The 55240-nt window shown below is 61.8% G+C and carries 57 protein-coding genes and 1 riboswitch (2 of these 58 cut by a window edge); of the genes, 23 read left to right on the top strand and 34 right to left on the bottom strand.

The window, feature by feature from the left end; all coding sequences use genetic code 11:
* The 4 genes from mutY to bfr all read left to right on the top strand — a co-directional run.
* Window positions 1–197, top strand: the 3' portion of a protein-coding gene (mutY, locus tag M0H32_RS01270) for an A/G-specific adenine glycosylase (RefSeq protein ID WP_248149709.1). 871 nt of this gene lie to the left of the window's left edge; 197 of the gene's 1068 nt are visible here — the last part of the coding sequence; its start codon lies off the left edge, out of view; its stop codon occupies window positions 195–197.
* A gap of 93 nt (window positions 198–290) precedes the next feature.
* Window positions 291–839 (top strand): 2OG-Fe(II) oxygenase, encoded by a 549-nt coding sequence (locus tag M0H32_RS01265; RefSeq protein ID WP_248149708.1) that lies wholly within the window; start codon window positions 291–293, stop codon window positions 837–839.
* A gap of 227 nt (window positions 840–1066) precedes the next feature.
* Window positions 1067–1546 (top strand): fasciclin domain-containing protein, encoded by a 480-nt coding sequence (locus M0H32_RS01260; RefSeq protein ID WP_248149707.1) that lies wholly within the window; start codon window positions 1067–1069, stop codon window positions 1544–1546.
* 270 nt (window positions 1547–1816) lie between these two features.
* The gene (gene bfr, locus M0H32_RS01255) at window positions 1817–2302 is read left to right on the top strand and encodes a bacterioferritin (RefSeq protein ID WP_248149706.1); all 486 of its coding nucleotides are present in this window, start codon (window positions 1817–1819) and stop codon (window positions 2300–2302) included.
* A gap of 58 nt (window positions 2303–2360) precedes the next feature.
* Here bfr and M0H32_RS01250 read toward each other — a convergent pair whose 3' ends face one another.
* A complete protein-coding gene (locus M0H32_RS01250) occupies window positions 2361–3869 on the bottom strand; it encodes an AMP nucleosidase (protein WP_248149705.1) in 1509 nt (502 codons plus the stop codon).
* A gap of 243 nt (window positions 3870–4112) precedes the next feature.
* Here M0H32_RS01250 and M0H32_RS01245 point away from each other — a divergent pair, with 243 nt between their 5' ends.
* From M0H32_RS01245 to adh, 6 genes are all read left to right on the top strand, one after another.
* Window positions 4113–4913 (top strand): transporter substrate-binding domain-containing protein, encoded by an 801-nt coding sequence (locus tag M0H32_RS01245; protein WP_248149704.1) that lies wholly within the window; start codon window positions 4113–4115, stop codon window positions 4911–4913.
* 117 nt (window positions 4914–5030) lie between these two features.
* Complete coding sequence (locus M0H32_RS01240; RefSeq protein ID WP_248149703.1) at window positions 5031–5837, top strand: amino acid ABC transporter permease; 807 nt, start codon at window positions 5031–5033, stop codon at window positions 5835–5837.
* A 166-nt stretch (window positions 5838–6003) separates the two neighbouring features.
* The gene (locus M0H32_RS01235; protein ID WP_248149700.1) at window positions 6004–6690 is read left to right on the top strand and encodes a DNA-3-methyladenine glycosylase I; all 687 of its coding nucleotides are present in this window, start codon (window positions 6004–6006) and stop codon (window positions 6688–6690) included.
* Between the two features lie 185 nt (window positions 6691–6875).
* Window positions 6876–7961 carry a site-specific DNA-methyltransferase gene (locus M0H32_RS01230; RefSeq protein ID WP_248149697.1) on the top strand — a complete coding sequence of 362 codons (1086 nt, stop codon included), beginning with the start codon at window positions 6876–6878 and terminating at the stop codon, window positions 7959–7961.
* A gap of 526 nt (window positions 7962–8487) precedes the next feature.
* The gene (locus M0H32_RS01225) at window positions 8488–9438 is read left to right on the top strand and encodes a GAF domain-containing protein (protein ID WP_248149694.1); all 951 of its coding nucleotides are present in this window, start codon (window positions 8488–8490) and stop codon (window positions 9436–9438) included.
* Window positions 9439–9573: 135 nt separating this feature from the next.
* The gene (adh, locus tag M0H32_RS01220; RefSeq protein WP_248149691.1) at window positions 9574–11094 is read left to right on the top strand and encodes an aldehyde dehydrogenase; all 1521 of its coding nucleotides are present in this window, start codon (window positions 9574–9576) and stop codon (window positions 11092–11094) included.
* Window positions 11095–11394: 300 nt separating this feature from the next.
* Here adh and M0H32_RS01215 read toward each other — a convergent pair whose 3' ends face one another.
* From M0H32_RS01215 to M0H32_RS01205, 3 genes are all read right to left on the bottom strand, one after another.
* Window positions 11395–12111: an alpha/beta fold hydrolase gene (locus tag M0H32_RS01215; protein WP_248149686.1), complete on the bottom strand. Its 717-nt coding sequence runs from the start codon at window positions 12109–12111 to the stop codon at window positions 11395–11397.
* An 18-nt stretch (window positions 12112–12129) separates the two neighbouring features.
* Complete coding sequence (locus M0H32_RS01210) at window positions 12130–12510, bottom strand: winged helix-turn-helix transcriptional regulator (protein ID WP_248149683.1); 381 nt, start codon at window positions 12508–12510, stop codon at window positions 12130–12132.
* Window positions 12511–12691: 181 nt separating this feature from the next.
* Window positions 12692–12829 (bottom strand): hypothetical protein, encoded by a 138-nt coding sequence (locus tag M0H32_RS01205; RefSeq protein ID WP_248149681.1) that lies wholly within the window; start codon window positions 12827–12829, stop codon window positions 12692–12694.
* 156 nt (window positions 12830–12985) lie between these two features.
* Between M0H32_RS01205 and M0H32_RS01200 the strand changes: the two genes are divergently transcribed.
* The 4 genes from M0H32_RS01200 (at window position 12986) to M0H32_RS01185 (ending at window position 15047) form a co-directional block, all read left to right on the top strand.
* Complete coding sequence (locus M0H32_RS01200; protein WP_248149679.1) at window positions 12986–13600, top strand: glutathione binding-like protein; 615 nt, start codon at window positions 12986–12988, stop codon at window positions 13598–13600.
* On the top strand, window positions 13597–13980 hold the full coding sequence (locus M0H32_RS01195) for a nuclear transport factor 2 family protein (RefSeq protein WP_248149677.1): 384 nt from the start codon (window positions 13597–13599) through the stop codon (window positions 13978–13980). Before M0H32_RS01200 ends, M0H32_RS01195 begins: the two co-directional genes overlap by 4 nt.
* A gap of 1 nt (window position 13981) precedes the next feature.
* Complete coding sequence (locus M0H32_RS01190) at window positions 13982–14197, top strand: tautomerase family protein (protein ID WP_248149674.1); 216 nt, start codon at window positions 13982–13984, stop codon at window positions 14195–14197.
* Window positions 14198–14495: 298 nt separating this feature from the next.
* Window positions 14496–15047 carry a DUF4166 domain-containing protein gene (locus tag M0H32_RS01185; RefSeq protein WP_248149672.1) on the top strand — a complete coding sequence of 184 codons (552 nt, stop codon included), beginning with the start codon at window positions 14496–14498 and terminating at the stop codon, window positions 15045–15047.
* 5 nt (window positions 15048–15052) lie between these two features.
* On the opposite strand, the gene tyrS is transcribed toward M0H32_RS01185, so the two are convergent.
* The 3 genes from tyrS to M0H32_RS01170 form a co-directional block, all read right to left on the bottom strand.
* Entirely contained in the window at window positions 15053–16330 is a 1278-nt protein-coding gene (gene tyrS, locus M0H32_RS01180; protein WP_248149670.1) for a tyrosine--tRNA ligase, read from the bottom strand.
* A 565-nt stretch (window positions 16331–16895) separates the two neighbouring features.
* Window positions 16896–17480: a hemerythrin domain-containing protein gene (locus tag M0H32_RS01175; RefSeq protein ID WP_248149668.1), complete on the bottom strand. Its 585-nt coding sequence runs from the start codon at window positions 17478–17480 to the stop codon at window positions 16896–16898.
* A gap of 90 nt (window positions 17481–17570) precedes the next feature.
* Complete coding sequence (locus tag M0H32_RS01170; protein ID WP_248149666.1) at window positions 17571–18014, bottom strand: MarR family winged helix-turn-helix transcriptional regulator; 444 nt, start codon at window positions 18012–18014, stop codon at window positions 17571–17573.
* 95 nt (window positions 18015–18109) lie between these two features.
* Between M0H32_RS01170 and M0H32_RS01165 the strand changes: the two genes are divergently transcribed.
* On the top strand, window positions 18110–18811 hold the full coding sequence (locus M0H32_RS01165; protein ID WP_248149664.1) for a glutathione S-transferase family protein: 702 nt from the start codon (window positions 18110–18112) through the stop codon (window positions 18809–18811).
* Window positions 18812–18846: 35 nt separating this feature from the next.
* Here M0H32_RS01165 and M0H32_RS01160 read toward each other — a convergent pair whose 3' ends face one another.
* The 8 genes from M0H32_RS01160 to M0H32_RS01125 all read right to left on the bottom strand — a co-directional run bounded on the left by M0H32_RS01160 (window position 18847) and on the right by M0H32_RS01125 (window position 26476).
* Complete coding sequence (locus M0H32_RS01160) at window positions 18847–19491, bottom strand: cysteine hydrolase family protein (protein ID WP_248149663.1); 645 nt, start codon at window positions 19489–19491, stop codon at window positions 18847–18849.
* Between the two features lie 21 nt (window positions 19492–19512).
* Entirely contained in the window at window positions 19513–19980 is a 468-nt protein-coding gene (locus tag M0H32_RS01155; RefSeq protein WP_248149662.1) for a MarR family winged helix-turn-helix transcriptional regulator, read from the bottom strand.
* Between the two features lie 287 nt (window positions 19981–20267).
* Window positions 20268–21860 carry an aminomethyl-transferring glycine dehydrogenase subunit GcvPB gene (gcvPB, locus tag M0H32_RS01150; protein WP_248149660.1) on the bottom strand — a complete coding sequence of 531 codons (1593 nt, stop codon included), beginning with the start codon at window positions 21858–21860 and terminating at the stop codon, window positions 20268–20270.
* A complete protein-coding gene (gene gcvPA, locus M0H32_RS01145; protein WP_248149659.1) occupies window positions 21857–23203 on the bottom strand; it encodes an aminomethyl-transferring glycine dehydrogenase subunit GcvPA in 1347 nt (448 codons plus the stop codon). Before gcvPA ends, gcvPB begins: the two co-directional genes overlap by 4 nt.
* Window positions 23204–23436: 233 nt before the next feature.
* A complete protein-coding gene (locus M0H32_RS01140; protein ID WP_248149657.1) occupies window positions 23437–23922 on the bottom strand; it encodes an OsmC family protein in 486 nt (161 codons plus the stop codon).
* 3 nt (window positions 23923–23925) lie between these two features.
* Entirely contained in the window at window positions 23926–24297 is a 372-nt protein-coding gene (gcvH, locus tag M0H32_RS01135) for a glycine cleavage system protein GcvH (RefSeq protein ID WP_248149655.1), read from the bottom strand.
* A gap of 27 nt (window positions 24298–24324) precedes the next feature.
* Window positions 24325–25476: a glycine cleavage system aminomethyltransferase GcvT gene (gcvT, locus tag M0H32_RS01130; RefSeq protein ID WP_248149654.1), complete on the bottom strand. Its 1152-nt coding sequence runs from the start codon at window positions 25474–25476 to the stop codon at window positions 24325–24327.
* A 183-nt stretch (window positions 25477–25659) separates the two neighbouring features.
* Window positions 25660–25752: riboswitch (glycine riboswitch) on the bottom strand.
* Window positions 25753–25891: 139 nt separating this feature from the next.
* Complete coding sequence (locus M0H32_RS01125) at window positions 25892–26476, bottom strand: hypothetical protein (RefSeq protein WP_248149651.1); 585 nt, start codon at window positions 26474–26476, stop codon at window positions 25892–25894.
* A 273-nt stretch (window positions 26477–26749) separates the two neighbouring features.
* Between M0H32_RS01125 and ispH the strand changes: the two genes are divergently transcribed.
* From ispH to M0H32_RS01105, 4 genes are read left to right on the top strand one after another with little or no spacing between them, the layout of a single operon-like run.
* On the top strand, window positions 26750–27748 hold the full coding sequence (gene ispH, locus M0H32_RS01120) for a 4-hydroxy-3-methylbut-2-enyl diphosphate reductase (RefSeq protein ID WP_248149648.1): 999 nt from the start codon (window positions 26750–26752) through the stop codon (window positions 27746–27748).
* A gap of 4 nt (window positions 27749–27752) precedes the next feature.
* Window positions 27753–28718: a homoserine kinase gene (gene thrB / locus M0H32_RS01115; protein ID WP_248149646.1), complete on the top strand. Its 966-nt coding sequence runs from the start codon at window positions 27753–27755 to the stop codon at window positions 28716–28718.
* Window positions 28715–29167, top strand: a complete 453-nt coding sequence (rnhA, locus tag M0H32_RS01110; protein WP_248149643.1) for a ribonuclease HI — start codon at window positions 28715–28717, stop codon at window positions 29165–29167. The genes thrB and rnhA overlap by 4 nt, the downstream gene beginning before the upstream one ends.
* Window positions 29168–29202: 35 nt before the next feature.
* Window positions 29203–30126, top strand: a complete 924-nt coding sequence (locus tag M0H32_RS01105; protein ID WP_248149641.1) for a diacylglycerol/lipid kinase family protein — start codon at window positions 29203–29205, stop codon at window positions 30124–30126.
* A gap of 354 nt (window positions 30127–30480) precedes the next feature.
* Here the strand turns inward: M0H32_RS01105 and M0H32_RS01100 are convergent, their stop codons facing one another.
* The 5 genes from M0H32_RS01100 to M0H32_RS01080 all read right to left on the bottom strand — a co-directional run bounded on the left by M0H32_RS01100 (window position 30481) and on the right by M0H32_RS01080 (window position 37623).
* On the bottom strand, window positions 30481–33393 hold the full coding sequence (locus tag M0H32_RS01100) for an EAL domain-containing protein (protein WP_248149639.1): 2913 nt from the start codon (window positions 33391–33393) through the stop codon (window positions 30481–30483).
* Between the two features lie 31 nt (window positions 33394–33424).
* Entirely contained in the window at window positions 33425–34063 is a 639-nt protein-coding gene (locus tag M0H32_RS01095) for a GNAT family N-acetyltransferase (RefSeq protein WP_425607280.1), read from the bottom strand.
* 49 nt (window positions 34064–34112) lie between these two features.
* A complete protein-coding gene (locus M0H32_RS01090; protein ID WP_248149637.1) occupies window positions 34113–35402 on the bottom strand; it encodes a M16 family metallopeptidase in 1290 nt (429 codons plus the stop codon).
* 4 nt (window positions 35403–35406) lie between these two features.
* On the bottom strand, window positions 35407–36813 hold the full coding sequence (thrC, locus tag M0H32_RS01085; protein WP_248149636.1) for a threonine synthase: 1407 nt from the start codon (window positions 36811–36813) through the stop codon (window positions 35407–35409).
* Window positions 36814–37026: 213 nt separating this feature from the next.
* A complete protein-coding gene (locus M0H32_RS01080) occupies window positions 37027–37623 on the bottom strand; it encodes a YqgE/AlgH family protein (protein WP_248149634.1) in 597 nt (198 codons plus the stop codon).
* Between the two features lie 183 nt (window positions 37624–37806).
* Between M0H32_RS01080 and M0H32_RS01075 the strand changes: the two genes are divergently transcribed.
* Together M0H32_RS01075 and M0H32_RS01070 are read left to right on the top strand one after the other, a co-directional pair.
* Window positions 37807–38628, top strand: a complete 822-nt coding sequence (locus tag M0H32_RS01075; RefSeq protein ID WP_248149632.1) for a protein-disulfide reductase DsbD domain-containing protein — start codon at window positions 37807–37809, stop codon at window positions 38626–38628.
* A gap of 127 nt (window positions 38629–38755) precedes the next feature.
* Entirely contained in the window at window positions 38756–39244 is a 489-nt protein-coding gene (locus M0H32_RS01070; RefSeq protein ID WP_248149630.1) for a peroxiredoxin, read from the top strand.
* A 361-nt stretch (window positions 39245–39605) separates the two neighbouring features.
* Here the strand turns inward: M0H32_RS01070 and M0H32_RS01065 are convergent, their stop codons facing one another.
* From M0H32_RS01065 to coxB, 8 genes are all read right to left on the bottom strand, one after another.
* Window positions 39606–40361, bottom strand: coding sequence for an SURF1 family protein (locus M0H32_RS01065; RefSeq protein WP_248149628.1), 756 nt, complete (start codon window positions 40359–40361; stop codon window positions 39606–39608).
* A 35-nt stretch (window positions 40362–40396) separates the two neighbouring features.
* Window positions 40397–40789 carry a DUF983 domain-containing protein gene (locus M0H32_RS01060; RefSeq protein WP_248149626.1) on the bottom strand — a complete coding sequence of 131 codons (393 nt, stop codon included), beginning with the start codon at window positions 40787–40789 and terminating at the stop codon, window positions 40397–40399.
* A 77-nt stretch (window positions 40790–40866) separates the two neighbouring features.
* Window positions 40867–41739, bottom strand: a complete 873-nt coding sequence (locus M0H32_RS01055; protein ID WP_248149623.1) for a cytochrome c oxidase subunit 3 — start codon at window positions 41737–41739, stop codon at window positions 40867–40869.
* Between the two features lie 51 nt (window positions 41740–41790).
* On the bottom strand, window positions 41791–42396 hold the full coding sequence (locus M0H32_RS01050) for a cytochrome c oxidase assembly protein (protein ID WP_248149620.1): 606 nt from the start codon (window positions 42394–42396) through the stop codon (window positions 41791–41793).
* 11 nt (window positions 42397–42407) lie between these two features.
* Window positions 42408–42569 (bottom strand): hypothetical protein, encoded by a 162-nt coding sequence (locus M0H32_RS01045; RefSeq protein ID WP_248149618.1) that lies wholly within the window; start codon window positions 42567–42569, stop codon window positions 42408–42410.
* Window positions 42569–43510 (bottom strand): heme o synthase, encoded by a 942-nt coding sequence (locus M0H32_RS01040; protein ID WP_248149615.1) that lies wholly within the window; start codon window positions 43508–43510, stop codon window positions 42569–42571. Before M0H32_RS01040 ends, M0H32_RS01045 begins: the two co-directional genes overlap by 1 nt.
* Window positions 43511–43652: 142 nt before the next feature.
* Window positions 43653–45248 carry a cytochrome c oxidase subunit I gene (ctaD, locus tag M0H32_RS01035; protein WP_248149612.1) on the bottom strand — a complete coding sequence of 532 codons (1596 nt, stop codon included), beginning with the start codon at window positions 45246–45248 and terminating at the stop codon, window positions 43653–43655.
* 78 nt (window positions 45249–45326) lie between these two features.
* A complete protein-coding gene (coxB, locus tag M0H32_RS01030; RefSeq protein WP_248150526.1) occupies window positions 45327–46232 on the bottom strand; it encodes a cytochrome c oxidase subunit II in 906 nt (301 codons plus the stop codon).
* Between the two features lie 626 nt (window positions 46233–46858).
* Between coxB and M0H32_RS01025 the strand changes: the two genes are divergently transcribed.
* The gene (locus M0H32_RS01025) at window positions 46859–47332 is read left to right on the top strand and encodes an invasion associated locus B family protein (RefSeq protein ID WP_248150523.1); all 474 of its coding nucleotides are present in this window, start codon (window positions 46859–46861) and stop codon (window positions 47330–47332) included.
* Window positions 47333–47410: 78 nt separating this feature from the next.
* Here M0H32_RS01025 and M0H32_RS01020 read toward each other — a convergent pair whose 3' ends face one another.
* The 3 genes from M0H32_RS01020 to tldD form a co-directional block, all read right to left on the bottom strand.
* Window positions 47411–49201 carry a monovalent cation:proton antiporter-2 (CPA2) family protein gene (locus tag M0H32_RS01020; protein ID WP_248149610.1) on the bottom strand — a complete coding sequence of 597 codons (1791 nt, stop codon included), beginning with the start codon at window positions 49199–49201 and terminating at the stop codon, window positions 47411–47413.
* A 235-nt stretch (window positions 49202–49436) separates the two neighbouring features.
* Window positions 49437–50051, bottom strand: coding sequence for an HAD family hydrolase (locus M0H32_RS01015; protein WP_248149607.1), 615 nt, complete (start codon window positions 50049–50051; stop codon window positions 49437–49439).
* A 25-nt stretch (window positions 50052–50076) separates the two neighbouring features.
* Complete coding sequence (gene tldD / locus M0H32_RS01010) at window positions 50077–51501, bottom strand: metalloprotease TldD (RefSeq protein WP_248149604.1); 1425 nt, start codon at window positions 51499–51501, stop codon at window positions 50077–50079.
* Window positions 51502–52010: 509 nt separating this feature from the next.
* Here tldD and M0H32_RS01005 point away from each other — a divergent pair.
* Entirely contained in the window at window positions 52011–52226 is a 216-nt protein-coding gene (locus M0H32_RS01005; RefSeq protein ID WP_248149601.1) for a DUF2093 domain-containing protein, read from the top strand.
* 12 nt (window positions 52227–52238) lie between these two features.
* On the opposite strand, the gene lpxK is transcribed toward M0H32_RS01005, so the two are convergent.
* The 3 genes in view from lpxK to M0H32_RS00990 are tightly spaced (each overlapping or abutting the next) and all read right to left on the bottom strand, a layout consistent with a single transcriptional unit that may run on beyond the window.
* A complete protein-coding gene (gene lpxK, locus M0H32_RS01000) occupies window positions 52239–53261 on the bottom strand; it encodes a tetraacyldisaccharide 4'-kinase (RefSeq protein ID WP_248149599.1) in 1023 nt (340 codons plus the stop codon).
* A complete protein-coding gene (locus M0H32_RS00995; protein WP_248149597.1) occupies window positions 53245–54564 on the bottom strand; it encodes a 3-deoxy-D-manno-octulosonic acid transferase in 1320 nt (439 codons plus the stop codon). The genes lpxK and M0H32_RS00995 overlap by 17 nt, the downstream gene beginning before the upstream one ends.
* Window positions 54557–55240 carry the 3' portion of a lysophospholipid acyltransferase family protein gene (locus M0H32_RS00990; protein WP_248149595.1) on the bottom strand. The gene runs 15 nt beyond the window's last position, so the window shows 684 of its 699 coding nt (coding positions 16–699); its start codon lies off the right edge, out of view — the gene reads right to left on this strand; it ends in the stop codon at window positions 54557–54559. Before M0H32_RS00990 ends, M0H32_RS00995 begins: the two co-directional genes overlap by 8 nt.

Genomic DNA, 55240 nt, shown 5'->3' with positions numbered 1-55240 from the left:
CCGACTGGCGAAAGCGAATGAACGAAGTGAAGCACACCTTCACCCACTTCCATCTGCGGCTTGCTGTCTATCGGGCTGACCTGGCAGCGGAGAGCCTTAATGCTTCCGCGCGGGACTGGTGGTCTACCCCGGACATGCTCTCCGAAGAGGCTCTGCCGACGGTGATGCGAAAGGCTCTGACCGCAGCTCTGGATTGAAATAGCAAATAGTCGTTACCCGGCTCAAAAAACAGTTGCGGAAACCCGCGTTTGAATGTTGAAGAGCACGTTCTCTTTTTGGACCCCAAGATCATGTTCACCTATGCCCATGACGCGCTGTTCTCGAAGCGGGATTGCGACGAAATCATTCGCCTGAGCCAGGCGGAAAGCCGGGACGCCGGCGGTCTCGTCGGCGGCACGCAGCAGCGCGACATCCGCCGCGCCAAGGTGAGCTGGCTGGATGATGAAGGATCAGCCTCATGGGTGATGGAGCGCGTGATGGGCGCCGTTGCAAGAGCCAATCGCGAGGCTTTCGATTTCGACATCACCGATTTCCGGGAGAAATTGCAGGTCGCCGTTTATGACGAGAGCGAGGAAGGCCACTACGACTGGCATTCCGACATCGGCGAAGGCCCGATTGCGCAATGCCGCAAGGCCACCATCGTCACCCAGCTCTCCCCCACCGACGCCTATGAGGGCGGCGCACTGGAGGTCAGTCTCGGCCACAAGGTGATGACCGCTTCGCGCGACCAGGGCAGCGCAACGCTGTTTGCCAGTTTCATGTTGCACCGGGTGGTTCCGGTTTCGAAAGGCACCCGCTTTTCGCTGACCTGCTGGAGCCACGGCCCGCGGTTTCGCTAACGCCTGCCCGGCACACCGGCTCGCTGGCCAAGCGCGCTTAACGCAGAACCGGTGCCATTGGATCAGCAGTCGGGTTGAAAAAAATAGAGAAAGAGTTTTTCCTCATCCGCGGCGCGAGGCGGGCCGTAATCACAGCAACACAGGCGAAAAAACCAATTGACGGCGCTCGGGAAACTCCTTTCCCGAAACCCTTTTTGCTTGCCTGTGTCAACCAGTGGGAGTGACACATGAAACTGCTTCAGAAACTAGTCTTAGCCCTTGTGATTGCCCTGCCGCTCAGCGCGGCCAAGGCCTCCGACAAGGACATTGTCGACACCGCTGTCGGCGCCGGATCCTTCAGCACGCTCGTAGCGGCTGTTCAGGCGGCCGGGCTCGTCGACACGCTGAAGGGTGAAGGGCCATTCACGGTTTTTGCCCCAACAGACGAAGCCTTTGCGAAACTGCCGGAAGGCACAGTCGAGAACCTGCTCAAGCCGGAAAACAAGGACCAGCTCGTTGCCATCCTCACCTACCACGTCGTACCGGGCAAAGTGATGTCGTCCGACATCGCAGGCAAGAAGGCTGAGGTCGCTTCGGTCGAAGGCAGCGAAATCTCCGTTGACGCAACCGACGGCGTCAAGGTCGACGAGGCCAGCGTGGTCACCGCCGATGTAGAAGCCTCGAACGGCGTCATCCACGTGATTGACACTGTCATCATGCCGAACTGACGGCTCCAGGGTGCGTTCTACCCCCGAAACGTACCCGCCGACGGCGCGGTCTCCTTGAGGGACCGCGCCCTTTTTCTGACCCGCCGGAGCTGCTTCCAGAGCCGTTATGATCAAATTGGCGTTCCGCCAACCCAATCCCCGCTTGCATTTATCGGAAACGGATGGAATGGGAATGTGCGCTGAATTGCCGTCGCCAAATCCGAATGGCTACTGGACACGTAAACTAGAACAGTTCTAAAGTGGCAACCTATTTCTCAAGGAGGCCTTGTCATGAAGGGCAATGAAAAAGTTATTGAACGTCTGAACGAAGCCCTGTTCCTGGAGCTGGGCGCGATCAACCAGTACTGGCTGCACTACCGCCTCCTCGCCGACTGGGGCTATGCCCGTCTTGCCAAAAAGGAGCGTGAGGAATCCATCGAGGAAATGCAGCACGCGGACAAGATCGTCGACCGGATCATTTTCCTGGAAGGCCATCCGAACATGCAGAAGGTCGCGCCTCTGCGCATCGGCCAAAACATCAAGGAAGTGCTGGAATCCGACCTTGCCGGCGAATATGACGCCCGCACCTCTTATTCCAAATCCCGCGAAATCTGCCGTGAGGAAGGTGACTACGTTTCCATGGCGCTGTTCGAGCAGCTGTTGACGGACGAGGAAGGCCATATCGACTTCCTGGAGACGCAGCTGGAGCTTCTGGAAAAGATCGGCGTCGAGCGTTACGGCATGCTGAACGCCGCCCCGGCGGACGAAGCCGAATAAGGTTTCCGACAATTCGCATTGAAAAAGCGCGGCTTGTGGCCGCGCTTTTTTGTTTGCGCTACTGAAACGCCGTTTCCGCGAAGCTGCGAAGCTTGCGGGAATGCAGGCGTTCCGCAGTCATGTCGCGCATCTTCTCCATTGCCCGAATGCCGATCTGCAGATGCTGCGCGACCTGGCGCTTGTAGAAATCCGTCGCCATGCCCGGGAGTTTGAGTTCGCCGTGGAGCGGCTTGTCCGAAATGCACAGGAGCGTTCCGTAGGGCACGCGGAAGCGGAAGCCGTTGGCGGCGATCGTCGCCGATTCCATGTCGAGCGCGATCGCGCGTGACTGGGAGAAGCGCTTAACCAGTTCCGGCTGGTCCCAGAGCTCCCAGTTGCGGTTGTCGAGCGAGACTACCGTGCCGGTGCGCATCACCCGCTTGAGTTCGTAACCGTCAATGCCGGTGATCTCGGAGACTGCGTCTTCCAGCGCGACCTGGACTTCGGCGAGCGGCGGGATCGGCACCCAGACCGGCAGGTCCTGGTTGAGCACATTGTCGTCGCGCACATAACCATGGGCGAGCACATAATCGCCGAGGGTCTGGCTGTTCCGGAGACCCGCGCAGTGACCGAGCATCAGCCAGACATGCGGGCGCAGCACCGCGATGTGGTCGGTGATCGTCTTGGCATTGGACGGACCGACGCCGATATTGACCATGGTGATGCCGCTGCCGTCTTTCCGTTTCAGGTGATAGGCCGGCATTTGCGGCAGTTTGCCCAGCTCTTCGACGTCCGACTGGTCCTGGCCGGCCTCGATCACGATGTTGCCGGGCGAGACAAAAGCCTCATAGCCGCTGTCCGGCTGCAGCAGCAGCTCCTTCGACATGCGGCAGAATTCATCGATATAGAACTGGTAGTTCGTGAAAAGCACGTAGTTCTGGAAGTGTTCGGCCCGGGTGGCTGTGTAGTGCTGCAGCCGGTGCAGGGAATAATCGACCCGCGGTGCTGTGAACGAGGCCAGCGGCATCACGCCGTCCGCCGGATCATAGGTGCCGTTGGCGATGCTGTCGTCCATCACCGTCAGGTCAGGCAGATCGAACGTATCGGCCAGCGGCTGGTCGAGATTGGCGGCGGCCGCGCCGCCTTCCACATGGGTGCCGTCATAGAAGGCAAAATGCAGCGGGATCGGCATGTCGCTGTCGCCGATCAGGATCGGCACGTCGTGATTCTTCATCAGAAGCGACAGCTGGGTGATCAGGTAGTTTCGGAAGAGGTCCGGCCGCGTGATCGTCGACGCATGGGTGCCGGGCCTGGAAACGAAGCCGTAGGACAGGCGGCTGTCGAGACGGATGTGGCTGTCGGTTACGATCCGGACCTGGGGGTAAAACGCGCGGAAGCGCCCCTCGAGCGCCTTGCCCTCCAGAAGGTTCTGAAAGTGATCACGCAGAAACGCGGTGTTGGCTTCAAAAATCTCGATCAGCCGGTCGACCGCCTTGGTCGCGTCCGTGAACACTTCCAGCGGATGCGACGGCGCCAGCCGCACGCGGCGCGGAGCCGGTTGAAATGGATTGGTGGTGGAATTGGACATGAACGTCTCCTTATTGTTGTTATGAGCCAACAGTCCCGCCAAGTCTTGATTTGGTCAATAGATCTAGCAGCAGTTTTTGAATTTTTTTTCGCAGGGAGAAAATTTCTGCACCTAGAGCGTTTTCCGGTCAAATGACTCCAATTGGTCGGAAAGCGCTCTTGCGAACACTGATGCAACAACACGGTCTTTTCCCGGACCCGGGGAACCGTTAAAGTCCTCCAGAATTTTGACCAGGAGTTTCCCATGAAAAACGCCATCCTGACCCTCGCGGTCGCCTTCTCCTCCCTGATCGGCGCGGGCCTCACGGCCCAGGCAGACGATCTGCCGGACCTCGGCGGCAAGGAGATCGTGATCGCCTCCGAAAACACCTATCCGCCGCTGCAATTTGTCAACCCGAAGACAGGCGATGCCATCGGCTGGGAATATGACGCCATTGCCGAGATCGCCAAGCGCCTGAATGCCAAGGTCACCTTCGAGAATGTCTCCTGGGACGCCATGATCCCGGCCATTTCCGCCGGCGAATATGACCTTGCCATGAACGGCATCACCATCAAGGCGGACCGGGCGGAACAGGTCGACTTTTCGGATCCCTACATGCGTTCCGAGATGTTCATGCTCGTACGTGCCGACGAGGACCGCTTCACCGATCCGAAGTCCTTCGCCGCGAATGCCGACTTCCTGGCCGGCGCCCAGCCGGGCACCACACCCTTCTATGTCACCGTCTATGAGGTTCTGGACGGCGATGAAGCCAACCCGCGCATCAAGCTGTTCGAAACCTTCGGCGCCGCGGTCCAGGCCCTGAAATCGGGCGATGTCGATCTTGTGCTGACCGACAGCACCGGTGGCCAGGGTTATGTCGCCACCAATCCGGACACGTTCAAGCTGATCGGCGAGCCGATGGGCTCGGAAGATTTCGGCTTCATCTTCGCCAAGGGCTCCGACATGGTCGCGCCGTTCAACGCCGCCATCGCCAGCATGCGCGCGGACGGAACGCTGGATGCACTGAACAAGAAGTGGTTCTTCGACTACAAAGCCGGCCAGTAAGCCCTCTTTCCGGCCACGCTTGGCTGGACATTACGCATCATGGCCGCTATCCGGGCAAAGGTCCGGGTAGCGGCCCTTTTGTTTCACCTTCCTTTTCCTCCAGCCTCAAGTCAGCCCATGTTCACCAGCAAGACCCAGACCGGCGCGCCGAAACAGGATTTTCCCTATTGGTTGGTGCTCGCTGTCGGCATTGCGGTGTTCCTGCTGGTCCAGATCGCGACCAACGACATTTACAGCCAGGTGATGGCGACCGTGTCGCGCGGGGTCTGGGTGACAATCTTCGTCACGCTGGTGGCATTCTTTCTGGCATCGCTGATCGGGTTGCTGCTAGCGCTGGCATCGCTGTCAGGCTCGGTCCTGTTACGGCAGAGCGCCCGCTTCTATATCGAGATCGTGCGCGGCCTGCCGATCCTGGTGTTGCTGCTCTATATCGCCTTCGTCGCCACGCCGCTGATCGTCGCCGGCCTCAACGCGCTGCTTGAGCCGCTTGGCCTCGGCACGGTGCGCACCCGCGACTTTCCGCTGCTCTGGCGCGCGGTGCTTGCCCTCACCATCGGATATTCGGCCTTCATCGCCGAGGTCTTCCGGGCCGGCATCCAGGCGGTCGATACCGGCCAGATCGAGGCGGCCGAGGCGCTCGGCATGAACCGCTGGCTGCGCTTCCGCCTGATCATCTTCCCGCAGGCCCTGAAAACCATCCTGCCGCCGCTCGGCAATGATTTCGTCGCCCTGATCAAGGACAGTTCGCTGGTTTCCGTGCTCGGCGTTACGGACGTCACCCAGCTCGGCAAGGTCTATTCCGCCGGGTCGTTCCGCTATTTCGAGACCTACAACGTTGTCGCGCTGATCTACCTGATGATGACGATCACGCTTTCGCTGGCCCTGCGCAAATTTGAACGGACAAGACAGCTTCCGGACCGCTAAGGTTTCTTCCAGAAAAACAATCCGTCGTCATCCCGGCCAACGGCGGCGCGAGCCGGGACGGGGGAGCCGAGGGCCTTGAATGGACACAGCAGGCTCACGGGCTCTCCGATCCCGGATCTTCGCTTCGCTGCGTCCGGGATGACGACCTCTTTTGGAGTGTTCCCGCATGCGTTCTTTTGAAGAGATCGAAGCCCTCGCCATGGAAAAGAAGGGCGGGACTGAAGCCCTCCAGAACCTTCTGGCCGAGCACAACGCTCCAAAGTCTCCCGAGGAGCTGGAACAACTCGGCGACGACCGCTGGCTGTCCATGTTCACACGCTGCGTCTTTCAGGCCGGTTTCAGCTGGAAGGTGATCGACCAGAAATGGCCGGGCTTTGAGGAGGCATTCGAAGGCTTCGATGTCGCCCGCCTCGCCTTTTTGCCCGATGAAGCCTTCGAAGCCCTGCTGAAGGACACTCGCATCGTGCGCAATGGCGCCAAGATCAAATCCGTCCAGGACAACGCGATCTTTCTGAAAGACCTGGCGGCCGAACACGGCAGCGCGGCGAAGTTCTTTGCGCACTACCCGGTTACCGACCAGATCGGCCTGATGGAGACCTTGAAGAAACGCGGCAACCGGCTCGGCGGCAATACCGGGCAAATCGCCCTGCGCTTCATGGGCAAGGAAAGTTTCGTGCTCTCCGGTGACGTGGTTAATGCCCTGATCCGCGAAAATGTCATTGAGAACGATCGCATGTCGAAAAAAAATCTGACTGCGATTCAGGCCGCCTTTAACGAATGGCGCGCAACTTCCGGTCGTCCCCTGAATGAAATCAGCAGAATTCTGGCCTTTTCGGTCGGAACAGGTCATTAACCTCTCATTCAGCTTTTACGATTGTAAACAAAGCCTTGATTCAAAGGGAATTTTTGTTTTCAGCATTTAACCGCTGATTTACCAAACCCGGTAACCATGACACTCGAAATTGCGTGAGGTATTGCGTCGCAATGAGTGTACTGCGTACCGGGGTGTCCTTCGCGGCACCCCGCCTATCAAATGAGATGGAAGCATCTGCTTCCTGGATGAACACGATCCTGAAGGGCGACTGCGTGGCCGCCCTTGAGAAGCTGCCGTCCCGGTCGATCGACCTGGTCTTTGCGGATCCGCCCTACAATCTCCAGCTGGGCGGTGACCTGCACCGGCCGGACCAGTCGAAGGTGGATGCCTGCGACGATCACTGGGACCAGTTCGAGAGCTTCGAGGCCTATGACGCCTTTACCCGGGCGTGGCTGCTGGCGGTCCGCCGGGTGATGAAGCCTGACGGCTCGCTATATGTGATCGGCTCCTATCACAACATCTTCCGTGTTGGCGCGATCCTGCAGGATCTCGGCTTCTGGATCATGAACGACATCGTCTGGCTGAAGTCGAACCCGATGCCGAACTTTCGCGGCAAACGATTCACCAATGCGCACGAGACCATGATCTGGGCAACGAAATCCAAGGACGCCAAGCCGACCTTCAATTACGACGCCCTGAAGGTTTTCAACGAAGACCTGCAGATGCGCTCTGATTGGCACCTGCCGCTGTGCACGGGCGCCGAGCGGCTGAAGGACAAGCAGGGCCAGAAGGTACATCCGACCCAAAAGCCGGAATCCCTGCTCTACCGGGTGCTGACCGCCTCGTCCAAACCCGGCGACGTCGTGCTCGACCCGTTCTTCGGCACCGGCACCACTGGCGCCGTCGCCAAGAAACTCGGCCGCAACTATGTCGGCGTGGAGCGCGAACAGGACTATATCGACGCCGCGACCGCGCGGATCGATGCCATCGAGACCGGCGATGCCAGCGCTCTGGAAATGCATCAGGGCAAACGCGCCCAGAAACGCATCCCCTTCGGCACGCTGCTGGAAAGCGGGCTTCTGGAACCGGGCACGGAACTGACCTGTTCGAAGGGTAAGCACCTGGCCGTGGTGCGCGCCGACGGTTCGCTCAAATCCGGCGACCACACCGGCTCGATCCACAAGGTCGGCGCCCTGGTCCAGGGCCAAGAGGCCTGCAACGGCTGGACCTTCTGGCACACGATGGACGGCGCCAAGAAAGCGCCGATCGATGAACTCCGCAAGGAAATCAGATCCCGCCTGCAGGCATAAGCAGGCGTTTTCAAGAAGCGACCTTCGCGATCCCCGCGAAATCAGACTTCAGCCCCGTCTCCCAGAAAAGGAGGCGGGGCTTTTTTCTTTGTGGCGTCAAAACCAGCTCCGGAACTGTCTCATTCCTGGGACACATCGCCTTGCCGGTAAACCAAGCCGCTTGTAAATCCCGTGCGCCCCGGCCATCCTGCCGGATCTTTGACGCGTTCTGGGAGGAGCGGATCAAGGGGCTCAAGGCTGTAGTGACACATTAACGATTGGCAGCGCCGCCCGAGAATTGGGTCATTTCAAGGAGCATGGAGGACGGACATGCGGGGCATATTCGACGACATGCGACGCGGAATTGACCCAATTGTCGGACGGCCCCTTCGGGGTTGGGCCAGGATCGTCCCTGAAGGCGTTGGAAATGCTCGAAAGTGCGCTGCACTTCCTTGCGCTTTCCGCCTGTTCAGGAACGATCCTGACTCCAACGATGCCAGTCGTTAATTTGTCACTACAGCCTAGCCTTTCGGCCGAAAACGCTGACATGAAAGAACATGTAGAAACCGTCTTCAGAACCGTGGAATCGCGTTCGGCGCCGGCCGTCTCGCGGATCGCGGCGTCATGGCGCCGATCGATCGAACGCCATGGCCTGCATCCGGGAGAGGAAAGCGCGCCTTCGCGTGTTGACGGCAGTCAGCTGCGCCAGCGCCGCGACAGGACCGGCTCGCTCCTGCAGATCGCGGCACCGAAGCTGGACCAGCTGTTCGGGCTGGTCGGCCAGTCCGGCTGCACCGTTGTCCTGACCGATGCCGAAGGCGTGATCCTCGATCAGCGCTGCACGGCAGCGGACCAGGATGCCTTCGAACACTGGGGCCTGGCCCAGGGAACCGACTGGAGCGAGGCCTCTGTCGGCACCAACGGCGTCGGCACTTGCATCGCGGAAGAGCGGAACGTGATCGTGCACCGCGACGAGCACTTTCTGGCCCGCAACGTTGCCATGAGCTGCATGGATGCGCCGATCTACGCGCCTGACGGTCACATTGCCGGTGCGCTGGACGTCTCGTCCGCCCGCTCCGACCAGACCGAGGCGTTCAACCGGCTGATTGCCGCCATGGTCGCCCAGACGGCAAGGCAGATCGAAGTGGACACGTTCCGCGCGGCCTTTTCCGGCAGCCGCATCGTCTATGCAGAAAAGGATTCGACCGAAGCTGCCATGCTGCTGGCGGTCGATGCCGACGATATCGTCATCGGTGCGACGCGCGGCGCCCGCAAGGCCTTCGGACTTGGCGCTTATGGACCGCTGACCCCGATGCCCGCCTCGGACCTGCTGGGGCGCGAGGACGGCCCGACCGGCTTTGAAAAGGCGGAACGGGCCGCGGTGATGCGCGCGCTCGCCCGGGCCAAGGGCAATGTTTCGGAAGCCGCGCGCGGTCTTGGTGTTGGCCGCGCAACCCTTTACCGGCGCATGAAACGGCTCGGCATCGGCGACAACTGATCAGGCCCTATTCGTGTCTCAGAGCTGAGACACATTGGGTCTGTCATCGCCGTCCCCCCTCTGTGCCCGACACCAAAGCTTCGTCACTCTCTCCTCATCCCCGGTGGAGGACCGGGACACACGAGGAGGAACTCCATGAACCAGATGCCCAAGATCGCGGCCGACACCGCGTCTCCCTTCAAGGCCCGCTATGACAATTTCATCGGCGGCACATTCGTTGCCCCGGTCAATGGCCGCTATTTTTCCAACATCACACCAATCTCCGGCCTGCCGGTCTGTGACGTTGCCCGTTCCGACGCGGCCGATGTCGAGCTCGCGCTCGACGCCGCCCATGCCGCCAAGGACGGCTGGGGCCGGACACCGGCGGCCGAACGGGCCAACATCCTTCTGAAGATCGCCGACCGGATGGAAGCCAATCTCGATCTCCTTGCCATGGCGGAGACCTGGGACAACGGCAAGCCGATCCGTGAAACCACGGCAGCCGACATTCCTCTTTCCGTCGACCACTTCCGCTATTTCGCGGGCGTGCTGCGCGGCCAGGAAGGCTCCATGTCGGAAATCGACGCCGACACGATCGCCTATCACTTCCATGAGCCGCTCGGCGTGGTCGGCCAGATCATCCCGTGGAACTTCTCGATCCTGATGGCCGCCTGGAAACTGGCGCCGGCGCTGGCGGCCGGCAATTGCGTGGTGCTGAAACCGGCCGAGCAGACCCCTGCGGCGATCATGGTTCTGGCAGAACTGATCGCCGACCTTCTGCCGGATGGCGTGCTCAACATCGTCAACGGCTATGGCGCCGAAGTCGGCGCGCCGCTGGCAAAATCCAAGCGCATCGCCAAGATCGCCTTCACCGGCTCGACCCAGACCGGCCGGATGATCATGCAATACGCCACGGAAAACCTGATCCCGGTGACGCTGGAGCTCGGCGGCAAGTCGCCGAACATCTTCTTCTCCGATGTCATGCGCGAAGACGATGCGTTCCTCGACAAGGCCATCGAGGGCTTCGTGCTGTTCGCCTTCAACCAGGGCGAGGTCTGCACCTGCCCGAGCCGCGCCCTGATCCAGGAAGACATCTACGAGGCATTCATCGAGCGGGCAATCGCGCGTGTGAAGGCGATCAAGCAGGGCGACCCGCGCGCGCTTGACACCATGGTCGGCGCCCAGGCGAGCCGCGAGCAGCAGGACAAGATCCTCTCCTACCTCACCATCGGCGTCGAGGAAGGCGCGGAAGTTCTCTGCGGCGGCGCGGAAGCGAAGTTCGATGGCGATCTGGAAGGCGGCTTCTACATCCAGCCGACCATCCTGAAAGGCCACAACAAGATGCGGGTGTTCCAGGAGGAGATCTTCGGCCCGGTCGTCTCCGTCACCACCTTCAAGGACGAAACGGAAGCGCTCGCGATTGCCAATGACACCATGTACGGCCTCGGCGCCGGTGTGTGGTCGCGCGATGCCAACCGCTGCTACCGCTTCGGCCGCGCCATCGAAGCGGGCCGCGTCTGGGTCAACAATTACCACGCCTACCCGGCCCATGCGGCCTTTGGCGGTTACAAGCAGTCGGGCATCGGCCGCGAGACCCACAAGATGATGCTCGACCACTACCAGCAGACCAAGAACATGCTGGTCAGCTACAACCCGAACAAGCTCGGGTTCTTTTAAGAGCCCTGCTACCAGTGACCAGTCTGGCTGCCTCCATGTGCCGAACTTGAAGACAGGCTGGTCCTCGCTGCCGCGTTACCCGATTGACTGGGCAGTGTCTTGGGCGGTCTCGAAAGAGGCCGCCCTTTTTCCAACACACCCATCCGTCGTCATCCCGGACGCAGCGCAGCGAAGATCCTGGATCGGAGAGCCAAGTGCTCCGATCTGTTGGGTATATTTGCACCAAAGTCCTGTGGCTCCCCGGTCCCGGCTCGCGCTGCGCTTGGCCGGGATGACGTTGGAGGGATTGGTGTCAAAGCGTCAGGAAATCTCTTCCAGAAGATCCGCCAGCACCTCGGGCTCCGTCACCATGGCATCGTGGCCCGTCGCGATCTTTGAGACCGGCCAGCCATGGCAAATTGCGCGTTCCAGAGCGACTTTCGCCGGTGCATAGGGCGGATCGGTGCATTGGATGTAGTGGGCCGGGAGGCCATTTCCGACTGGGTGTTTCAGATCCAGCGATGTCGTAAAGGTCCGGAAGGGATGCGGGGTCAGGCGCGGCTGCAGAAACGCGACATCTTCCGGCCGGGTCACGCCGAAGCTTTCCGGCGGGGCCGGTGGCAGACTGAGGCCGCCGCTCGATGTTTCGGCCAAGGCCTTGCGGTCGGCGGCAAGTTCCGGAGGCAGCAGATCAAACCATGTCTCGCCGCTTTCCAGCATGATCGCGTCCAGATAGACAAGCTTGCCAATCCGTTCGGGAACTCTGTCGGCGGCACCGGTGACCGGTATGCCGCCGAAACTGTGGCCGACCAGGATAACGTCTTTCAGATCCTCGCAATGCAGATGGCGGACGATGTCCTCGACAAAGGTCTGGATGGTGATGTCGGCAGCGAGAAGGTGCGCGCGCTCACCAAGTCCGGTCTGGGTCGGTGTCGTGACCCGGTGGCTGCGGGCCCGCAGGATGTCCGCCACACGCGCCCAGCACCAGCCGCCATGCCAGACGCCATGCACGAGCACAAAGGTTTTCGATCCCGGCATTGCCCCTCCCCGTCCGGCCTATTCCGCGGCGACGACGCCGGCCGCCTGCTGGAAATCGCGGCGCTCTTTCAGCTTGTGACCGACTTCGACAATTGCCTCAAGCGCCGGGATCAGTTCGTGGCCGAGATCGGTCAGTTCATATTCGACCGAGGGCGGCGAGGTCGGGCGGACATGGCGCAGCAGCACGCCGCGCTGTTCCAGCTCGGAGAGGCGCGCGGACAGGACCTTGCCGGAAACCGGCGGAATGTCGATCTTCAACTCGTTGAAGCGGCGCGGCCCGGCGCGCAGGCTCCAGATCACATTCGGCGCCCAGGCCCCGGCAATCACCTGCATGCATTCGGTCAGCAGACAGGGCTCCGGCGGCTTCGGACTCTGGTTCTTACGGACTTTCAGCGCCATTTTCCTGTTTCTCTTTTCCGGTTTTGGGCGACAGCCCATGTCGCGTCTAGTCTCATTTGTCGGCCGGGACGACGGCACGTTTGTGCCTGAGTGCCACCCCGGACAAGCGAAGCGCAGATCCGGGGCCTACTCGCAGCGCCCCTTGTTGAAGCCGGTCATATTTGGTCTCGCCAGATTGCCCCTATGCCAGCGCTCTGGAGATGAGTGGGTCCCGGATCTCGCTGCGCTCGTCCGGGGTGACACCGGGTTTGTTGGCAACCTCAGCCTTCAGAAACGAGATACCACCTGTCTCGCTGTGACCGAACACTTCTCGTTTCATTCCCAACAACGCCTGCCTCCCAATCCCCGGTTTCACTCCGGTCATCAGGTTTCTGCGCGGTAACCCGATACTGCAAGTTACCAATGGAAACCTACTTGTCAATGGAAACTCGAATGTGCACCTTCCGGTCATCGACACCAGAGACGGAGCTATCCAATGAAACTGTTCTATAAACCCGGTGCCTGTTCCATGGCCGCGCATCTTCTGCTCAACGAAGCCGGCGCGGAGTACAGCCTTGAGAAAGTCGACACCAGTGCGGGCCTGACGGAGACCGGGGCGCGCTTTGCCGAGACCAATCCGCGCGGATATGTGCCGGCGCTGCAATTCGAGAATGGCGACATCCTGACCGAGAATGTCGCGATCCTGCATTGGCTGGGCGAGCATTATCCGGGCTTTTCGTCCGACAAGGCTGGCCTGCCGATCGACCGGTTCCGTCTGCTTGAGCTGTTGAGCTTTCTCTCCTCCGAGCTGCACAAGGCGTTCAGCCCCTATTTTTCCGGCAAGGACTTTTCCGATGCGGAGAAGGCTGAGCTCCAGGGCAAGCTCGACGCCAAGCTCACCCAGTTCGACGCGTTCCTGCAAAAGGGCGGCGACTATCTCTTTGGCGACACGTTCTCCGTGGCCGACGCCTATGCCTTCGTGATCCTGAACTGGACCAATTTCATCGGCGTGTCCCTGGACGCCTGGCCGAAGACCAAGGCCTATCTGGCGCGGATCGGAGCCCGCCCGGCGGCGCAGAAGACCCTGACCGAAGAGGGGCTGGCCGCATGACGTCACCCTTTGAAGAGTTGCAGTCGGTGATCTCGGACTATTTCGACGCGCTCTATTACTGCGACACGGATCTCCTTGAAAAGGTGTTTCATGCAAAGGCGGTCTACGCGACCGCCGATGAGACGCCCCTGCTCCACCGCACGATGGCGGAATATGTGCCGGTGGTTGCCGCCAGGCAATCGCCCGCCTCCAGGGGCGAAGCGCGCAGGGACGTGATCGACGAGATCCAGTTCGCCGGCAAGAACACCGCCTTTGCGCGGGTGCGTTGCTCGATCGGCCCCAATGACTTCACCGATTTCCTGACCTTTGTCCGCGAGGACGGAGACTGGAAAATCATGGCGAAAGTCTTCCAGATCAAACCTCGCAAGGAAGGAAACTGACATGCCTTACGTCAACATCCAGGTGACACGGGAAGGTGTCACGCCGGAGCAGAAGACCCGGCTCATCAAGGGCGCGACCGATCTGCTGGTCGACGTTCTGGGCAAGAACCCGGCGACCACCTTCGTGGTGATCGAGGAAGTGGCGATGGAAAACTGGGGCGTCGGCGGCCTGCCCGTGGAAGAATACCGGGCAAGGCAGCTGGCGAAGCAGGACTGAGTTTGAAACCGAAGGAGCCGGAGAGATCCGGCTTCCTCCGGAACGAGAAACCCGGCCAGGTTCGTTCCCGGCCCCCCCTTCGACATTGCAGGGCCTGACCCTGCAATTCATGTCTTTCCCTCGAAGCCCCCACAAACGCCGAGAGGGAACGGCATGGATCCCATGGTCAAGCCATGGGATGACGAAAGAAACTGTGCGAAGGCTTTTTTGGTCAAGCGACGCTGCAGTTTGTCAGGGTTGTGCATCCGGACGATCAGTGCTCTGACTTGAAACAACGCTTCGCTCAGAGTTATCCAGCATGACCCGCACACTCTACCAATCCATCCTTGGCGCTGACTTCGACCAGGTCCCCCGGGAAATTCGGGAAATGCATAGCTTTGCCCGGGTAGCGCGGGGCAAGGCGGATGTCTCGCGAGGTGAAACCATGGCGGCGGGTCTGATTTGCAGTCTGGCAAGATTACCGGAGGCCAGCAAGGACGTTGTCGTCGAGACCACGTTCGCGCCGATTGACGGCGGCGAGCGCTGGACGCGGCGGTTTGACGGCCAGCCGTTTCAAACAGACATGATCGCCGGCACGGATGAGGCCTTCCCTTGCATGGTGGAACGGCTTGGCCCCTTCACATTCAAGATGCGCGTCACCGCCTCTGAAGAAGGGATCGATTTGGCGCCGGAGAAAGTGTTTCTCGGCCCCCTCCCCGTGCCGATGGTCCTTGCCCCCACCGCAATCGGACACGAGCGGGTGCGGGACGGGCGCTATCGCTTTTCGGTAGAGGTGACCTTCCCGCTGATCGGGAAGGTCTTCGGGTATGATGGCTGGCTGGAACCGGCCGAGCTCGTTGCGGAAACCTGATCCGCCTACTCAAACCCGACCAGTGCCTTGCGGCGGCGGCCGACGGAGACGGACAGGCGATCATTTGCCTGCAGGTCACCAATGGCGATGCGGCGGCGCGGGTCGTCGACGATGGTGTTGTTGAGCCGGACGCCGCCGCCTTCCACCAGACGCCGGGCCTCTCCGTTGGAACCGGCGAAACCGACGGCAACGACCAGTTCCAGCAGGCCCAGGCCTTCGGCCAGACGCGCCAGGGGCAGGCTGTGGGTCGGCTCCGGGATCTCGCCTTCGCCTGAAAAGAGCGCATCGCCCTGCTGCAGGGCCGCGCGGGCTTCTTCCGGCCCGTGCACGATGGCGGTGACCTGCGTGGCCAGGATCTTCTTGGCCTCGTTCAGTTCCGCGCCTTCCAGCGCCGCCAGACGGTCGATCTCGCTCATCGGCAACTCGGTGAAGAGCCGCAGGAATCTCGCCACATCCGCGTCGGCGGTGTTGCGCCAGAACTGCCAGAAGCCGAAAGGCGACAGGTGTTCGGGATGCAGCCAGACGGCACCGGCAGCAGTCTTGCCCATCTTGGCGCCGCTGGCGGTGGTGAGCAGCGGCACGGTCAGGCCATGCAGCTTTCGGCCGTCGCGGCGGCCGAGTTCAACCCCGTTGACGATGTTGCCCCACTGGTCGGAGCCGCCGACCTGGAGGGAACAATTGTGCCGTTTGGCGAGTTCCAGGAAATCGACGGCCTGCAGCATCATGTAGCAGAACTCCAGCACGGTCAGCGGCATCTGGGCCTCGAGGCGTGACTTGACGCTGTCGAAGGTCATCATGCGGTTGACGGTGAACTGGGAGCCATAATCGCGGAGGAATTCCAGGAAGCGAAATTCATTCAGCCACTCCGCATTGTCGACCAGAAGCGCGCCGTCCTCACCTTCCATGTCCACCAGCCGTTCGACCGAGCGGCGGATGGTGGCGATGTTCGCCGCGATCTGGCGCTCCTCCAGCAGAGGCCGCGCGTCGTTGCGGAAACTCGGATCGCCGATCTGGCTGGTGCCCCCGCCGAGCACCACGATCGGCCGGTGGCCAAGCTTCTGCAGCCAGCGCATGGTCATCAGCGGCATCAGGTGGCCGACATGGAGGCTGGCGGCGGTGGCGTCGAAACCGGCATAGGCGGTGATCGGGCCTTTCGAGAGGGTTTCGTCGAGTGCCTCGATATCCGTGCACTGGTGCACGAGCCCGCGCTCCAGAAGCACGGCGAGCGCTTCGGATCGGAGTTTTGTCGCCGGCTTGCCGGCTTCGATCATGTGTTTTGTCATGGGTCCGCTTCCTGGTTTTCCCCCGCCAGGAAGCTCGGGTTAGAAACCAAAAAGCCGCCTGACGCGGCGGCTTTTTTAGGTGTCTATCGGGTGAACAAGATCCTACGCAGCCGCCGGTATGTCGGTGACGTAATAAAAATATACGAAGGCTGCGCTCATCTTGGTCATGACAGCTTATGTGCGCGACGCCAGGACAAGAGTCAAGCACGTTGTGTTTTCTGGATCATCGCGGACGTGGCCGTGTGACCGGAAAGCCTCACGGCAAAAGCCAACAGAAATGCAGAGCTTCCAATTTCTCCGGTGTCACCCCGGGCGAGCAACGCGAGACCCGGGGCCTACTCACTTCCAAAGCGTGCCTGTTCTGCGGCGGCACAGCCTTAAGATCTCCACCGCTTCAGCAAGTTGAAATGCGAGTGGGCCCCGGATCTGCGCTGCGCTTTTCCGGGGTGACACGGAGGGTGCTGCGCAGCTGCCTACTCCCCTCTCCCCCCTTGCGGGAGAGAAGGGAATAGGAGGCTCATTCGGTGTATTACATAGTCTCTTTGCAAGTGGACCCTGCGGCTTCTTATGACAGCCCCAGCTTGCGCTCGCCGCGCTCCAGGATCAGCGGGACGATCAGGTCTTCCTCATCGTCGAGGTGACGCATCAGGCCGGAAACAAGCGTGTCGCTGACGCCGGCGAAATTGTCCGCTGCGCGGCGAATGGCATCCCGGTCCCTGGTGCCCATCTGCCCGAACAGCTTGTTGGCGCTTTTCACCACGGTCTCGATGCGGTGATGGATCAGCTCGTGATCGCCTTCAAGCAGCTCGAAGCCGGCGACCAGCCGCTTTTCAGCGGCCATGAAGACCGGAAAATAGTGATGGTCCTCGATCTGGTGATGGTGATGAAGTTCGGAGAGGAACTGCTGCAGGCGAGGCGCGAACAATCCACCGAAACGGTTGGCGTCGATCCGGCCCTCCCGGAAATCTGACAGCAGCGTGTCGAGGGTCTGGCCAAGCTGGCGGAAGCCGTTGTGGCGGGCCAGCCAGAACTCTGTGAGCGGTCCGAGATTGCGATGATCCGCCCAGTCGTCTCTCGGATGCCGCTTTAAAAGGAACAGCCATTCCTCCGGCAGGCCGGTGCGTTTGTCGAGATCCGTTCCGTTGTTCATGACTGTCCTGTTCCGCGTCCGATTCAGGCTTTATACGCGTCCGGGCAGGTCCCGGGCGGAAACACTGTGTTCAACAATAGCGAACGCCGGTCAGGGCAGCACCTTGCCGAGGATCCGCCACAGCGCCTCCAGGTCCTCCTTGTCCAGATCCGCAGCAAATTCGGCTTCGACGGCCTCGCGGTAACAAGGCCACATGGATTTCAGCAGCTGTTCGCCTTCCGGCAAAAGGCAGATCACCACGCCGCGGCCGTCCTCTGGGCTCCTGCGCTTGTCGACATAGCCTGCGGTCACCAGCCGGTCGATCAGGCGCGAGACATTGTATTGCGCCAGGAGGATACGTTTTTCGATGTCCACCGGCCGAAGGGCCTTGCCGTCGGCGCGGCGCAACTCCAGCAGAATGTCGTACCAGGCGAGCGGCGGAAATCCGTCCGCCTTCAAACGGCTTTCCACGCACGCAAGCACCTTGCCGCTTGCCCGCTGCAGCCTTGCCCAGGCGTCGATCGGATCGGGGGACGTCTCTGATTTCCTAACCATGTCCCAGACATAGAAACTTTATGCAGTTGCATCAATCTTGATTTTTCATGCATATGCATCTATTTAAATGCAATTGCATGAAAATGGAGAACCCCATGCCAACACCCCTCACCCTGATCAGCCACGCGCTCTGCCCCTATGTGCAGCGTGCCGCCATCGTCCTTGCCGAAAAGGAAGTCCCCTTCGAGCGCCTCATGATCGATCTTGCCGACAAGCCGGACTGGTTCAAGGCGGCCTCGCCACTCGGCAAGGTTCCATTGCTGAAGGTCGGCGATGAATACCTGTTCGAATCCGCGCCGATCGTGGAATTCCTGGATGAGACCAGGCCACCGAAGCTGCATCCGATGGATCCGGTGGAGCGTGCCCGGCACCGGGCCTATGTCGAATTCGCCTCGCAGATCCTGAACGGCATCGGTGCGTTTTACAGCGCGAAGGACGACACCGGCTTTGCCGCTGCCTCGGAGGCACTGAAAACAAGGTTCCGGCACCTCGAGACCGTCATCGACCCGTCCGGTCCTTTCTTTGGAGGCCCGTCCTTTTCTCTGGTGGACGCCGCCTTCGCACCGGTGTTCCGCTATTTCGATGTGTTCGAGAGCTTTGTGGCGCTCGATGTCTTCGACGGGCTCGACAGGGTCACCGCCTGGCGGGATCAGCTCGCCAAACGCGGCTCGGTTCGAAATGCGGTTTCCGCGGATTATCCGGATTTGTTGCGGGCTTTCCTGAGGAAGCGGAACAGCTGGCTGTCCGACCTTCTGGCACAGCATGAGCGCCGGGAACAGCTTGCCACTGCCTGTTAGCGGGCTCCGGCCGGCGCCGGGCAATTCGCGCTCACTCAGGCGAGCGCGGCGCCGGCCGTTGCCAGATCCTGCCTCATTGCCGACCACTTGTCCGGGGTCGTCGTGAGGGTCGCCGGTTCGCGGATCTCGACCTCATAGCCGCGGGCCAGCGCCCCTCGCGCCGTCAGCTGCACACAATGGCAAGTGTCGAGGCCGACCAGGATCAGCCGGCCGACCCGTTTATCGGCAAGCCAGGTTTCGAAGTCCGGATTGCTGAACGTGTCGCCAATGGATTTCACGAATTCCGGTGCGTTTTGAACGTCCAGAGTGCGGTCCAGTTTCAGCCCTTCGCGGCCCGGCGTGCCGACACCGCCGCCGACAAGCTTCATCGCCAGGATCACCGGCCAGTCCTGGAAGATATTGCGGATGAAGGCGATCCGATGCCCGGCGGCGCGGCAGGCTTCGATCTCCCGGGAAATCGCTGCAAGTGCCGCGTCGCGCTTCTCCGGATCGAAGGCATGTTTGCCGGTGCTGCGGGTAAAGTCCTCCTGGACATCAATCACCACCAGCGCCGTTTCCGGCCGCACGGCCCTGTCGATCGCCGCGCCCTTTGTGGGGGTCGAAAGTTTCCTGAGCGACAGGACGACATAGCCCACGAGAGCCAGCGTTCCCAGTCCGATTGCGATCCACAGTCCGGTCATGTCGCGTCTCCTGTCTGCGATTTATTCAAGGGATTTCGGCCGGTCCGGGTCGTCCTCGAACGCGGCAAAATGATCGAGCATGGCGCAGAGCACTTTCTGCGCGGAGCTGAGATCGCCTTCGGAAAAGAGCTCGCAGACCGCGTCGATCTCGTCGTTTTCCTTCGCCCGGATCTCACCAAAAACGCCCTGCCCCCTATCCGTCAGTGCAAACAGCGGCGATCGTTTGTGCGCCGGATTGGGCTTGCGCTCCACAAGGCCATGCTCCTCCAGCGCATTCACCATCAGCTGGACCTGCTGGCGCGCCAGAAACAGCACCCGGCCGATGTCCGGCACGGACAGCGCTCCCGCCTCCTCCAGCACCTCCATCACCGCGCGCATGCCGACGGTGACGCCGGTGCCCTCCAATTTGGCTTCCACCGCACGGGCCAGACGCCGGTGCACCGGCCGGATCAGACGAATGATTTCGTAGAGCTCGACAGACTTCTTCAAGGGCCACCTCTCTTTGACATTTTTTATGTCATAATGACAATACTATTGTCAATTTAGTTTTTCTCCTCCCCACCATCATCATCCCGGCCAAGCGCAGCGCGAGCCGGGACCGGGGAGCCAATGTTTCCGGGTTTGGGCCATTCCTATCGAAACGCCGTGACACCCCGACCCCGGATCTTCGCTGCGCTGCGTCCGGGATGACGATGGAGAGGAATGCGGCTTCAAACAAACAAAAACCCCGGCCGAAGCCGGGGTTTTCCATTCGTAATTCCCTGATGTCGAGCCGCTTATTCCGCAGCCGCCGGCGTGACTTCCGCCGGTTCGGGTTCGCTCCAGCTGAGCACCGGATTGCGAGCCGCGCCGGTTTCATCCAGGCGGCGGCGCGGGGCAAGATACGGCGCGCCGGAGAAGCGGTCCGTCTCGCCGCGCTTGGCGCTCATGACCAGGTCGCGCATGGTGGCGATGAAGAGGTCCAGGGCTGCCCGGCTTTCCGATTCCGTCGGTTCGATCAGCATGGCGCCGTGAACCACCAGCGGGAAATACATGGTCATCGGGTGGTAGCCCTCGTCGATCATCGCCTTGGCGAAGTCGAGCGTGGTCACACCGGTGTCCTTGAGGAAACTGTCGTCGAACAGCACCTCGTGCATGCAGGGCCGCTCGCCGAAGGGCAGGCTCATCAGGTCCTGCAGGCCGACGCGGACATAATTGGCGTTGAGCACGGCATCTTCCGATGCCTGGCGCAAGCCGTCCGAGCCGTGGCTCATCATGTAGGAGAGCGCCCGCACATACATGCCCATCTGGCCGTGGAAGGCGGTCATGCGGCCGAAGGGCTGCTCGCCGTCCTTGGTCGCCGCATTGGTCTCGACCAGTTCCAGGCCGTCTTCCGTCCTGCGGATGAAAGGCAAAGGTGCGTAAGGCGCCAGCCGAGCGGACAGGACCACCGGGCCGGAACCCGGACCGCCGCCGCCATGGGGCGTGGAGAAGGTCTTGTGCAGGTTGATATGCATGGCGTCGACGCCAAGATCACCCGGACGTGCCTTGCCGACAATGGCGTTGAAGTTGGCGCCATCGCAGTAGAAATAGGCGTCCGCCGCATGGATCAGGTCGGCGATCTGCTTGACCTCGCGCTCGAACAGCCCGCAGGTGTTCGGATTGGTCAGCATGATACCGGCAATGTTGCCTTCATGCTCGGCGATGGTGCTTTTCAGCGCTTCCAGATCGACGGTACCGTCGTCCTTGGCATCGATGTTGACCACCTTGTAGCCAAGCAGCGCGGCGGTGGCCGGGTTGGTGCCATGGGCACTTTCCGGAACCAGCACGATCTTCGGATCGCGGCCGGCGGCCGTGTGCGCGGCCTTGATCGCCATCATGCCGCAGAGTTCGCCATGCGCGCCGGCTTTCGGGCTCATGGCAACGGCCGACATGTTGGTGGAGACCATCAGCCAATGCGCCAGGGAGTCGATCAGTTCCAGTGCGCCCGGCACGGAAGAGACCGGCTGCAGCGGGTGAATGTCACCGAAGCCGGCCAGACGGGCCATCTTCTCGTTCAGCCGCGGATTATGTTTCATGGTGCACGAACCAAGCGGGTAAAGCCCGCTGTCGATCGCGTAGTTGTTGCGCGACAGGCGCACGTAGTGGCGCATGGCTTCCGGTTCGGCAAGACCCGGCAGGCCGATGGCCGCCTGGCGCCTAAAACCGCCGAGTTCGAATTCGGCGCTTTCGTCTTCATCGAGGTCGACGCCGGTGGTTTCCAGAGAGCCGAATTCGAAGATCAGCGGCTCTTCCATGTCGAGACCGCGGTTGCCGGTAAAGGTTTTCGGACGGAAACTGTCGCCCGCTTCGCCCGCAGCGGTCGGGCGGCCTTGCGTGTTCATGCTCATGCCAGCACCTCCTTCAGCGCGTCTGCAAAGGCCGCGCGGTCTTCATCGGTGTTCACTTCGGTCGAGGCGACGACCAGCAGATTCGCCAGGTCCTTGTTGCCCGGTTCCAGGCGCGAAACCGGCAGGCCGGCCAGAATGCCACGTTCGGCGAGCTGTTCGACGACGTCCTCAGCCACTTTCGGTAAGGCGATAGTGAACTCGTTGAAATAGGCCGAATTCAGCACTTCGACGCCCGGAATTCCGGCCAGCAGCTTTTTCAGCTTCACCGCGTTGCCGTGGTTGATGCGGGCGAGTTTGGTCAGGCCCGCCTGCCCCAGCAGCGACATGTGGATGGTGAAGGCCAGGCAGCAGAGGCCCGAGTTGGTGCAGATGTTCGAGGTCGCCTTGTCGCGGCGGATATGCTGCTCGCGGGTCGAGAGCGTCAGTACGAAACCGCGCTTGCCTTCCGCGTCGACCGTTTCGCCGCAAAGACGGCCCGGCATCTGGCGGACATATTTCTGGCGCGTGGCGAACAGGCCAACGTAAGGCCCTCCGAAATTGAGACCGTTGCCGATGGACTGGCCTTCGCCGACGACGATGTCGGCCCCTTGGGTTCCCGGAGGCTCGATCAGGCCGAGGGAGACCACTTCCGTGAAGACGGCGATCAGCAGTGCCTTGTGCTGGTGCGCCTTCTCGGCGATCGGCTTCAGGTCGATCATCTGGCCGTAGAAGGACGGCGACTGCACCACCACGCAGGAGGTCTCGTCGTCGATCTGGGAGAGGATGTCCTCGGTACCGGTCGGATCGGCCGGCAGGCTGACGACCCGGTCGCCGGCCATGTTGGACAGGCCCTCGACCACTTCGCGGTATTGCGGGTGCAGGCCACCGGACAGCACCGCCTTGTTGCGCTTGGTGACCCGGTGCGCCATCAGCACGGCTTCGCCGGTGCCGGTGGAGCCGTCATACATGGAAGCGTTGGCGACATCCATGGCGGTCAGGCGCGCGACCTGGGTCTGGAACTCGAACAGGTATTGCAGCGTGCCCTGCGTGATTTCCGGCTGATACGGCGTATAGGAGGTCAGGAACTCCGAGCGCTGGATCAGGTGGTCGACGGTGGCCGGCACATGGTGCTTGTAGGCCCCGGCGCCGACGAAGAACGGTACGGAACCAGCCGAAGTGTTCTTCGCGGCCATGGCAGAGAGCTTGCGCTCCACTTCCAATTCGCTGGCCCGCTTTGGCAGGTCCAGCAGTTCTTTCATACGGACATTTTCCGGAATGTCCGCAAACAGGTCGTCAATCGAGTTGACGCCGATCCGAGCGAGCATGTCGCCGCGGTCGGTCTCATTCAAAGGCAGGTAGCGCATCAGGCAGCTCCCAAGGTGTTGATCCAGGTGTGGACCGGTATTCGGCCAAACTCTCAATTCGTCATCCGGGCGAACACAGTGAGACCCGGGACCGGAGAGCCAAAAGGCTATCGGGTACGGGCTCCCCGGTCCCGGCTCGGCGCTGTCGCACCGTCCGGGATGACGGTGGAGAGAACGGGACACCGTCCAGGGTGTGGACCCGGCCGCGAGATGAGCACGGCCCGATCCTGAAATTACGGCGCGACCAGGCGGAGCGGTTCGGGCTCCACCACGATCTCGCAATTCACCGAATTGGCGATGAAGCAGACTTCATGGGCCTTTTCGTGCAGATCTGCGAGCCAGGTCGGATCCGGTTCTTCCGCCGCGACAAGCGCGATGGACGGCTTCAGCACCACTTTCGTAATGGCCATCTTGCCGCGCGCCACACGGCTGAGTTCGCCCTGTGCGTTGTCGCGGTAGCTGGACACAACGAAATTCGCCCGGCGCGCGAGGTCCAGAAAGGACATCATGTGGCAGGACGAAATCGCGGCGACGAAGGCCTCTTCCGGATCGACGGCGGCTTCAATGGCATAGGGTAAGGGCACCACCGTGGGCGAAGCGCTTGCCGGGATTTCCAGGCCGCCGTCAAAACGCCAGATGTGACCACGGGAATAGGCATTGCCGGCATAGTCGCCGTCGCATGCCCATTCTACCTGTGCGGTGTAGTAGTGCCCTGCCATGAATTACAGTGTCTCCACGTATGCCTTATAGGCGGCCTCATCCATCAGGTCCGACAACTGCCCGGCGTCGCCGACCTTCAACTTCATGAACCAGGCCGCACCTTCCGGGTCTTCGTTGACCTTGGCCGGCTCGTCCGTCAGGGCGTCATTGGCCTCGACGACTTCACCGTCGATCGGGGCATAGACCTCACTGGCGGCCTTGACCGATTCGACCACGGCGGCCTCGTCGCCCTGGGACAGCGCCTTGCCGGCTTCCGGCAGCTCGACATAGACCACATCGCCCAGCTGTTCCTGAGCATAGGCCGTGATGCCGATGGTGGCGACGTCGCCGTCAACGGAAATCCACTCGTGATCCTTGGAATAATAGGTTGTCATGTTGTCAGGTCCATCTTCTGGAAAGTTTTATGCTTTGGGTTTGCGGTAATAGCGGTTGGGCACGAAGGGCATGTTGGCAACGGTTGCCGGCAGGCGCCGGCCGCGCACGACAAGTTCCAGCGCCGTGCCGACAGCGGCATGCTCGGCCGGCACATAGCCCATGGCGATCGGCGCACCGACCGTCGGCGCGAAGCCTCCGGACGTGACCGTGCCGATGACCGGGCCGTCGACAAGCGCGATTTCAGCGCCTTCGCGGGCCGGGGCCTTGCCGTCGAGGCGCAGACCGACGCGCACGCGGCCCGGGCCCTCGGCGAGTTCCCGCTGAATCCGTTCGGCGCCCGGAAAACCGCCTTCCTCGCGGCGGCGTTTCTGCATGCAGAAGGTGATGGCGCCTTCGACCGGCGAGGTCATCTCGTCGATATCGTGGCCGTAAAGGCAGAGCCCGGCCTCCAGACGCAGGCTGTCGCGGGCACCGAGCCCGATCGGCTCGACCCGGTCGTCGGCCAGAAGCGCGCGGGCAATGGCCTCGGCGGCCCCCGCCGGCACGGACATTTCCACGCCGTCCTCACCGGTATAGCCGGCGCGGGCAATGTGGCAGTCGATGCCGTCGAATTCCATGGAAGAGGCGGCCATGAAGGCGAGCTCCGCGGCCTTCGGCGCATGCGCGGCGACAGCCGCCACCGCTTCAGGGCCCTGCACGGCGATCAGGGCACGGTCCTCGACCACTTCCAGGCGGACATTTTCCGGCAGCCTTGCCCGGAAATGCGCATAGTCGACATCCTTGCGCGACGCGTTGACCACCAGCATCAGCCGGCCGTCGTCTTCCTCGGACACCGAGCGGGTGACCATCAGGTCGTCGATAATGCCGCCCTCATCGTTCAGGAGAACGGTGTAGCGCTGCCGGCCGAGGCCGAGTTCGACGAAATTGGAAGGGGTCAGCGCCTCAAGCGCGCGGGCGGTCGTTTCGTGATCGGGGCCGATCAGAAAGGCCTGACCCATATGGGACACGTCGAACAGGCCCGCTTTCGTTCGGGTCTGCTGATGCTCGGCCATGATCCCGGCCTTGTACTGCACCGGCATGGCATACCCGGCGAAGGGCACCATGCGGGCGCCAAGTTCGACATGAAGGTCATGAAGAGGCGTTTGTTTCAGATCTGTCTCTGCAACGGGTTCCGCCATGAACGGTCCTCGAGTTCGGGGTTGCGCAGTCCCGGACAGGCCCGAAAGGACCTTGTCCGTCTGCACCCCCTCTGTCCGAGTACCTGAGAGATTTCCCTTCGGGCGCAACGCGCGCCGCCCGGTTACTCCTTCGGTGAGCAGTCCGCGTGGCTTTGCCAGCAGAGCACTGCTTTCCAGAGCGTTTTAGCTCGTGCGGTCCTTTCGCCTGAGAGTTTCCGGGGCGGTTGCTCCTTCGGCGCCGGGATCTTTTCACCCGGCCTCTCCCGCACAAACGAGGGCGTGTCTCCACACCTATCGGGGGACGACCCCGATTGAGGCGCGATTGTGCGAGGCGGACATGGTCTTGTCAATATGCGACAGCACGTCTAGGCGATTTTACCCAGCTCCAGGTCCGCTCGCTTCTGAATCAGCGCCGTCAGCGGCGGCGGCCTTCATCAAAACCGAACACGATCTTGGCGCCCTGACCGGCCGGAACGATGAATTTGTTCTCGATCAGCGTCCAGGTTTCGCTCGGCGCACCGGCCCCGACCGTCACCGGTATCTTGATCAGATCCGAGGACAACGGCTTGGCGCCGTCTTCGCTTGAAATGATGGCAACGCGCAGCGGCAGAACCACTTCCCCACCTTTCCACGCCGGTCCCGTGGTCACGTCACCGGAAAGCCCGATCTTGACGCGCCTTGAGCCGTCCGGCTCCTGGGTGCACGTGTTCGCCCAGTCCTCGATGGTGGCCTGGTAGAGCAATCCTTGCGGATCATCGTCCTTGCCGCGGACATATTTCATGATGAGGTAGGTGGTCGATTTCAGCTGCATCGGCGGACAGGGAACCGGCGCGGCAAAGGTGTCCGGCGAAATCTCGATCGGTTCCTGACCGCCGGAAATGATCTTGCCGGCCACACCGTCCGCTGCGCCAGCGCAGCCCCCAAGAGCTGTCGCCAAAAGGCCGAGGGTCACAAATGCCTTCAGGGTCTTGCCGGGAACGGCGGGGGTCGCACTGCTCATATTCTGTCCATATTGCTGCATTGTCTTCGGCGGAGCTTCATAGCAGCTGCCGGTTTGCTTGGCGAGACGTGTCGTTCGCAAAGCTTGAACCAGCAGAATGTGGCTGAAATAGTGCGTCGACCGGAGCGCCTCCCCTGTGAACGGCAAAGGTCCAACAGATAGGCCAGGACCAATGCCCTTGGGTATTAATGGTGCGCAGTTCGCCGCGCCTCCCTTGACAGGGAAGACCTGCAAGCCCTTATTGCGCGCAGACAGGAGTGTCGAAAACATCAGATGACCGAAACCAGACACGCAAAACCATCGCTGACCATTCACCTGTGCGCGCCGCGCGGCTTCTGTGCCGGCGTCGACCGGGCGATCCAGATCGTGGAACTCGCCCTGGAGAAGTACGGCAGACCCGTTTATGTGCGCCACGAGATCGTGCACAACAAGTTCGTGGTCGATGGCCTGAAGGCCAAGGGCGCCGTCTTTGTCGAGGAGCTGGAAGAAATTCCGTCGGAACATGCCAGCCGCCCGGTGATCTTCTCCGCTCACGGCGTGCCGAAGTCCGTTCCAGCGGATGCCGAGGCGCGCAAGATGTTCTTTCTGGACGCGACCTGCCCGCTTGTTTCCAAGGTGCACAAGGAAGCCGAGATCCATTTCCGGCGCGACCGCGAAGTGCTCCTGATCGGCCATGCCGGCCATCCCGAGGTCATTGGTACCATGGGCCAGCTGCCCGAGGGCACGGTCACCCTGATCGAGACCGAGGACGACGCCCGCGCCTATGTGCCGAAGTCGGACCGCCCACTCGCCTATATCACCCAGACCACCCTGTCGGTGGACGACACCGCCGGGATCGTTGCCGTGCTGCAGGAGCGTTTCCCGGAGATTGTCGCGCCGCACAAGGAAGACATCTGCTACGCCACCACCAACCGCCAGGAAGCGGTCAAGGAGGTCGCGCCGAAAGTCGACGCGATGATCGTGGTCGGCGCGCCGAATTCGTCCAATTCCCAGCGCCTGCGCGAAGTCGCCGAGCGCGCCGGTTGCCGTACGTCCGTCCTTATCCAGCGCGCAAGCGAGATTTCCTGGCCGGATTTCGAAGGAATCGCCGCTCTGGGCCTGACAGCGGGTGCATCGGCCCCGGAGACTCTGGTAGAGGAAATCATCGGCGCCTTTGCCGGCCGTTTCGACGTCACGGTCGAAACGGTGCGCACCGCCGAGGAAACCATCGCCTTCAACCTGCCGCGGGAGCTTCGCGAAGCGACCGGCCCGGCCACGGCAGCCACCGGATAACAGCATGGCAGTTTACACCGAAGTGACCGATGAAGAACTGGACGCCTTCATCGGCAGCTACGACGTGGGGCGCTTGCTGTCCTTCAAGGGCATCGCCGAAGGCGTCGAGAACAGCAACTTTCTCGTCCATACCGACAAGGCGTCCTTCATCCTGACGCTCTATGAAAAACGGGTAAACCCCGCGGACCTGCCCTATTTCCTCAATCTGCTGCAGCATCTGGCCGCCAAGGGTCTGTCCTGCCCGACGCCGGTCGCCTCGCGCTCTGGCGATTTGCTCGGCACGCTGGCCGGCCGGCCGGCCGCGCTGGTGACCTTTCTGGAAGGCATGTGGGTCAAGCGGCCGCGCACGGACCATTGCGCCGAACTCGGCAAGGCCATGGCGGAACTGCATCTCGACGGTGCCGATTATGACGGCTTCCGCAAGAACGCGCTCGATGTCAATGGCTGGCGGCCCCTGTTCGAACAATGTGGTGCCCGCAGCGACACGGTACATGCTGGCCTCGGCGATGAAATCGAGCGGGAGCTTGCGCATCTGGAAGCGGTCTGGCCGCAGGATCTGCCCAGCGGCGTGATCCACGCCGATCTCTTTCCGGACAACGTGTTTTTCCTCGGCAACGAGCTGTCGGGCCTGATCGACTTCTATTTCGCCTGCAACGACGCCTTCGCCTATGACATCGCCATCTGTCTTAATGCCTGGTGCTTCGAGCAGGACCTGTCGTTCAATGTCACCAAGGCCAAGGCCTTGCTGAAAGGCTACAGCGCCGTGCGGCCGCTTAACACGGCGGAATATGACGCCCTGCCCACCCTCTGCCGCGGCGCAGCCCTGCGGTTCCTGCTGACCCGTCTCTACGACTGGCTGAGCGTGCCTGAAGGCGCGCTGGTTACCCCGAAAGACCCGATGGAATACGTCAAGAAGCTGCGCTTTCACCAAAGTGTCGACACGGCGGAAGCCTATGGACTGGAACGATGAGCGACAGCAACCGCGTGACGATCTATACCGACGGCGCCTGTTCCGGCAACCCGGGACCGGGTGGCTGGGGTGCCATCCTGCGCTTTGGTGAGCATGAAAAAGAACTTAAGGGCGGCGAAACGGAAACCACCAACAACCGGATGGAACTGACCGCCGCCATTGAAGCGCTGAACGCACTCAAGCGCCCCTGCGCCATCGACCTTTACACCGACAGCACTTATGTGCGCAGCGGCATTCGCGAATGGCTGGCCGGCTGGAAGCGAAAGAACTGGCGGACCTCCCAGAACAAACCGGTCAAAAACGCGGATCTGTGGCAAGCTCTTGACGCCGCGAGGGAACGTCATGACGTGACCTGGCACTGGGTCAAGGGACACGCAGGCCATCCCGACAATGAACGCGCGGATGAGCTGGCGCGTGGCGGCATGGCCCCTTATAAGAGCGGCGGATAAGCGACGAATCCTGTCTGATGCGCAGAGGATCTTGAGTGAAAATTTGCTGGTGGTCCGGCCCGGCGTCACCGCGCACGATCACACCCGATCTTGCCGGCAAGGTGCTGATCATGGCCAACCCGACCTCGGGTGGCTACCGCGCCGAATTCCTTGACGAGGTACGCAAGCGCCTGGAGGATCTGGGCTGCAGGACCGAAATCAGGCTGACCCGGCATGCCGGCGAGATCGGCGAGATCTGCTCCGATCCGTCCCTTCAGGTCAAAACCCTTGTGGTCGCCGGCGGCGACGGGTCCATCAACGAAGCCCTGACCGGCTTTCAGGACCATCCGCAACCGCCTGAGCTCGCCGTGATCCCGTTCGGCACCGCCAATGTGCTCGCCCTGGAACTGTCGCTTCCGCGCACGCCCGGGGCCATCGCAGACATGATCTTCCAAGGCAAGACCAAACCGCTTCATTTCGGTCTCGCCAATGGCCGCCCGTTTGTGCTGATGGCCTCCACCGGCTTTGACGCCGAGGTCGTTCACGCCGTGCCCCTGACCTTGAAGCGGCGTCTCGGCAAGCTCGCTTATGTCATCACCGCGCTGAAGGCCGGCCTGACGCGCCAAAGCACGTCGCTGACGATCGATATGGACGGAGTGCAGCTCAAAGGCAAATTCGCCGTCGCCAGCAACGCCCGCCATTATGGCGGCCCCTTCGTGATCAGCCCGGGCGGCGCTACCGACCCGGGGCTGCATATGCTGGTGCTGGAGCGGGACGATCCGTGGTCATCCTTCTGCTACGGCATCGCGCTGCTGCTCGGCCGCATCCACAAGGCAAGGGGGGCTTCGGTCACTCCGTTCAAGACCGCGCGGATTTCAGCGGACGGTCCTGTCGCCGCCCAGGTCGACGGTGACCCGTTCGGTGCCACCCCGCTGGAAATCCGCCAGACGGACAAGACGGTGCCCGTGCTGGTGCCATGAGGGGCGATAAGCGCTTTAAAGGATTAGCGGTCTTAGCTCGATACCACTGTCTCTGTCATTGCAGGGCTTGACCCACTGCTGTCCGGTTAAGCAGGGCTTCTGATCGCATAAAGGCTTTGCCTCTTGTTCCAGTCTCCCCCACAAGGGGGGAGACAGCAGCAAGCGGCATGGCTGCATCATGTCCGACAAGCCGTTCACCGCGGATAGACCAAGCGTTCCAACGTCTTGCCTAATTCACTGTCGTTTAAACCGGACAGCAGTGGGTCGAGCCATGGGGTGACAAAGGTGAGAAGCTTTTCATATTGAACACAGCCACGTCGGACAGGGGCACAGGTGCGACCGTGCCCCTCCAATTCAAGCCGTTTCCGCGGTCTCCGCGGGCATCTTGCGCAGGAGCCGTGTGGCCTCGTTGGCCGAGACGGCTTCGCCGAAGAAGTAGCCCTGCGCGTATTCGCAGCCGAGCTGGTAAAGCTCGAGGGCGTCATTTTCGCTCTCCGCGCCTTCCGCCACCACCGACATGCCGAGATCATGCCCCATGGCCACGATGGTTCGGAGCAGCACCGGCCGTGCCGAGGAGCCGCTGGGTTTGACGAAGGACTGATCGATCTTGATCGTGTCGAACGGGAAGCGCTGCAGATAGGACAGCGAGGAATGGCCTGTGCCGAAGTCGTCGAGCGATAGGCCGGCCCCCAGACCGCGCAGGCGCTCCAGCACCTTGGCGGAATATTCCGGGTTCGACATGACGAGCGACTCGGTCAACTCCAGTTTCAACGTGCCCGGCTCCACGGAGGTGCGCGACAGGACCGCCTTCACGTCGTTGATCAGGTCCTGCTTCAGGAGCTGGCGCGAAGACAGGTTGACCGAGGTGAAGAGCGGCCGCGGCATCGGGAATTCCCGCTGCCAGATGGCCAGCTGCTGGGCACCCTTGTCGAGCATATACATGCCGAGCTCGTTGATCAGGCCGGACTGCTCGGCGACCGGTATGAACTCCGACGGCGAAATCTTGCCGCGCTTCGGGTGGTTCCAGCGGGCCAGCACCTCGAAGCCGGCAACTCCCTGGTCCTCAAGCCGGATGATCGGCTGAAAGAACACCCCGAGGGTTTCCTTCTTGATCGCCTCGCGCAGATCCGCTTCCAGATCGACGATGTTCTTGTCGAGCGGACGCAGGATCGGCCGGAACACTTCCTGGCGGTCGCCGCCGAGCCGCTTGGCGTGGTTGAGGGCGATCTCCGCATTGGTGAGCATGTCCTCGACGCCCTGCTTGCCGCCCTCGAAAAAGGCGATGCCGACGGAACAGGTCAGGAAGATTTCGCGGTCGCCGAAGGTGATCGGCGCGCGCACGGCCTTGCGCAGCGAATCCGCCAGGGCGACGATCCGGTCCGGCTCCTGTTCCGACAGGAGCACGAGACCGTATTGGTCCCCGGACAGGCGCCCAAGCGTGTCCTGCTGGCCAATCAGCCGGCCGAGACGGCGGGCGACGGTCAACAGGATGCTGTCGCCGGCCGAAAGGCCGATGCTGTCATTGACCTGCTTGAACCGGTCGAGGTTCAGAACCAATATGGTAGGCTTGGCGGTCTCTTCCGCCTTGAAGCGCACGACGCTGGTACGCAACCGGTCGACAAAGAGTTCGCGGTTGGGCAGGCCGGTCAGGTTGTCATGCACGGCGTCGTGCAACAGGCGTTCTTCCGCCGTACGTTCCTCGGTGACATCGAGCAGCGTGCCGACACAGCGGATGACCTCGCCGTCCGAGCCGATGATAGGCCGGGCGCGCAGGCGGAACCATCGGAAATGGCCATCTTCCGAGCGCAGCCGGAAAGTCTGCACGACCTTGCCGCGGCGCTGGTCGATGACCGCGTCGAGCGTTGCCCGGAACCGGTCCCGGTCCTGGGGATGCAGGATGTCGAGCCAGTCGCGCGCCGGCCCCTCCAGGGTGCCGCGCTTGAGGTTGAGCATGTCCTCGACCTCGTTGCCCGTATAGATGCGGTCGCGGTCGATGTCCCAGTCCCAGATGATGTCGCCGGCCCCTGTCAGGGCGAGCGCCTTGCGCTCGATGTCGGAAATCAGCCCCTGCGCGATCGCGCCGCCCGCAAATGCATGCTGCATCACGGTGAAGCCGATCAGTAGAACGATCAGAACAAGGCCGCCGCCGAGCGCCGGCTGAACAATGTCGTTGGAAAGGTATCCGGTCACGGTCATGGCCGCACCGATCAGCCAGGCCATCAGCAGGCACCAGGTCGGGATCAGCAGGATCGCGCGGTCATAGTGCTGGAAGGCCAGCACCGCGACGGTGACGAAGCCCAGAAGGCCGATCATCGCGAGCGCCAGGCGGGCAATGCCGGCGGCGATCGACGGATCCCAGACCGCGACGCCCAGAAGGCCCAGAATGAGGATGAGCGTGGTCAGGGCCAGATGGGAATAGTGGATGTTCCAGCGGTTCAGGTTGAGATAGGCATAAAGGAAGATAATCAGGCTGGCCGCCAGCATCACTTCCGCGCAGGCCCTGGCGAGCTGGCTGCCGCCGCCCTCCAGATTGAAGACCATGCCCCAGAAACCGAAATCGATGCACAGATAGGCCAGAACTGACCAGGCGAGCGCCGCGGTCGCAGGGAACATGACGGTTCCCTTGACCACGAAGAGAATGGTCAGGAACAGCGCCAGAAGACCGGAAATGCCAAGAATGATGCCGCGGTAGAGCGTGTAGGCATTGACGGTTTCCTCATAGACATCCGGTTCCCAGACGCGGATCTCCGGCAGGTTCGGCGTGGTCATCTCGGCGACGAATGTGACAATCGAACCGGGGTCGAGCGTCACCAGAAAGACGTCCGCCTCCAGGCTTTTCTGGCGCTCGGGCGCAATGCCCTGGCTGGGCGTGATCGCCGCGATGCGCGAGGAGCCGAGATCCGGCCAGAACAGGTCCGAGCCGACCAGCTTGTAATTGGGAGCGACGATGAGCCTGTCGATCTGGTCGTCGCTGGTGTTGGCAAGCGAGAACACCGCCCAGTTGGTGTTGGTGCCATCGCGCGAGGGCACCTCGATCCGGCGCACGATGCCGTCGGCACCAGGGGCGGTCGACACCTGCAGGCGCGTTCCCGCCTCCCGGTGCAGTTCGATCGAATTGGTGATATCGAGCGCCTCGATATCGATCGGCACGGGGATCGGTTCCAGCGCCTGCGCGGGCAAAGCGGCAAGCAACGCCGCAATCAACGACAAAGCAATGACGAGGTTTCTAAACACGCTGCTGGTAGTATCCGGTCTCAAAATCGACATGGGGCGAAGAACTACCGGTTTGAGACGCATGTCACAAGAATTCTTTCAAGATTCCCTCAACGCTCGGAGCCACTCTCGAGGGCCGTGACGCATGATCTTCCGCCAAACAGGCAAACAGCAGGTGATCCTGCCAGGCACCGTTGATCAGCAGATAGTTGCGTGCGTAGCCTTCGCGTTGAAACCCTGCGTTTTCCAGGAGACGGATGGACGGCATGTTTGTCGGCAAACAGGCCGCTTCAATGCGATGAAGGTTCAAGACGTCGAAACAAAACGGCAAGATCATGGCGACCGCGGAAGACATGTGCCCTTTTCCCGCGTGCCGTTCTCCCATCCAGTAGCCAAGTGTCGCAGTCTGGCTGACGCCGCGGCGGATATTGCTCAAGGTCAACCCGCCCAGGATCTCGTTCGTCCTGGCCCGGAACAGCAGGAAGGACAGGCTGCGGCCTTCCTTGCGGTCGCGCGCGTAACGGCGCAAGCGCCGGCGGAAGCCGGTCTTGGTCAGGTCGTCGGAAGGCCAGAGCGGTTCCCAGGGTTTCAGAAAGACGCGACTTTCCTCGCGCAGCGCCGCCCAGGGCTTGAAATCGTACATGATCGGCGGACGCAGATAATAGCCGCCCGCTTCGATCATCAGTTCGGCGTCAGGTGATGTTCCCGGCCGTAGCAGCGCCATGCCCCCGCTCTCCGCCTTGTTCCTCAGTCCGCCACCAAACGGACGGAAGTCACATGGATGCCGCGCGCAGGACCTGGCTCTGCTGGAGCCTGTCCGCCAGTTCACGCGCGCTCATGATACCATCTACCGGGCCGATTGCCGTCAGTGTCGGCACGCTACCCACAAATGTCTCGTGGGCGACCCGGCGCAGATCGGCCGCGGTCACCGCCTCGATCTTGCTCGAAATCTCGTCCGGATCAAGCACCCGTCCATGCACCAGGATCTGGCGGGCGATCTGGCCGGCGCGCGCCGCCGGGCTCTCCAGGGCCATCATCAGGCCGGCCCGGATCTGGGCGCGTGAGCGTGCGACCTCCTCATCGGTGATGGTCTGCGCCGCCGACACCAGCTCATCGGTGATCATCGGCATAAGAGCGCCGAGATCTTCCTGGCTGGTGGCCGCGTGCAGACCGAACAGGCCGGTGTCGGAGAAAGCCCAGTGGAAACTGTAGATCGCGTAGCACAGACCATGTTTCTCGCGGATTTCCTGGAACAGCCGTGAGGACATGCCACCGCCCAGAACGGAGGCAAGGATCTGGATCGCGTAATAATCCTTGGATTTGTAGGGCTGGCCCTCGAAGCCGATCAGCACCTGGGCTTCCATGAGTTCCTTGGGACGCAAGGTTTCGCCGCCGCGATAACTGGCCTCGGTCTCCGCCGCGGCGGGTTCGCTGTTGAAACCGCCGAATTTCTCGCGCGCCATCGCCACGAGTGCTTCGTGATCGACGGCTCCGGCAGCCGCCAGAACCATGTCCGGCGCCCGGTAGCGTTCGCCGAGATAACTGTTCAGAGCGTCGCGGTTGAAGCCCTGCACCGTTTCCGGCGTTCCCAGGATCGGCCGGCCGATTGCCTGGTCCGGCCAGGCAGTTTCCTGGAACAGGTCGAAGGCCTGGTCTTCCGGGGAATCGTTGGCCGCGCCGATCTCCTGCAGGATCACATGCTGTTCGCGGGTGAGTTCCTGGGCATCGAAGGTCGAATTCTGCAGGATGTCGGCCAGGATATCGACCGCCAGCGGCGCGTCTTCCGCCAGGATGCGGGCGTAATAATTGGTGTGCTCGATGCTGGTGGAGGCATTGAGTTCGCCGCCGACCGCCTCGATCTCTTCCGCGATGCCCCGCGCCGTGCGGGTCTTGGTGCCCTTGAAGGCCATGTGTTCCAGAAGATGGGTGATGCCGTTCTGGTGCACGGTTTCGGCCCGCGAACCGGTGCGCACCCAGACGCCGAGCGCCGCCGTTTTCAGGTAGGGCATCTGGTCGGTCACGACCGTCATGCCATTTTCAAGAACCGTTGTTTTTACATTCATATAGTCACACCCCAGCGGTGACGGCCCGGGCGTGTTCTTCGATGAATCGTTCCACCACACCCTGCTCGGCCGCCAAAACCTGCTGGCGCTCCTCCGCACTCATCATGTCTTTCAGGTTTTCAGGCAAGTCCGGCCGCACACCGGCGGCTTCTTCGACCGCATCCGGGAATTTGGCCGGATGGGCCGTCCCCAGCACCACCATCGGCACCGACCCATCTTCGTGTTGCTTGGCCACATGCACGCCGATCGCCGTATGGGGGTCGAGCAGGTAGCCCGCCTCCGCATAGGTCTCCGCGATGGTCGCGGCCGTCTCCGCCTCGTTGCAGCGGCCCGCGCCGAACACCGCGCGCATCGCGGCCTGCGGCCCGTCCTCGATCGTGAAGCTGCCCGATTGGCCAAGCTGGTTCATCATCCGGCGCACGGCATCGCCGTCGCGGCCGCACACTTCGGCGAGCAGGCGCTCGAAGTTGGAGGACACCTGGATGTCCATGGACGGGGAAATGGTCGGCGTCACGCCGCGCTTTTCATAGCGGCCCGTCTCCAGCGTACGCGCCAGAATATCATTGACGTTGGTGGCAACGATCAGCTTCTCCACCGGCAGGCCCATCTGCATGGCGGCATAACCTGCGAAGATATCGCCGAAATTGCCCGTCGGCACGGTGAAGGAGACCTTGCGGTGCGGCGCGCCAAGGGCGGCACCTGCGACGAAATAATAGACGATCTGCGCCAGGATACGCGCCCAGTTGATCGAGTTGACCCCCGACAGGCGCACCTTGTCGCGAAACGCGAAGTGATTGAACATGCCTTTGACGATGGCCTGGCAATCGTCGAAATTGCCGGTCAGGGCAAGGGCATGCACATTATCCTCTGCCGGCGTCGTCATCTGGCGGCGCTGCACGTTGGACACCCGTCCATCCGGGAACAGGATGAAGATATCCGTGCGCTCGCGGCCCCGGAAGGCTTCGATGGCGGCGCCGCCGGTGTCCCCGGAAGTCGCGCCGACAATGGTGGCGCGCAGGCCGCGTTCGGCGAGCACATGATCCATCATGCGGCCGAGCAGCTGCATGGCCACATCCTTGAAGGCCAGCGTCGGGCCGTGGAACAACTCGAGAATGAAGGTGTTGGCGCCTGTCTGGACCAGCGGTGTCACCGCCGGATGCCGGAAACCGGCATAGGCATCGACAATCATCTCTTTCAGCGTGTCTTCGGCGATCGCACCCGCCACGAACGGCCGGATGATTTCAAAGGCGACATCGGCATAGGGCTTGCCGGCAAAAGAGGCGATGGTGTCCGCGTCGAATTGCGGCCAGGTTTCGGGAAGATAAAGGCCACCGTCGCGCGCCAGCCCCTGAAGCAGAACATCTGAAAATTCCAGTACCGGAGCTTCCCCACGCGTGCTGATATATTTCACCGCGCAACTTCCCTTTGCTTTGTTCGCTGCGGGACGTTTGCCGCCCCCTGCCCGTTGAGCCAGACTTTCAGATTACTTGAAACCCGGCGGATTTGAAACAAACCATGCCATTCATGCGACTTACGCGCCATAACATTCAAGCGCAAGTCGCTTTTGGCTAAAATGATGACTGTGGGGGAATAGATTGCCTGCCGGCGCGGCTTGGCCTTCCCGTCAGGCGTGGCCCGCGTCGGAGAACAGCATGGCCGGGTCGATCCCGAGAGAACCGAGCGCACGTTGCCACTTGGTTTCCGCTTCCCGGTCGAACAGGATGCCGGGATCGGCGGGCGCGGTCAGCCAGCCGTTCGACTGGATTTCGCTTTCCAGCTGACCGGGGCCCCAACCCGCATAGCCCAAGGCAAGGATTGCCTGCGCGGGTCCGGCCCCCTGGGCGAGGGCCCGCAGGATTTCCAGCGTCGCGGTGAGGCAGATGCCATTGTCGATGGTCAGGGTGGACTGGTTCAGCATGAAATCGTCGCTGTGCAGGACGAAGCCGCGCTCGACCTCGACCGGTCCGCCCTTGTGCACATTCATGCCGCGCACGGACGGCGGCAGGCGGATGGCGCTTTCGTCATTGACGATGTCCAGCTGGATCAGAAGTTCTTCCAGGGAGAGGTGGCGCGCCACCTGGTTGACCACCAGCCCCATCGCGCCTTGCTCGGAATGGGAGCACATGTATATCACGGAATGTTCGAACCGGCTGTCTGCCATGCTCGGCATCGCAATCAGAAACTGCCCTTCAAGGGTATCTGTTGCTTCGGTTCCTGCCATGCGTACCTCGTACTCTGTTGGCGCCCTCTGCCTTCCCTCGGAGCATAACTCCATTGCCGGGCTTTGTTAATGTCTGATTCCCCCGGGCGCGGCGCTCCGGCTTCACAACACCGTCACAAGGTTATGAACCCGCACGCCATTGTGAGCGATGACGCTTGCCTGAAACTCGTGTAGCAAGAAGGCATGAAAAAGCTCGTTGCACTTCTGCCCTTGCTCGCCCTGCTCCTGCCCGCCTCCGCCCGGGCGGCCATGACCGACTGGACCGAGGTTCAAGGCGGCGCCGTCCGCCTGATCGCCGCGGGTCCGTCGTCGGAAGGGCACTATCTGGCGGGTTTGGAATTCCTTTTGGAGCCGGGCTGGCACACCTACTGGCGCGCGCCCGGCGAAGCCGGCATCCCACCGCAGATTTCCATCGATAGCAGCAAGAACGTTAAAACGCTGGATGTGCTATATCCGGTACCGGAACGCTATTCAGACGGGTTTTCGAACTCGATCGTCTATCACGACGGCATTGTGCTGCCCCTGCTGATTACGCCCGAGGCACCAGAACAGACCGTCTCGCTTTCGATCGATCTTTTCTTCGGTGTCTGCAGCGACATCTGCGTTCCGGGAGACGCCGCTCTGACCCTGGACCTGAACGCCTCCATGCATGCAGACGATCTGGCGGACCGCCTGATCCGCCGGGACCTGGCCGCTGTTCCGGGCCCAGCCACAAGCGACGACTTCCGCATCCGGGCGGTCGAACTTGGCGAGAGCGGGGACACGCTCCGGATCGAGGCTGAGGTCGGCGATCATTCGAACACCGATCTTTTTGCTGCCGGCCCGGAAGGGTCGTTCATTGGACTTCCCGAACCCGCCAAACGCTCCGGAGGCAAGGCCGTCTGGATGCTGTCCACCAAGGGACTCTCAACCACGGCGGACGACACGACGCTCCGACTCGTTCTCAGCGCCGGCGGCAAGGCCATCGAGCATCTGGAGCCAATTGCGCCGGAATGGGTCAAGTAGCCGATCCGGCCCAAGTTGGACAGGCAGACGGTTTCACCCAAACGCACCCTCGACGTACGCGTGCAAACGCCCTATCTGTGCAGCGGGCTGCTTTCTTCCGCAGCCGCTCAGATAAGGGACAGTTGCTATGACACTCAAGGTTGGAGACCGGCTTCCGGAGGCCACATTCAATATCATGACCTCGGACGGCCCCGGCGAGATGACCACCGCCGACCTGACCTCCGGCAAGACGGTGGTGCTGTTCGGTGTGCCGGGCGCCTTTACCCCGACCTGTCACATGAACCACCTGCCCGGCTTCGTGGAACATGCAGAGACCCTGAAAAACAAGGGCGTAGACACCATCGCCGTGGTCTCGGTCAACGACGTCTTCGTCATGGATGCCTGGAAAAAGGCGTCCAACGCCGGTGACAGCGTCACCTTCCTGTCCGATACCGCCGCCGGCTTTGTCGAGGCCGCCGGTCTCGGTCTCGGTCCGGCGCCGATCTTCGGTCACCTGCGCTCACAGCGCTTCGCGCTGATCGCAAAAGACGGCGAAGTGACCTTCCTGGCCATCGAGGAAACTCCGGGCGAAGCCACCAAGACCGGCGCCGCCGCGATCCTGGAAGCGCTTGGCTGAGCCAATCGCGATAATTTCGAGAATGTTTAAGGGGCCGTCATGGCCCCTTTTTCTTGGGGCGATCGAGTGTTTCCGATCATGCAGTGAGGGCGCTGCGATTTGTGTTTCGTTGCCAAAGTTTTAGGAATGACAGCACCCTCGGTGTCTTCCCGGCCAAGCGTAGCGCGAGCCGGGACCCACTCTCAGATCCGCGTGCCAAAGCGTTGGGAGGATACAAAAGAGCGCTTCCTCTCATGCTCTCTGCAAACGAGTAGGCCCCGGGTCTCACTTCGTTCGCCCGGGGTGACACCGATATTTGTGGCGTGTCTGCCACATGCGATTGCGCTACTCTCCAAAGGGAGTAGGGGCATGCAATCAAAGCTTACCCGTCGACCTTCCTGCGCGGCCACAGGATGCTGGCGGCATAGGTCAGGAAGACGCCGATCAGGGTGGCGGCGAGGCCGAACCAGGTGAGCGCATAGCCAAGATGATCGTTTTTGAAGCGGACAATGGTTTCGCCGGCCTGTGGCAATCCGGACGGTGGCGTGAAATCAGCATCGAGATCTATGCTGTAGGGAGCCAGGGTCTTTTCGGATACGCCCAGGACGTCAGCCATTGCATCGGTATCGCGCGCAAACCAGATCCTGTCGTTCGGATCGGGTTCCGGCGTGGTCCAGTTCGGCTTTTCGCTCAGCCGCAGCAGGCCCGTCAACCGCCTGCCGCCTTCCGGCGGTGTCACCAGGCTGTCGCGCTCGGCCTGGTTCAGGCCCTGGGGAACGAAACCCCTGTTGATGAGCACCACCCAGCCTTCGTCGGTTTCAAACGGCGCATAAACCATCATCCCCGGACCGCCAAGGCGGCCTGCAGGCTTTTCAAGGGCGATGTAATAGAAAACGGCGCCGTCCAGAAAATGGCCGTTCAGGACGACATGCCGGTAGTCTGCGTCTTCAGAGAGCGACGCCCAGTCCGCCGGCCCCGGAGCCTCCACCGGATCAGCCGTAACACCGGCGGCCACCTGTTCGATCAGGTGTTCCTTCCAGGCCAGCCGGTCCAGCTGCCAGAAGCCGAGATAGAGCAGAATGGCAAGCGCAGCGCCGGCCGCAATCGTCGGGATCAGAAGTTTGCGCAAGGGCGCCATGGCAGAGATTTCTTGGTTCGCTGGAGGTCAGAAGATCAGTGGTCGTTGGTGCCGTCGTCCAGACGGCCCTCCTCCGCCTTGTGGCGGAACTGCAGGGCGATCATCAGGCCCTTGAGCGGCCGCAGGACCGCACCGGCAAGGATCACGGTCAACGGCAGCCACAGCACCATGTGAAGCCAGATCGGCGGCTGGAACGACAATTCGACAAACAACACCAGTCCGACGATGACAAAGCCGACCAGCATGATCACGAACACGGCCGGACCGTCGCCGCTGTCGGCGAAGGAATAATCCAGGCCGCAAGACAGGCAGGATTTCTTGACGCTCAGGAAGCCGTCAAACAGACGTCCCTGGCCGCAGCGCGGGCATTTGCCGGCAAGCCCTGCCGTTACCGGATTGACGGGCGGAAAATGTGCCTTGTCTTCCATGATTGCCTCACGATCGCGAAACGAAAACGCCCGATCCGTCAGACGGACCGGGCGCTGTCTCAGTCAGTGGCGGATGCCTAGTGAGCGGCCGGTGTGCCTGCGCCCCAGATGTAGATGGAGACGAACAGGAACAGCCAGACGACGTCAACGAAGTGCCAGTACCAGGCAGCGGCCTCGAAGCCGAAATGCTTCTCGACGGTGAACTGCCCCATCATCGCACGGACCAGGCAGACCGCCAGGAAGATGGTGCCGACAATCACGTGGAAACCGTGGAAGCCGGTCGCCATGAAGAAGGTCGCGCCGTAGATGTTGCCGCTGAAGCCGAACGCCGCATGGCCGTATTCGTAGGCCTGGCAGATGGTGAACAGTACACCGAGGATCACCGTCAGGGTGAGACCCCATTTGAGGCCGTCCCGGTCATTGTGCAGCAGCGCATGGTGCGCCCAGGTCACGGTGGTGCCGGAGCACAGCAGGATCAGGGTGTTGAGCAGCGGCAGGTGCCACGGGTCAAAGGTTTCGATGCCTGCCGGCGGCCAGTGTCCGCCAGTTGCCTCGACGCGGGCGTACTGGATGGCTTCGCCGGCGAACAGCGAAGCATCGAAATAGGCCCAGAACCAGGCGACGAAGAACATCACTTCGGAGGCGATGAACAGCAGCATGCCGTAACGCAGGTGCAGGGACACGACCCGTGTGTGATGACCCGCTTGGGATTCGCGAACGGTGTCGCGCCACCAGCCGAACATCACGTAAAGAACGATCAGCAGGCCGACCGCAAAGAGGCCCCAGCCCGTCAGGTTCATGCCCAGGAGCACGAATTCCGTGCCCTGCGCGTATTTCATGAAGCCGATTGCGCCAAGGGCCATGATGAACGCGCCCATGGACGCGATGAACGGCCACGGGCTCGGATCCACCAGGTGGTAGTCGTGGTTATTGGTATGTGCCTCAGCCATTGGCAAGCTCCCCAAAGACAGTCATATCATGCACGTTGCCGCGCAAATCGCTCACAGGTTCGTTTCAGCTTCGGCCGCACCGGCCTTGGCTGCAACGGGACGTTCCGGTTGTTCTACCGGGAAGAAGGTGTAGGACAAAGTGATTTCCTTCACTGATTTCAGCTCCGGATCCTTGTCCATTTCCGGGTCGACAAAAAAGACGACCGGCATTTCGACGGTTTCGCCACTGGCCAGTTCCTGCTCGGTGAAGCAGAAACAGTCCAGCTTGTTGAAATAGGCACCGGCGGTCGGCGGCGAGACGTTGAACGTCGATGTGCCCACCGTGGTCTCGCTGCCCTTGTTGGTGGCCAGATAGGCCAGTTGCGCGGTCTCGCCCATTTTAAGGGTCACGGACCGCTGTTTGGGCGCGAATTTCCAGGGCAGGTCATGGTTGACGTTGCCGTCGAAGCGGATGGTGACCATACGGTCGATCACGATGTCGCTCGCAGCATCGGCCACCTGAGTGGTGCCGCCGAAACCGGTGACCCGGCAGAAAAGATCATAAAGCGGCACCGCGGCATAGGCCGCGCCGACCATCAAGGCGAACACGCTGACGCATGTCACCGCAAGCTTGCGGTTGCGCCTGGCCAGATCCTTGCCTGTGTTGGTGTCGCTCACGCCGCCGTCCCTCACAGTGCCCTGTCCATCACGCCCGGTCCGAGCTTGATGATGGTGACGACGTAAAACAGGATGACGAGCGCCGCCAGCACGAGCGCGATTGCGACGGATCTCGAGCGGCGCTTTTTCTTCTGTTCATCCGTGAGCGTAATGCCCTTGTTCTCTTCCGCCATCACGCCAGCACTCCCGCGACCAGGCTCTCACCGAGCAGAAGGGCGAACAGCATGAACAGATAGAAGATGGAAAACTTGAACAGGCGCCAGCAGGCAGCCTTGGCGGCGTCGCCTTCGCGCTTGCGCCAGATGTCAAAGGACAGCGCCACGAAGATCGCGCTCAGCACAGCGGACGCGGCGCCATAGACCGGGCTGGCAAAACCGAGCAGGTACGGCGCAATGGCGACCGGTGCGAGCAGAACCGCATAGGCCAGAATGTGGTGACGGGTGCTGGTCTCGCCAGCGACCACCGGCAGCATCGGTACCTTGGCGGCGGTATAGTCGCCGTTCTTCACCAGCGCCAGCGCCCAGAAATGCGGCGGCGTCCACATGAAGATGATTCCGAACAGCACAAAGCTTTCCAGGCTGACGGAGCCGGTCACCGCTGCCCAGCCGATCATCGGCGGGAAGGCGCCCGCGGCACCGCCGATGACGATGTTCTGCGGCGTCGAACGCTTCAGCCACATCGTATAGACGATCACGTAGAAGAAGATGGTGAAGGCCAGGAACGCACCGGCGAACCAGTTCACCAGCAGACCCAGCGTGACCACAGAGCCGATGGACAGCGTGATGCCGAAGGCAAGCGCCTCGTCACGAGTGATCTTTCCGGCCGGGATCGGCCGCTTGCGGGTGCGCAACATGACTTCGTCAATGTCGGCGTCATACCACATGTTGAGCGCGCCGGACGCACCGGCGCCGATGGCAATGCACAGGATCGCGACCGCGCCGAGCACGGGATGCACCGAGCCAGGAGCCAGCATCAGGCCGACAAAGGCGGTGAAGATCACCAGGGACATGACGCGGGGTTTCAGGAGCGCCACATAGTCGCTCACCGATCCCATTCCACCGTCCCAGACGGCGCTGTCCTGGCCTATCGTATCCTGGCGCTCAACGAGCGACATGGGCGCGTCCTTTGAATTCTTGTTGCTTGCCCGCCTCACCACACGAGGGGTACCGGTCCGGGCAGATCTTACTTAAAGGCGGCACCGCGCCGTGTCCGGCGCGGTGCTGATCGTGAGCGGAGGCCTTGCCTCCCGCCGCAGCTTACTTGATGCGCGGCAGCGTTTCGAACTGGTGGAACGGCGGCGGAGAAGACAGGGTCCACTCCAGGGTCGTCGCGCCTTCGCCCCACGGGTTGTTGCCAACCGCGCGTTTCTTGGAAAAGGCCTCGAAGATGCCGAACAGGAACACCAGCACCGCAAAGGCGGAGATGTACGAGCCGATCGAGGACACCATGTTCCAGCCGGCCAGCGCATCCGGGTAGTCGACATAGCGGCGCGGCATGCCGTTCAGACCCAGGAAGTGCTGCGGGAAGAACACGAGGTTCACGCCGACGAAGGTGATCCAGAAATGGGCCTTGCCGATGGTCTCGTTGTACATGTAGCCGAACATTTTCGGGAACCAGTAGTACCAGGCCGCGAAGATCGCGAACACGGCGCCCAGCGACAGCACGTAGTGGAAGTGAGCCACCACGTAATAGGTGTCGTGGAAGGACCGGTCGAGGCCGGCATTGGCGAGCTGCACACCCGTCACACCGCCAACGGTGAACAGGAAGATGAAGCCGATCGCCCACACCATCGGGGTTTTGAAGTCGATGGAGCCGCCCCACATGGTCGCGATCCAGGAGAAGATCTTAACCCCGGTCGGGACCGCGATCACCATGGTGGCCGCCACGAAGTAGGCCTGGGTCTCGGAGGACATGCCGACGGTGTACATGTGGTGCGCCCACACGATGAAGCCGACGACGCCGATGGCGACCATGGCGTAGGCCATGCCGAGGTAACCGAAGATCGGCTTGCGGGAGAAGGTGGAAATGATGTGGCTGATGATGCCGAAGCCCGGCAGGATCAGGATGTACACTTCCGGGTGACCGAAGAACCAGAACAGGTGCTGGAACAGGATCGGGTCACCGCCGCCGGACGGCGTGAAGAAAGTGGTGCCGAAGTTGCGGTCCGTCAGCAGCATGGTGATGGCGCCCGCCAGAACCGGCAGCGACAGCAGCAGCAGGAACGCGGTGATCAGCACGGACCAGGCAAACAGCGGCATCTTGTGCAGGGTCATGCCCGGCGCGCGCATGTTGAAGATGGTCGTGATGAAGTTGATCGCACCGAGGATAGAGGACGCACCCGCGATGTGCAGGGACAGGATCGCAAGATCCATCGCCGGACCGGGCTGACCGGAGGTAGACAGTGGCGGGTAGATCGTCCAGCCGCCACCGACACCGTTGGCGCCCGGAGGTCCTTCAACAAAGAGTGACAGCAGCAGCAGCGCGAAGGCCGGCGGCAGCAACCAGAAGGAAATATTGTTCATGCGCGGGAACGCCATGTCCGGCGCACCGATCATAATCGGCACGAAGAAGTTGGCGAACCCTCCGATCATGGCCGGCATGACCATGAAGAAGATCATGATCAGACCATGCGCGGTCGTGAACACGTTGAACAGGTGCGGATCGCCGAAGTATTGCATACCCGGCTCCATAAGTTCCATCCGCATGCCGACGCTGAGCGCGCCGCCGATGATCCCGGCGATGATCGCGAAGATCAGATACAAAAGGCCAATATCTTTGTGGTTGGTCGAATAGACCCACCGGCGCCATCCATAGGGATGGTCATGTGCCGCATGTGCTTCGGTCGCAGCCATTTGGGGCTCCCTCTTTCAATCTCTTTCAGCGGCGCTGCGTGTCATCGCGCGCAATCACCAATCAGGCTCGCCGCCGCGTTATTTCGCGGCGACGGAAATCTGCTCAAGCTTGCCTGTCGCGGCAACCTTCTTTTTCGCATCCGCGAGGGCCGCATAGAGCTGCTCGTTGGCGGTGTCCAGGTCGTCCTGAGCCGCGGTCACCCACGCCTGGAACTGATCCCTGGAGACGACGCGTACCGCGATCGGCATGAACGCATGATCCTTGCCGCACAGTTCGGAGCACTGGCCGTAATAGACGCCTTCTTCGCGTGCATGGAACCAGGTCTCGTTCAGACGGCCCGGGATGGCATCGATCTTAACGCCAAAGGACGGCATGGCGAAGGCGTGGATCACGTCCGCGGCGGTCACCTGGAGACGCACGGTGGTGTCGACCGGGATCACGAGGTCGTAGTCGACGGCCAGAAGACGGGGTACCTCGTTGAGGCTGACACCGCGGGCCGTGGCAACCGCTTCGCGCTCATCATTGGCAACCATGATGGAATCGAAGGACAGGTCGCCCATGCCTTCGTCCGTGTATTCATAGCCCCAGTACCACTGGTACCCGGTCGCCTTGATGGTCATGTCGTATTCGGGAATGTCCAGCTGCTTGTAGAGCAGGCGGAAGGATGGGATCGCGATCACGACCAGGATCAGGATCGGCACAATGGTCCAGACCACTTCGATCAGGGTGTTGTGCGAGGTCCGGGACGGAACCGGGTTCGCCTTGGAGCTGAAGCGCACCATGCAGATAACCAGCAGAGCCAGCACGAACAGCGTGATGACGGTGATGATCACCAGTGTGAAGCCGTTGAACCAGGTGATGTCGTCCATCACATCGGTAACCGAGCTCTGAAACCCGAGCTGCCATTCCTTCATGCCGGATTCAGCTGCCAGGGCCGCCGTGGACGCTCCTGCCATAGTCGCCGCCATTCCGGCCATAGTCATGAGACGCTTGAAGACTGCCTTCACGTCCGCGCTCCCTTCCCTCAGCCGCCTTACCAGCGGCAAATGCATTAATTCCGGACTCAGATCCGGTCCAATCCGGTGCGGCAGTAGCGGGCTTGGCACGGCTGCGCAAGCCAAATCTGCTGCGTCCTGACGTTGGACCGGGTCACGAGAATGCCGGACTATAACCACAAACTCACATAAAGGGCGATGGGGACCATCGGACAGAGCGGCGATGTGCCGCATCATCCCACCGACACCTTCGTGCCGCACAAAAACCACAAGAAACGCCGTGCTGCAATGGAATTTCCAACTTTTCACAGGCGCCGTGGAGCCGCAATCATTTGACCAGGGTCAAGGACATGCGGATTTTCGACAAGAATTGCGATTATTCGTGGCGATCTTATCCGGGCCGACTGGAATCATCCGCAATCATGCGGCAATGTCGGGCCGGATCCCAAACCTTGATTCGCTTAACAGGGCCATTCCACCTGCTGGCCGGCCCCGGCGGACCGGACAACGATTGACTGGAGGATTTCTTGTCAACCCAATTGCTGCAGTCCATTTCAGCCCGTCTGACCGGACGCACCGGAACCTTTCTTTCCAAAACTGTTGCGGTTAGCTGCATTTTGCTCGGCAGTCTTGCGCAGGGCACTTTGCCGGCCCAGTCTCAGGGAGAAGTTCGTTCCGCCCATGGTGACTGGCAAATGCGCTGCGATACGCCGCCGGGCGCAAGCAGCGAACAATGCGCACTGATTCAAAACGTCACGGCCGCCGACCGCGAGAATGTGGGCCTGTCCGTCATAGTTCTGAAGACCGCGGACAAACAGGCCCGGATCCTGCGTGTCCTCGCGCCTCTCGGTGTGCTGCTGCCGTCCGGGCTCGGGCTGCGCGTGGACAATGCCGATATCGGGCGCGCCGGCTTCGTCCGCTGCCTTCCCAACGGCTGCATCGCGGAGGTGATCCTGGAAGATGACCTGCTCACCAAATTGCAATCGGGCGGCCAGGCCACGTTCATCATTTTCCAGACCCCGGAAGAAGGCATCGGCATTCCGATTTCCCTGAACGGTTTTTCGGCTGGCTTCGACGCCCTGCCCTGAAACCTCTCCAGGCATAGGCAACAGCTCAAAAGGCGCCCTTCGCGGCGCCTTTTTTGCTCGACACTGCCTCCCGGCCGCCTATTCCGCCGCCGCGTCGTGCTCGTCCTTTGTCGGATTCCGGCGCGGCGTCACCTTGTGCAGCTTGTCGGCGCCCGCATACATGCCCTGGGTCAACTGTTCCGCAAGGCGCTCCTCGTCCCGGTAGCGGACGTCTTCCTCGATCTGGTCGATCCGGTCGAGTGGCGTACCCAGCGCTTCCAGAGCCGCCCGGCCGAAGACCACGCTCGATTCGAAGGTTTCACGGATCTGGAAATCGACGCCGCGCTTGGTGAGATCCAGCACATGGGCGCGGTCGGTCGCCCGACAGAAGATCAGGGCGTCCGGGAACCCCTCCCGGATCAGATCGATTGCCTTGCCCATGACCTTGTCGTTTTCGATACACATGGCCACCAGTGTTGCCTTGCCCGCGCCGGCCGCCGCCAGCACGTCGGCGCGGGTGGCGTCTCCGTAATAGACCTTGTAGCCCTGCTTGCGCGCATATTCGATCCGGTCCGGCCGGTTGTCGATGGCCGTGATCTCCAGCCCCTCGGAAGTGAGGATCTGCGCAACCACCATGCCAAAGCGGCCGAAACCGATGACAAGAACGGTCGGTGTCGCCTCCTCGAATGTCTCGATAGACGGATTTTCAATGCCTCGCGCCTTGGCACGCTCGGCCAGCCAGTCCAGACCGAGGCAAGCTACCGGGGTCAGCAGCATCGACAGAATGACAATGGCATTGAGCAGGTTGGCCGTGGAGTAGTTCAACAAGCTGTTGCCGATTGCGGCGGTGAACAGAACGAACGCGAATTCGCCGCCCTGCGGCAGCGTTACCGCAACGCGCATGGCATCGGAATTGGAAGAGCCCGTTGCCCGGGACAAGGTCCACAGGAAGATACCCTTGACACCCATGACGATCAGGACGCCCGTTGCCACGAACAGCCAGTTCGCCATCACCAGCGCGATATTGAGCGACATGCCAACGGCGACGAAGAACAGGCCCATCAGCAGCGACCGGAACGGTTCGATGTCCGCCTCGAGCGTGTGCCGGAAACTCGATTCGGCCAGCAGCACGCCGGCCAGGAACGCGCCCAGTGCCATCGACAGGCCGACCGAATGCATTATCCCGGCGCTGCCGAGCGCAACCAGCAGGGCCGCCGTCAGCATCACCTCGCGCGCGCGGCTGGCCGCCAGGAACAGGAACACGGGCGAGATCAGGTAGCGACCTGTCAGAACAACCGCCGCCACGGCCGCGAGGACGATCATGATCTCGCTGGCGATCTGCGAGAACGTCGAAGGGCCTTCCCCCGGGGCCAAGATGGCGACCATTGCCAGGAGCGGGACGATGGCGATGTCCTGCAACAGAAGGATTCCGAAGGCACGCTGGCCGTAGGCCGAGGACAATTGGCCGCGTTCCTGGAGAATCTGCAGGGCAAAGGCGGTGGACGACAGGGCGAGGCCAAATCCGGCAATCAGGCTTGTCGAGAATGGATAGCCGGCCAGACGGCCGATTCCGTAAAGGGTTATACCGGTCAAAATGACCTGCGCCGTGCCGAGCCCGAAAATGTCGCGCTTCATGCGCCAGAGTTTGTGCGGGTCGAGCTCAAGTCCGATCACGAACAGAAGCAGCACCACGCCGAGCTCGGCGACATGCAGAACATCCTCACCGGAGCCCAGCAGCGCCAGACCGTGTGGGCCGATAGCCGCCCCGGCTGCGAGATACCCGACCACGGAGCCAAGCCCCAGACGTTTCGCGATCGGCACGGCAACGACCGTCGCCGCCAGAAACACGATCGATTCGGCGAAAAACGGAGGGGCTCCTTCTGTGGCCATTGTCTCTCCCTTGCTGTCCGGCCAGGCTGTCTCCCGTTGGGGAGCGGTGCAGTCCACCTGATTCCAGCGTAGCAAAGAATACGCCTGATCCCTGCCTCAATTCCAGCATTGCCCGCATAAAAGTGCTTTGTTTTCAGTCAAAAGGCCTTTGATAGATCAAATGTGAACAAATCCGATGGCCGAACGGGGCCGTTTGTGCCGGTCGGGTCAAAAAGTCCGGTGAGAATTGACAGGATCAGACAAGTCCGTGCAGCGACAGAAACGATCGGAAGGCAACTACGTCCGTGTAGACGTGGCCGGTCAGCCCCGCCTCTTCCGCCCCCCTGACATTTTCCGCCTTGTCGTCGACAAAAGCGGTTTCTTCCGGCGCATAGCCATAATGCGCGCAGATGCTGCGGTAGATGGCCGGATCCGGTTTGCGCAGCTTGAATTCCGCCGAGACATGCGCCTTCTCGCCAAAAATCTCGATCGTCTCCGGAGCACAGACGGGGAGAGCCGCCTTCAGCATCATGCCGTTATTGGTCAGAAGGGCGACATCCGCCGTGGCTTTGAGCTGCCGGACAAGGTCCAGGACATCCGGACGGGCACGCATCATCTTGCGGCGGATGTCACACCAGGTGTCGAAATCGATCGGATAATCCAGGAGCTCCGCGAACTGGGCGAGATAGCCTTCCGCCGTATCCGGTGTGCCGGCCTCGGCCGCATCTTCATGCGGCCCGCCCCACACGGCGGCATCGATCTCCGCCGCCGGGCGGCCTGTCAGCTCTTCAAGCAGCTTCAACCGGACCGGATGCTTATAATCATAGAGCACCTGATCCATGTCGAAGATGACAAACCGGATGGAGGGCATTGCCAGACTTCCGTCCTCAGCGCACTCAGACCGCCGTTCCGCCAATCGTCATGGCATTGATGCGCATGGACGGCTGGCCGACGCCGACCGGCACGCCCTGGCCCTGCTTGCCGCAGGTGCCCATGCCGGGATCGAGCTGCATGTCGTTGCCGATCATCGATACGCGCGTCAAAGCGTCCGGGCCGTTGCCGATCAGCATCGCACCTTTCAGCGGCGCACCCACCTTGCCGTTTTCGACCCTGTAGGCCTCGGTGCAGGAGAACACGAACTTGCCTGAGGTGATGTCAACCTGGCCGCCACCGAAGGAAACGGCATAGATGCCGTCCTTGACGGAGCGGATGATCTCTTCCGGCTCCTTGTCGCCGGCCATCATCACCGTGTTGGTCATGCGCGGCATCGGGATGTGCGCATAGGACTGGCGCCGGCCGTTGCCGGTCGGTTCCATGCCCATCAGACGGGCGTTCTGGCGGTCCTGCATGTAGCCTTTCAGGATACCGTCCTCGATCAGCACCGTCTTGCTGGCAGGCGTGCCTTCGTCGTCAACGGTGAGTGATCCCCGCCGGTCCGGGATGGTGCCATCATCGACAATGGTCACGCCCGGGGCCGCCACGCGCTCCCCCATCAGGCCGGCAAAGGCGGAAGTTTTCTTGCGGTTGAAATCGCCCTCCAGGCCGTGGCCAACCGCTTCATGGAGCAGAATGCCCGGCCAGCCGGGGCCGAGCACTACATCGAACGTGCCCGCCGGTGCCGGAACGGCTTCCAGATTGACCAGCGCCTGACGAAGCGCCTCGTCGACCCCGCCCTGCCAGTTCTCCGTGGTGATGAACCGCTCGAAGCCCTCGCGTCCTCCACAGCCGAAGGAGCCGCTTTCCTGGCGGTCGCCACTCCCGGCGACCACGGAGATGCTCAAACGCACCATCGGACGGACATCGCGTACCAGATGCCCGTCGGCGCGCAGGATTTCCACCACCTGCCAGGAGCCAGCCAGCGACGCGGACACCTGGCGGACCCTCGGATCCTTGGCACGCGCATAGGCATCGATTTCCTGCAGCAGCTTGACCTTGTCCTCGAAGCTGGGGCCGCCGAGCGGATTGGCATCGGAATAGAGCGAGAGATTGGTGCGCGCGGGCGGCGCGGCATAACTACCGGAATAGCCCTTCTTGACGGCGCTGACGGCTTCCGCCGCGCGCTGAAGCGCGCCTTCGGAGATATCGCCGGCATGGGCATAGCCGGCGGCTTCGCCGGCAACGGCCCGCAGGCCGAAGCCCTGGGCGGTGTCATAGTTGGCGCCCTTCAGGCGGCCATTGTCGAAAACCAGTCCTTCGGTCTGCCGGTACTCGACAAACAGCTCGCCGTCATCCGCGCCGGAAAGCGCCTCCCCGGTGATCCGTTTGGCGGTCTCCAGCCCGAGGCCGGAGGATTCAATGAGATCGGTGGTGGAAAGGGTCATGTGCAAGTCCTGAATTTGCCCTGAAAGCCGGGCCGTTGCGATTCACCCGGCTCGATGGGGTGGCTTCGCCTTTGACCTCAACATAGGTGTTTTGGCGCACAAATCACCCCAAAAGCTCCGAAATCCACTTGCCGATTTTTAATCTTGAATATTGAAATCATATTTATCAATGATCATGAAAACGTGTCTGCTCGTCATGCATCCGATAGCCGGTCAGCCGGAACTCTTGGTTTGCCGGACGGGTCCACGGAGTCCAAACGTTTGCAGGATCTGGCAATCCGCCGCAAGGACCGTGCGATGGAACTGGTCTGCAACTGGGCAACCTTGCCCGAATGGGCCAAGGTCATGTCGCTCTGCCACACCTGAACGGACGCGACTTGCGTTCACCGCCTATCTTCCGGATGACGCGGAATTCATTGGTTCGAGCCCGGCTAAGGCTTGCTCAGACCCGTCCGTTTGCCGTACAAGACTGGCGTAGAACAAGATCAAACAAGGCCCCAGTTCCGCCAATGATGAACCGCTACGAAAATCCGCGCATTCCAAGCGAAGCGCGCATCCGCTATCTGGATGGCGACTACCAGGTGGAAACGCCGGGCACTTTCGTGCGTTGCGCGGTGACCGGAACAGCCATCCCGCTCGACGAACTCAAATACTGGTCGGTCGAGCGCCAGGAAGCCTATGTCGACGCCCAGGCGTCGATGACGCGCTATCTCGAAGGCAAGTAGGTCCCGCAAGGTTCAGCCGGACAGTTTGCGCCGCCGCAGCGTTTCCTTGATGAGGCCGGCGAGCCGGTCCTCATTGTCAATCTCCATGCGCACCTCCAGCACTTCCGTGCTGGATGCAATCCAGTGAAACAATTCACCGCTTGAGGTTTCCAGCCGGGCCATGTCCTTGGACGTGGTCACGAGCGTCAATCCCGCTTCTTCGGCTTCGGTGAGCAACGCCTGGATATCGGCCTGGGTATAGGCATGGTGATCCGGGAAGATCCTGGTTTTCCGAACCTCGTACCCTTCCGCTTTCAGCGTCGCAAAGAATTTCTGCGGCCTGCCGATCCCGGCAAAGGCGAACAGCTTGCGGCCGACAAGATCCTCATTCGGCTGCGGCTTCATATGGGCATGCAGGATCGGCAGCCCCTTGCGTCCCGCAAGATGCACCGCGGGCTCCGCGGCATCGCCTTCCCCAACCAGGATCAGACAGTCGGCTTTCAGCATCTGTTTGACCGCCGGTGCCCGGAGCGGGCCGGCGGGCAGGCACCTGCCGTTGCCGAAGCCCGTGGCGCAGTCGACCAGCACGAGACTGAGATCCTTGGCCAGCGCCGGGTTCTGAAACCCGTCATCCATGAGGATCACATCGACCTCCTGCTGTTCCGCAAGCCGGGCGCCGGCTGGCCTGTCCGCGGCAATCACCGTCGGCCCGTGCCGGGAAAGAAGTAGGGCCTCGTCGCCGACTTCATCGGCATTGTGCGTGTCGGCCTCCACCAGCAGCGGTCCCCTGGCAAAGCCACCGTAGCCGCGCAGCAGAAACCCGGGCCGCGCCCCCTCTTCGCGAAGACGATGCGCCAGTTCAATCGCGAACGGCGTCTTGCCGGTGCCGCCAACCACAAAATTGCCGACACAAATCACCGGCAGGCGGCTCTTTGTCTTTGGCCGTTTCAACATCCGCCGGCCCGCGATCAGGCCGTAGATCCAGCCGACGGGACGCAGCAGCAGTCCCGCGATGGTGAAACCGGGCGTCCACCAGAAGTCAGGCGCCGTCTTCACGCGTGACCTCCGGCGCCTGCGTGCCGCGGTGCCCGGCAAGATAGGGGGCCAGATAATCCAGGCTCTTGTCGAGCGCCCCCCGCCCCGCTTCTACCAGCGTGCGTGCCCTAGATGCCTGTCGCTGGGCTTTCGCCGGTTCGGACAGGAGCCGGCCAATACGTTCGCCGAGTTCCTCCGGCGTTTCCGCCTTCCCGGCGGCGTTGCCGATCCAGAAGTCCTTGTAGACGGCACGCGCGTTCGATACGCGCGGACCCGTGACCAGCGCGGAGCCGGACAAGGCGGCTTCAACAGGATTGTGCCCGCCAGCATCGGTGAAGGAGCCGCCGAGAAACGTCACCGGAGCCAGGCTATAAAAAAGTCCCATCTCGCCAAGCGTATCACCAAGATAGACATCGGTAGACGCTGAGATTGGCTCACCCAGGCTGCGCCGCGCAAGTCTCATTTGCCGGTCCGTCACCAATCCTGCGACCTCGTCGGTGCGTGTGGGGTGGCGTGGCACCAGCATCAGGAGCAGATCCGGGAAATCCCGCCGCAGTTTTTCCTGGACGGCCAGCGCAATGTCGTCCTCGCCGGAATGCGTCAGCGCGGCCAGCCAGACCGGCCGCTCCCCGATCTCGGCCTTGAGCCGGGTGAGCTCGTCACGATCCACGGCCGGATCGGTTGCATCGAATTTCAGATTGCCGGGGATCGCAACCCTCTTGCAGCCCAGGCGCTTGAACCGCTTTGCATCCGCGTCAGACTGGGCGAGCACGAGGTCGAGGCACTGGAAAATGTATCTGGCGATCTTCGGCAACCTGGACCAGCTCCGGTGCGACCTGTCGGAGAGCCGCCCGTTGAGCAGCACGAAGGGTGTGACCCGCCGGCGCATTTCGTCGAACAGGCACGGCCAGATCTCGGATTCCACGACCATCACAAGGTCCGGCGACCAGTGGGCCAGGAACCGTGCGACGGGGCCCGGCGCATCGTAAGGCACGAACTGGTGCAGCGCGCCCTTCGGCAAGCGTTGCTGGGCGAGTTCCGCGGCCGTCACCGTGACAGTTGTCAACAGCACCTTGTGACCGGCCTCCGCCAGCCTGTCGACCAGAGGCAGCACCGACATGGTTTCGCCGACACTGGCGGCATGGATCCAGACCAGGCTGCCTTCGGGTCGTGGCGTTTGCGGATATCCGAAGCGTTCGCCCTTTCGCGCCGGTATCTCCTTGCCGGACCGGCTGCGCAGGGAAAACAACAGATTGAACAAGGGGGTCAGGGCGCGTGCGCAGCCCCGATAGGCGCTGATCAGAAAAGGGCGCCGCTCAGCCATCCGACCTGCCGACCAGTTCATAGGCCCGCCGGGTCGCCACGTTCAACCCCTCTTCAACCTGCAGCCGGTAGGTTTCAAGCGCGTCTTCTTCCGTGTCCCCGGGAACCCAGATCAAGTCGCCGACGGCAATGCTGCCGCGGCCGAACGGCAGGTTGACGCTGGCCTTGTCCCAGCTGTTGAGCTCGATGCTGCGGCTGGTGGCAACCGCTACCGGCAGGATCGGGCGTCCGGAATGCTTGGCAAGCTGGACGATGCCGACGCCGGACTGGCGCGACGGTCCCTTGGGCACATCCGCGGTCATAGCAATGGAATAGCCGTCCTTCAGCGCACGGAGCGCCTCAATAAAGCCTTTCATGCCGCCGCGCTTCTTGATCTGGCGGGCGTTGCGTCCACCCGACGCGCGGATCAGGCCGAGGCCGAACTTGCTTGCCGCGATCGCATTGACCTCGCCGTCGGCGGATCTGGAAATCATCACCTTGGCCGGCCAGTGTTTCGGCTTGGCGAACGGCACCATGAAGTGCTGACCGTGCCACATGGCCACGATCACAGGCAGGTCCTGCTCGGTTTGCTCGTGCACACCCTCCGGCTCGACAACGAACCGGTTGGTGTAATAGACCAGTTTCAGATATCCGGCGAGCAGGGAGCCGATCGTGGCGAGGACCCAGGGCTGCCGGCC

This window comes from Roseibium sediminicola, from assembly GCF_023156505.1.
Taxonomy (GTDB): Bacteria; Pseudomonadota; Alphaproteobacteria; order Rhizobiales; family Stappiaceae; genus Roseibium; species Roseibium sediminicola.
The sequence above is the reverse complement of the archived record's forward strand: the minus strand, read 5'-3'. Positions and strand labels throughout refer to the sequence as shown.

What these genes read in the sequence shown, in the direction of transcription:
- M0H32_RS01225 (WP_248149694.1), top strand. Translation starts at nt 8,488, where the DNA reads ATGAAAGAACATGTAGAAACCGTCTTCAGAACCGTGGAATCGCGTTCG.
- M0H32_RS01210 (WP_248149683.1), bottom strand. Translation starts at nt 12,510, where the DNA reads ATGGCGCTGAAAGTCCGTAAGAACCAGAGTCCGAAGCCGCCGGAGCCC.
- M0H32_RS01235 (WP_248149700.1), top strand. Translation starts at nt 6,004, where the DNA reads ATGCGTTCTTTTGAAGAGATCGAAGCCCTCGCCATGGAAAAGAAGGGC.
- M0H32_RS01205 (WP_248149681.1), bottom strand. Translation starts at nt 12,829, where the DNA reads ATGAAACGAGAAGTGTTCGGTCACAGCGAGACAGGTGGTATCTCGTTT.
- M0H32_RS01125 (WP_248149651.1), bottom strand. Translation starts at nt 26,476, where the DNA reads ATGAGCAGTGCGACCCCCGCCGTTCCCGGCAAGACCCTGAAGGCATTT.
- M0H32_RS01165 (WP_248149664.1), top strand. Translation starts at nt 18,110, where the DNA reads ATGCCAACACCCCTCACCCTGATCAGCCACGCGCTCTGCCCCTATGTG.
- M0H32_RS01040 (WP_248149615.1), bottom strand. Translation starts at nt 43,510, where the DNA reads ATGTCGCTCGTTGAGCGCCAGGATACGATAGGCCAGGACAGCGCCGTC.
- M0H32_RS01215 (WP_248149686.1), bottom strand. Translation starts at nt 12,111, where the DNA reads ATGCCGGGATCGAAAACCTTTGTGCTCGTGCATGGCGTCTGGCATGGC.
- gcvPB (WP_248149660.1), bottom strand. Translation starts at nt 21,860, where the DNA reads ATGAGCATGAACACGCAAGGCCGCCCGACCGCTGCGGGCGAAGCGGGC.
- M0H32_RS01260 (WP_248149707.1), top strand. Translation starts at nt 1,067, where the DNA reads ATGAAACTGCTTCAGAAACTAGTCTTAGCCCTTGTGATTGCCCTGCCG.
- M0H32_RS01045 (WP_248149618.1), bottom strand. Translation starts at nt 42,569, where the DNA reads ATGGCGGAAGAGAACAAGGGCATTACGCTCACGGATGAACAGAAGAAA.
- bfr (WP_248149706.1), top strand. Translation starts at nt 1,817, where the DNA reads ATGAAGGGCAATGAAAAAGTTATTGAACGTCTGAACGAAGCCCTGTTC.
- ctaD (WP_248149612.1), bottom strand. Translation starts at nt 45,248, where the DNA reads ATGGCTGCGACCGAAGCACATGCGGCACATGACCATCCCTATGGATGG.
- M0H32_RS01140 (WP_248149657.1), bottom strand. Translation starts at nt 23,922, where the DNA reads ATGGCAGGGCACTACTACACCGCACAGGTAGAATGGGCATGCGACGGC.
- thrB (WP_248149646.1), top strand. Translation starts at nt 27,753, where the DNA reads ATGGCAGTTTACACCGAAGTGACCGATGAAGAACTGGACGCCTTCATC.
- gcvH (WP_248149655.1), bottom strand. Translation starts at nt 24,297, where the DNA reads ATGACAACCTATTATTCCAAGGATCACGAGTGGATTTCCGTTGACGGC.
- M0H32_RS01075 (WP_248149632.1), top strand. Translation starts at nt 37,807, where the DNA reads ATGAAAAAGCTCGTTGCACTTCTGCCCTTGCTCGCCCTGCTCCTGCCC.
- M0H32_RS01185 (WP_248149672.1), top strand. Translation starts at nt 14,496, where the DNA reads ATGACCCGCACACTCTACCAATCCATCCTTGGCGCTGACTTCGACCAG.
- gcvT (WP_248149654.1), bottom strand. Translation starts at nt 25,476, where the DNA reads ATGGCGGAACCCGTTGCAGAGACAGATCTGAAACAAACGCCTCTTCAT.
- M0H32_RS00995 (WP_248149597.1), bottom strand. Translation starts at nt 54,564, where the DNA reads ATGGCTGAGCGGCGCCCTTTTCTGATCAGCGCCTATCGGGGCTGCGCA.
- M0H32_RS01005 (WP_248149601.1), top strand. Translation starts at nt 52,011, where the DNA reads ATGATGAACCGCTACGAAAATCCGCGCATTCCAAGCGAAGCGCGCATC.
- M0H32_RS01250 (WP_248149705.1), bottom strand. Translation starts at nt 3,869, where the DNA reads ATGTCCAATTCCACCACCAATCCATTTCAACCGGCTCCGCGCCGCGTG.
- M0H32_RS01020 (WP_248149610.1), bottom strand. Translation starts at nt 49,201, where the DNA reads ATGGCCACAGAAGGAGCCCCTCCGTTTTTCGCCGAATCGATCGTGTTT.
- tldD (WP_248149604.1), bottom strand. Translation starts at nt 51,501, where the DNA reads ATGACCCTTTCCACCACCGATCTCATTGAATCCTCCGGCCTCGGGCTG.
- M0H32_RS01095 (WP_425607280.1), bottom strand. Translation starts at nt 34,063, where the DNA reads ATGGCGCTGCTACGGCCGGGAACATCACCTGACGCCGAACTGATGATC.
- M0H32_RS01070 (WP_248149630.1), top strand. Translation starts at nt 38,756, where the DNA reads ATGACACTCAAGGTTGGAGACCGGCTTCCGGAGGCCACATTCAATATC.
- rnhA (WP_248149643.1), top strand. Translation starts at nt 28,715, where the DNA reads ATGAGCGACAGCAACCGCGTGACGATCTATACCGACGGCGCCTGTTCC.
- M0H32_RS01080 (WP_248149634.1), bottom strand. Translation starts at nt 37,623, where the DNA reads ATGGCAGGAACCGAAGCAACAGATACCCTTGAAGGGCAGTTTCTGATT.
- M0H32_RS01060 (WP_248149626.1), bottom strand. Translation starts at nt 40,789, where the DNA reads ATGGAAGACAAGGCACATTTTCCGCCCGTCAATCCGGTAACGGCAGGG.
- M0H32_RS01170 (WP_248149666.1), bottom strand. Translation starts at nt 18,014, where the DNA reads ATGGTTAGGAAATCAGAGACGTCCCCCGATCCGATCGACGCCTGGGCA.
- ispH (WP_248149648.1), top strand. Translation starts at nt 26,750, where the DNA reads ATGACCGAAACCAGACACGCAAAACCATCGCTGACCATTCACCTGTGC.
- M0H32_RS01065 (WP_248149628.1), bottom strand. Translation starts at nt 40,361, where the DNA reads ATGGCGCCCTTGCGCAAACTTCTGATCCCGACGATTGCGGCCGGCGCT.
- M0H32_RS01160 (WP_248149663.1), bottom strand. Translation starts at nt 19,491, where the DNA reads ATGACCGGACTGTGGATCGCAATCGGACTGGGAACGCTGGCTCTCGTG.
- M0H32_RS01015 (WP_248149607.1), bottom strand. Translation starts at nt 50,051, where the DNA reads ATGCCCTCCATCCGGTTTGTCATCTTCGACATGGATCAGGTGCTCTAT.
- M0H32_RS01190 (WP_248149674.1), top strand. Translation starts at nt 13,982, where the DNA reads ATGCCTTACGTCAACATCCAGGTGACACGGGAAGGTGTCACGCCGGAG.
- gcvPA (WP_248149659.1), bottom strand. Translation starts at nt 23,203, where the DNA reads ATGCGCTACCTGCCTTTGAATGAGACCGACCGCGGCGACATGCTCGCT.
- M0H32_RS01230 (WP_248149697.1), top strand. Translation starts at nt 6,876, where the DNA reads ATGGAAGCATCTGCTTCCTGGATGAACACGATCCTGAAGGGCGACTGC.
- M0H32_RS01195 (WP_248149677.1), top strand. Translation starts at nt 13,597, where the DNA reads ATGACGTCACCCTTTGAAGAGTTGCAGTCGGTGATCTCGGACTATTTC.
- M0H32_RS01055 (WP_248149623.1), bottom strand. Translation starts at nt 41,739, where the DNA reads ATGGCTGAGGCACATACCAATAACCACGACTACCACCTGGTGGATCCG.
- adh (WP_248149691.1), top strand. Translation starts at nt 9,574, where the DNA reads ATGAACCAGATGCCCAAGATCGCGGCCGACACCGCGTCTCCCTTCAAG.
- M0H32_RS01090 (WP_248149637.1), bottom strand. Translation starts at nt 35,402, where the DNA reads ATGAATGTAAAAACAACGGTTCTTGAAAATGGCATGACGGTCGTGACC.
- M0H32_RS01245 (WP_248149704.1), top strand. Translation starts at nt 4,113, where the DNA reads ATGAAAAACGCCATCCTGACCCTCGCGGTCGCCTTCTCCTCCCTGATC.
- M0H32_RS01200 (WP_248149679.1), top strand. Translation starts at nt 12,986, where the DNA reads ATGAAACTGTTCTATAAACCCGGTGCCTGTTCCATGGCCGCGCATCTT.
- M0H32_RS01175 (WP_248149668.1), bottom strand. Translation starts at nt 17,480, where the DNA reads ATGAACAACGGAACGGATCTCGACAAACGCACCGGCCTGCCGGAGGAA.
- M0H32_RS01240 (WP_248149703.1), top strand. Translation starts at nt 5,031, where the DNA reads ATGTTCACCAGCAAGACCCAGACCGGCGCGCCGAAACAGGATTTTCCC.
- M0H32_RS01100 (WP_248149639.1), bottom strand. Translation starts at nt 33,393, where the DNA reads ATGTCGATTTTGAGACCGGATACTACCAGCAGCGTGTTTAGAAACCTC.
- tyrS (WP_248149670.1), bottom strand. Translation starts at nt 16,330, where the DNA reads ATGACAAAACACATGATCGAAGCCGGCAAGCCGGCGACAAAACTCCGA.
- M0H32_RS01265 (WP_248149708.1), top strand. Translation starts at nt 291, where the DNA reads ATGTTCACCTATGCCCATGACGCGCTGTTCTCGAAGCGGGATTGCGAC.
- coxB (WP_248150526.1), bottom strand. Translation starts at nt 46,232, where the DNA reads ATGACTATGGCCGGAATGGCGGCGACTATGGCAGGAGCGTCCACGGCG.